Source organism: Actinomadura chibensis NBRC 106107, from assembly GCF_001552135.1.
GTDB classification, from domain to species: domain Bacteria; phylum Actinomycetota; class Actinomycetes; order Streptosporangiales; family Streptosporangiaceae; genus Spirillospora; species Spirillospora chibensis.
Window position 1 is genome coordinate 1 of record NZ_BCQP01000074.1, and the last position, 55,085, is coordinate 55,085.

The 55,085-nt window shown below is 73.1% G+C and carries 53 protein-coding genes; 32 read left to right on the plus strand and 21 right to left on the minus strand.

Going from position 1 to position 55,085, the window contains the following annotated elements; genetic code table 11:
* Positions 1 to 724, plus strand: a 724-nt coding sequence (locus tag ACH01S_RS44690; RefSeq protein ID WP_067903262.1) for a hypothetical protein, incomplete at its 5' end; no start/stop codon positions are given.
* 333 nt (positions 725 to 1,057) lie between these two features.
* On the opposite strand, the gene ACH01S_RS36605 is transcribed toward ACH01S_RS44690, so the two are convergent.
* Complete coding sequence (locus ACH01S_RS36605) at positions 1,058 to 1,918, minus strand: SDR family NAD(P)-dependent oxidoreductase (protein ID WP_067903265.1); 861 nt, start codon at positions 1,916 to 1,918, stop codon at positions 1,058 to 1,060.
* A 46-nt stretch (positions 1,919 to 1,964) separates the two neighbouring features.
* Positions 1,965 to 2,603: a TetR/AcrR family transcriptional regulator gene (locus tag ACH01S_RS36610; protein ID WP_246236684.1), complete on the minus strand. Its 639-nt coding sequence runs from the start codon at positions 2,601 to 2,603 to the stop codon at positions 1,965 to 1,967.
* Positions 2,604 to 2,687: 84 nt separating this feature from the next.
* On the opposite strand from ACH01S_RS36610, the gene ACH01S_RS36615 reads away from it, so the two are divergent.
* The gene (locus ACH01S_RS36615; protein WP_067903271.1) at positions 2,688 to 4,151 is read left to right on the plus strand and encodes a flavin-containing monooxygenase; all 1,464 of its coding nucleotides are present in this window, start codon (positions 2,688 to 2,690) and stop codon (positions 4,149 to 4,151) included.
* A gap of 1 nt (position 4,152) precedes the next feature.
* Here the strand turns inward: ACH01S_RS36615 and ACH01S_RS36620 are convergent, their stop codons facing one another.
* The gene (locus ACH01S_RS36620; RefSeq protein WP_067903274.1) at positions 4,153 to 4,800 is read right to left on the minus strand and encodes a TetR/AcrR family transcriptional regulator; all 648 of its coding nucleotides are present in this window, start codon (positions 4,798 to 4,800) and stop codon (positions 4,153 to 4,155) included.
* Between the two features lie 81 nt (positions 4,801 to 4,881).
* On the minus strand, positions 4,882 to 5,682 hold the full coding sequence (locus tag ACH01S_RS36625) for an NAD-dependent epimerase/dehydratase family protein (RefSeq protein ID WP_148344368.1): 801 nt from the start codon (positions 5,680 to 5,682) through the stop codon (positions 4,882 to 4,884).
* Between the two features lie 291 nt (positions 5,683 to 5,973).
* On the opposite strand from ACH01S_RS36625, the gene ACH01S_RS36630 reads away from it, so the two are divergent.
* Positions 5,974 to 7,122: a hypothetical protein gene (locus ACH01S_RS36630; RefSeq protein ID WP_067903277.1), complete on the plus strand. Its 1,149-nt coding sequence runs from the start codon at positions 5,974 to 5,976 to the stop codon at positions 7,120 to 7,122.
* 18 nt (positions 7,123 to 7,140) lie between these two features.
* Here the strand turns inward: ACH01S_RS36630 and ACH01S_RS36635 are convergent, their stop codons facing one another.
* The 3 genes from ACH01S_RS36635 to ACH01S_RS36645 all read right to left on the minus strand — a co-directional run bounded on the left by ACH01S_RS36635 (position 7,141) and on the right by ACH01S_RS36645 (position 9,455).
* Positions 7,141 to 7,806 (minus strand): TetR/AcrR family transcriptional regulator, encoded by a 666-nt coding sequence (locus ACH01S_RS36635; protein WP_083981555.1) that lies wholly within the window; start codon positions 7,804 to 7,806, stop codon positions 7,141 to 7,143.
* A gap of 61 nt (positions 7,807 to 7,867) precedes the next feature.
* On the minus strand, positions 7,868 to 8,707 hold the full coding sequence (locus tag ACH01S_RS36640) for an aggregation-promoting factor C-terminal-like domain-containing protein (protein ID WP_067903280.1): 840 nt from the start codon (positions 8,705 to 8,707) through the stop codon (positions 7,868 to 7,870).
* Positions 8,708 to 8,846: 139 nt separating this feature from the next.
* Positions 8,847 to 9,455 carry a MarR family winged helix-turn-helix transcriptional regulator gene (locus ACH01S_RS36645; protein ID WP_083981556.1) on the minus strand — a complete coding sequence of 203 codons (609 nt, stop codon included), beginning with the start codon at positions 9,453 to 9,455 and terminating at the stop codon, positions 8,847 to 8,849.
* A 348-nt stretch (positions 9,456 to 9,803) separates the two neighbouring features.
* On the opposite strand from ACH01S_RS36645, the gene ACH01S_RS36650 reads away from it, so the two are divergent.
* The 12 genes from ACH01S_RS36650 to ACH01S_RS36705 all read left to right on the plus strand — a co-directional run bounded on the left by ACH01S_RS36650 (position 9,804) and on the right by ACH01S_RS36705 (position 22,152).
* Positions 9,804 to 10,607, plus strand: a complete 804-nt coding sequence (locus ACH01S_RS36650; protein WP_067903283.1) for an MlaE family ABC transporter permease — start codon at positions 9,804 to 9,806, stop codon at positions 10,605 to 10,607.
* The gene (locus tag ACH01S_RS36655) at positions 10,607 to 11,461 is read left to right on the plus strand and encodes an ABC transporter permease (RefSeq protein ID WP_067903287.1); all 855 of its coding nucleotides are present in this window, start codon (positions 10,607 to 10,609) and stop codon (positions 11,459 to 11,461) included. Before ACH01S_RS36650 ends, ACH01S_RS36655 begins: the two co-directional genes overlap by 1 nt.
* The gene (locus tag ACH01S_RS36660; RefSeq protein ID WP_067903290.1) at positions 11,458 to 12,531 is read left to right on the plus strand and encodes an MlaD family protein; all 1,074 of its coding nucleotides are present in this window, start codon (positions 11,458 to 11,460) and stop codon (positions 12,529 to 12,531) included. Before ACH01S_RS36655 ends, ACH01S_RS36660 begins: the two co-directional genes overlap by 4 nt.
* Positions 12,528 to 13,607 carry an MCE family protein gene (locus tag ACH01S_RS36665; protein WP_246236686.1) on the plus strand — a complete coding sequence of 360 codons (1,080 nt, stop codon included), beginning with the start codon at positions 12,528 to 12,530 and terminating at the stop codon, positions 13,605 to 13,607. The genes ACH01S_RS36660 and ACH01S_RS36665 overlap by 4 nt, the downstream gene beginning before the upstream one ends.
* A complete protein-coding gene (locus ACH01S_RS36670) occupies positions 13,607 to 14,629 on the plus strand; it encodes an MlaD family protein (protein ID WP_067903293.1) in 1,023 nt (340 codons plus the stop codon). The genes ACH01S_RS36665 and ACH01S_RS36670 overlap by 1 nt, the downstream gene beginning before the upstream one ends.
* Positions 14,629 to 15,648 (plus strand): MCE family protein, encoded by a 1,020-nt coding sequence (locus ACH01S_RS36675; protein ID WP_067903298.1) that lies wholly within the window; start codon positions 14,629 to 14,631, stop codon positions 15,646 to 15,648. The genes ACH01S_RS36670 and ACH01S_RS36675 overlap by 1 nt, the downstream gene beginning before the upstream one ends.
* Positions 15,648 to 16,727, plus strand: coding sequence for an MCE family protein (locus ACH01S_RS36680; RefSeq protein WP_067903301.1), 1,080 nt, complete (start codon positions 15,648 to 15,650; stop codon positions 16,725 to 16,727). The genes ACH01S_RS36675 and ACH01S_RS36680 overlap by 1 nt, the downstream gene beginning before the upstream one ends.
* On the plus strand, positions 16,724 to 18,022 hold the full coding sequence (locus ACH01S_RS36685; RefSeq protein ID WP_067903304.1) for an MCE family protein: 1,299 nt from the start codon (positions 16,724 to 16,726) through the stop codon (positions 18,020 to 18,022). Before ACH01S_RS36680 ends, ACH01S_RS36685 begins: the two co-directional genes overlap by 4 nt.
* A 24-nt stretch (positions 18,023 to 18,046) precedes the next feature.
* Entirely contained in the window at positions 18,047 to 19,063 is a 1,017-nt protein-coding gene (locus tag ACH01S_RS36690) for a hypothetical protein (RefSeq protein ID WP_067903307.1), read from the plus strand.
* A gap of 93 nt (positions 19,064 to 19,156) precedes the next feature.
* Positions 19,157 to 19,654 carry a MarR family winged helix-turn-helix transcriptional regulator gene (locus tag ACH01S_RS36695; protein WP_067903310.1) on the plus strand — a complete coding sequence of 166 codons (498 nt, stop codon included), beginning with the start codon at positions 19,157 to 19,159 and terminating at the stop codon, positions 19,652 to 19,654.
* A gap of 98 nt (positions 19,655 to 19,752) precedes the next feature.
* Entirely contained in the window at positions 19,753 to 20,574 is an 822-nt protein-coding gene (locus ACH01S_RS36700; protein WP_222869208.1) for a DUF2470 domain-containing protein, read from the plus strand.
* A 381-nt stretch (positions 20,575 to 20,955) separates the two neighbouring features.
* Positions 20,956 to 22,152, plus strand: coding sequence for a trans-sulfuration enzyme family protein (locus ACH01S_RS36705; RefSeq protein WP_067903316.1), 1,197 nt, complete (start codon positions 20,956 to 20,958; stop codon positions 22,150 to 22,152).
* Here the strand turns inward: ACH01S_RS36705 and ACH01S_RS36710 are convergent.
* Both ACH01S_RS36710 and ACH01S_RS36715 read right to left on the minus strand, forming a co-directional pair.
* Positions 22,149 to 23,318 (minus strand): DUF5925 domain-containing protein, encoded by a 1,170-nt coding sequence (locus ACH01S_RS36710; RefSeq protein WP_083981557.1) that lies wholly within the window; start codon positions 23,316 to 23,318, stop codon positions 22,149 to 22,151. The two genes, ACH01S_RS36705 and ACH01S_RS36710, sit on opposite strands and share 4 nt — an antisense overlap.
* A gap of 52 nt (positions 23,319 to 23,370) precedes the next feature.
* On the minus strand, positions 23,371 to 24,132 hold the full coding sequence (locus ACH01S_RS36715; protein WP_067903319.1) for a lysophospholipid acyltransferase family protein: 762 nt from the start codon (positions 24,130 to 24,132) through the stop codon (positions 23,371 to 23,373).
* A gap of 144 nt (positions 24,133 to 24,276) precedes the next feature.
* Between ACH01S_RS36715 and ACH01S_RS36720 the strand changes: the two genes are divergently transcribed.
* Complete coding sequence (locus tag ACH01S_RS36720) at positions 24,277 to 25,137, plus strand: hypothetical protein (protein ID WP_067903322.1); 861 nt, start codon at positions 24,277 to 24,279, stop codon at positions 25,135 to 25,137.
* Here ACH01S_RS36720 and ACH01S_RS36725 read toward each other — a convergent pair.
* Positions 25,134 to 25,811: a uracil-DNA glycosylase gene (locus tag ACH01S_RS36725; protein WP_067903325.1), complete on the minus strand. Its 678-nt coding sequence runs from the start codon at positions 25,809 to 25,811 to the stop codon at positions 25,134 to 25,136. The genes ACH01S_RS36720 and ACH01S_RS36725 overlap by 4 nt on opposite strands.
* Positions 25,812 to 26,081: 270 nt before the next feature.
* On the opposite strand from ACH01S_RS36725, the gene ACH01S_RS36730 reads away from it, so the two are divergent.
* On the plus strand, positions 26,082 to 27,572 hold the full coding sequence (locus tag ACH01S_RS36730) for a WS/DGAT/MGAT family O-acyltransferase (protein WP_067903328.1): 1,491 nt from the start codon (positions 26,082 to 26,084) through the stop codon (positions 27,570 to 27,572).
* Here the strand turns inward: ACH01S_RS36730 and ACH01S_RS36735 are convergent.
* Positions 27,559 to 28,560 (minus strand): hypothetical protein, encoded by a 1,002-nt coding sequence (locus ACH01S_RS36735; RefSeq protein ID WP_067903331.1) that lies wholly within the window; start codon positions 28,558 to 28,560, stop codon positions 27,559 to 27,561. The two genes, ACH01S_RS36730 and ACH01S_RS36735, sit on opposite strands and share 14 nt — an antisense overlap.
* Positions 28,561 to 28,621: 61 nt before the next feature.
* On the opposite strand from ACH01S_RS36735, the gene ACH01S_RS36740 reads away from it, so the two are divergent.
* Positions 28,622 to 29,194 carry a helix-turn-helix domain-containing protein gene (locus ACH01S_RS36740; RefSeq protein ID WP_067903334.1) on the plus strand — a complete coding sequence of 191 codons (573 nt, stop codon included), beginning with the start codon at positions 28,622 to 28,624 and terminating at the stop codon, positions 29,192 to 29,194.
* Between the two features lie 15 nt (positions 29,195 to 29,209).
* Here the strand turns inward: ACH01S_RS36740 and ACH01S_RS36745 are convergent, their stop codons facing one another.
* The 4 genes from ACH01S_RS36745 to ACH01S_RS36760 all read right to left on the minus strand — a co-directional run bounded on the left by ACH01S_RS36745 (position 29,210) and on the right by ACH01S_RS36760 (position 33,717).
* Positions 29,210 to 29,830 carry a hypothetical protein gene (locus ACH01S_RS36745; RefSeq protein WP_067903337.1) on the minus strand — a complete coding sequence of 207 codons (621 nt, stop codon included), beginning with the start codon at positions 29,828 to 29,830 and terminating at the stop codon, positions 29,210 to 29,212.
* A complete protein-coding gene (locus ACH01S_RS36750) occupies positions 29,827 to 31,122 on the minus strand; it encodes a hypothetical protein (protein WP_067903340.1) in 1,296 nt (431 codons plus the stop codon). Before ACH01S_RS36750 ends, ACH01S_RS36745 begins: the two co-directional genes overlap by 4 nt.
* A gap of 55 nt (positions 31,123 to 31,177) precedes the next feature.
* Positions 31,178 to 32,017, minus strand: a complete 840-nt coding sequence (ddaH, locus tag ACH01S_RS36755; RefSeq protein WP_067903342.1) for a dimethylargininase — start codon at positions 32,015 to 32,017, stop codon at positions 31,178 to 31,180.
* Positions 32,018 to 32,145: 128 nt separating this feature from the next.
* Positions 32,146 to 33,717, minus strand: a complete 1,572-nt coding sequence (locus tag ACH01S_RS36760) for a PucR family transcriptional regulator (protein ID WP_067903344.1) — start codon at positions 33,715 to 33,717, stop codon at positions 32,146 to 32,148.
* Between the two features lie 111 nt (positions 33,718 to 33,828).
* Here ACH01S_RS36760 and ACH01S_RS36765 point away from each other — a divergent pair, with 111 nt between their 5' ends.
* The 3 genes from ACH01S_RS36765 to ACH01S_RS36775 all read left to right on the plus strand — a co-directional run bounded on the left by ACH01S_RS36765 (position 33,829) and on the right by ACH01S_RS36775 (position 36,993).
* Positions 33,829 to 35,085 carry an NAD(P)/FAD-dependent oxidoreductase gene (locus tag ACH01S_RS36765; protein ID WP_067903347.1) on the plus strand — a complete coding sequence of 419 codons (1,257 nt, stop codon included), beginning with the start codon at positions 33,829 to 33,831 and terminating at the stop codon, positions 35,083 to 35,085.
* 127 nt (positions 35,086 to 35,212) lie between these two features.
* Entirely contained in the window at positions 35,213 to 36,325 is a 1,113-nt protein-coding gene (locus ACH01S_RS36770; protein ID WP_067903350.1) for a DUF2637 domain-containing protein, read from the plus strand.
* 56 nt (positions 36,326 to 36,381) lie between these two features.
* Positions 36,382 to 36,993 (plus strand): hemerythrin domain-containing protein, encoded by a 612-nt coding sequence (locus ACH01S_RS36775; protein ID WP_067903353.1) that lies wholly within the window; start codon positions 36,382 to 36,384, stop codon positions 36,991 to 36,993.
* Positions 36,994 to 37,055: 62 nt separating this feature from the next.
* Here the strand turns inward: ACH01S_RS36775 and lpdA are convergent, their stop codons facing one another.
* Positions 37,056 to 38,459, minus strand: a complete 1,404-nt coding sequence (lpdA, locus tag ACH01S_RS36780) for a dihydrolipoyl dehydrogenase (protein WP_067903356.1) — start codon at positions 38,457 to 38,459, stop codon at positions 37,056 to 37,058.
* A 303-nt stretch (positions 38,460 to 38,762) separates the two neighbouring features.
* Here lpdA and ACH01S_RS36785 point away from each other — a divergent pair, with 303 nt between their 5' ends.
* Together ACH01S_RS36785 and ACH01S_RS36790 are read left to right on the plus strand one after the other, a co-directional pair.
* Complete coding sequence (locus ACH01S_RS36785) at positions 38,763 to 39,422, plus strand: hypothetical protein (RefSeq protein ID WP_067903359.1); 660 nt, start codon at positions 38,763 to 38,765, stop codon at positions 39,420 to 39,422.
* 76 nt (positions 39,423 to 39,498) lie between these two features.
* Entirely contained in the window at positions 39,499 to 40,902 is a 1,404-nt protein-coding gene (locus ACH01S_RS36790) for an MFS transporter (protein WP_246236688.1), read from the plus strand.
* Between the two features lie 13 nt (positions 40,903 to 40,915).
* Here ACH01S_RS36790 and ACH01S_RS46360 read toward each other — a convergent pair whose 3' ends face one another.
* On the minus strand, positions 40,916 to 41,041 hold the full coding sequence (locus ACH01S_RS46360) for a hypothetical protein (protein WP_255220376.1): 126 nt from the start codon (positions 41,039 to 41,041) through the stop codon (positions 40,916 to 40,918).
* A 178-nt stretch (positions 41,042 to 41,219) separates the two neighbouring features.
* Positions 41,220 to 41,525, minus strand: a complete 306-nt coding sequence (locus ACH01S_RS36795) for an ArsR/SmtB family transcription factor (RefSeq protein WP_067903362.1) — start codon at positions 41,523 to 41,525, stop codon at positions 41,220 to 41,222.
* Between the two features lie 214 nt (positions 41,526 to 41,739).
* Here ACH01S_RS36795 and ACH01S_RS36800 point away from each other — a divergent pair, with 214 nt between their 5' ends.
* Genes ACH01S_RS36800 through ACH01S_RS36815 form a run of 4 tightly spaced genes read left to right on the plus strand, consistent with a single transcriptional unit; the run spans position 41,740 to position 45,988 of the window.
* Positions 41,740 to 43,173: a family 2B encapsulin nanocompartment shell protein gene (locus ACH01S_RS36800; protein WP_246236690.1), complete on the plus strand. Its 1,434-nt coding sequence runs from the start codon at positions 41,740 to 41,742 to the stop codon at positions 43,171 to 43,173.
* On the plus strand, positions 43,170 to 44,570 hold the full coding sequence (locus ACH01S_RS36805) for a family 2B encapsulin nanocompartment shell protein (protein ID WP_067903368.1): 1,401 nt from the start codon (positions 43,170 to 43,172) through the stop codon (positions 44,568 to 44,570). The genes ACH01S_RS36800 and ACH01S_RS36805 overlap by 4 nt, the downstream gene beginning before the upstream one ends.
* Positions 44,571 to 44,597: 27 nt before the next feature.
* Complete coding sequence (locus ACH01S_RS36810) at positions 44,598 to 45,689, plus strand: family 2 encapsulin nanocompartment cargo protein polyprenyl transferase (protein ID WP_083981559.1); 1,092 nt, start codon at positions 44,598 to 44,600, stop codon at positions 45,687 to 45,689.
* 44 nt (positions 45,690 to 45,733) lie between these two features.
* Complete coding sequence (locus ACH01S_RS36815) at positions 45,734 to 45,988, plus strand: hypothetical protein (protein WP_148344369.1); 255 nt, start codon at positions 45,734 to 45,736, stop codon at positions 45,986 to 45,988.
* A 61-nt stretch (positions 45,989 to 46,049) separates the two neighbouring features.
* Here ACH01S_RS36815 and ACH01S_RS36820 read toward each other — a convergent pair whose 3' ends face one another.
* Complete coding sequence (locus ACH01S_RS36820) at positions 46,050 to 46,940, minus strand: LLM class flavin-dependent oxidoreductase (protein WP_067903373.1); 891 nt, start codon at positions 46,938 to 46,940, stop codon at positions 46,050 to 46,052.
* A gap of 63 nt (positions 46,941 to 47,003) precedes the next feature.
* Complete coding sequence (locus tag ACH01S_RS36825) at positions 47,004 to 48,230, minus strand: ABC transporter substrate-binding protein (RefSeq protein ID WP_083981560.1); 1,227 nt, start codon at positions 48,228 to 48,230, stop codon at positions 47,004 to 47,006.
* A 412-nt stretch (positions 48,231 to 48,642) separates the two neighbouring features.
* Here ACH01S_RS36825 and ACH01S_RS36830 point away from each other — a divergent pair, with 412 nt between their 5' ends.
* Genes ACH01S_RS36830 through ACH01S_RS36850 form a run of 5 tightly spaced genes read left to right on the plus strand, consistent with a single transcriptional unit; the run spans position 48,643 to position 54,250 of the window.
* A complete protein-coding gene (locus tag ACH01S_RS36830; RefSeq protein WP_067903426.1) occupies positions 48,643 to 51,216 on the plus strand; it encodes a sensor histidine kinase in 2,574 nt (857 codons plus the stop codon).
* A 6-nt stretch (positions 51,217 to 51,222) separates the two neighbouring features.
* A complete protein-coding gene (locus ACH01S_RS36835) occupies positions 51,223 to 51,600 on the plus strand; it encodes a DUF742 domain-containing protein (RefSeq protein WP_067903376.1) in 378 nt (125 codons plus the stop codon).
* Positions 51,581 to 52,225 carry a GTP-binding protein gene (locus tag ACH01S_RS36840; protein ID WP_067903379.1) on the plus strand — a complete coding sequence of 215 codons (645 nt, stop codon included), beginning with the start codon at positions 51,581 to 51,583 and terminating at the stop codon, positions 52,223 to 52,225. Before ACH01S_RS36835 ends, ACH01S_RS36840 begins: the two co-directional genes overlap by 20 nt.
* A gap of 10 nt (positions 52,226 to 52,235) precedes the next feature.
* Positions 52,236 to 53,282, plus strand: coding sequence for a galactose-1-phosphate uridylyltransferase (gene galT, locus ACH01S_RS36845; RefSeq protein ID WP_067903382.1), 1,047 nt, complete (start codon positions 52,236 to 52,238; stop codon positions 53,280 to 53,282).
* Positions 53,283 to 53,338: 56 nt separating this feature from the next.
* A complete protein-coding gene (locus ACH01S_RS36850) occupies positions 53,339 to 54,250 on the plus strand; it encodes a WD40 repeat domain-containing protein (protein WP_067903385.1) in 912 nt (303 codons plus the stop codon).
* 13 nt (positions 54,251 to 54,263) lie between these two features.
* Here ACH01S_RS36850 and ACH01S_RS36855 read toward each other — a convergent pair whose 3' ends face one another.
* Positions 54,264 to 55,019 (minus strand): aminoglycoside adenylyltransferase family protein, encoded by a 756-nt coding sequence (locus ACH01S_RS36855; RefSeq protein WP_067903388.1) that lies wholly within the window; start codon positions 55,017 to 55,019, stop codon positions 54,264 to 54,266.
* Positions 55,020 to 55,085 lie beyond the last annotated feature (66 nt).

Genomic DNA, 55,085 nt, shown 5'->3' on the forward strand with positions numbered 1-55,085 from the left:
CCGCCGGTCGCGGCGGGTCGCGGTGCTCGTGGCGGTCGTCGCGTTCGGCGCGGCGGCGGTGGCGGTGTTCCTGCTCGCGCCCGTCCGGGGCGGCGGGGACGGCGCGGCCGTGCGCCCCACCCCGTCCCGCGCGCCCACCGCCGACACCACACCCACCACCGGCACCACGCCCACCGCCGAGAGCACGCCCACGGCGGGCGAGACGCCCGCGGAGGGCGGCGGCCAGGTCGTCAAGGCGCTGCCCGCCCCCTGCGGGATGGTCTCCCAGCGCACCGTCGACAGGACCGTCCCGAAGGCGACGCGGCGGGAGAGCGCCAACTCGACGCTCACCACCTGCACCTACTCCTCCACGGGACGGGACTTCCGCTGGCTCCGCGTCGAGGCGCACCTCTACGCGCCGGGCGACACCCCGAACCCCGTCCGCGACGCCCAGAGCTACTACGACGCGCAGTGGACGCAGGCGCACCACGCGCCGCTCGTCCGGACGATCTCCCTGGAGCCGCACCAGGGCCTCGGCGACGAGGCGTACCGCTGGTTCAAGGCGGACGAGGGCCAGCCGACCGTCGTCGGGCAGGTGACCGCCCGGCTCCGCAACGCGGTCTTCACCGTCAGCTACAGCGAACGCGCCCCGGCGAAGGGCCGGCAGGACGAACGGAAACGCGCGTGCCTCGCCAAGGCGACCGACGTCGCCGTCGAAGTCATGACGGCGCTAAATCATTTCTGACCTGAATCGGCCGATCACGGCATATCGTCTGTCAGTACCTTCTAGGGTGATTCGGTAAAGGGGCGGGGGCGCGTCGGTCTTGCTCCCGGACCAGGCCAGGTGATCGGCGCGCTCGCACAGCCCGGGGAGGAGGAGGTCGACGTCGTGACCGTGCAATCGGTAGGAGTGTCCTGGGTCCGGTGAGCCCAGGTCAGTAACCTTTCACGTCGACGGGCCGCGGAGTGGACCACCGCTCCGCGGCCTCCGCGGTTCCGGGTGGTGTACCAATGCCTACCATTTGTGAACCATTTTCTACTCCCCGTTCGGAAACCGGGAAATGGCCGCCGAATGCCATTAGCCGCGGGGCGCGGGGATTCGCGCCAGCAGGCGCAGGGACGCGGGCGAGACCCTCGACAGCGTCCGCAGCAGATGCCCCTCGGCGGTGACGGGCACCACCGGCTTGTTCTTGACGATGGCGTGGACGATCCGCTCCGCGACCCGCTCCGGCGGGTAGTTGCGCACCTTCAGCGCCTTGAGGCTCCACTGCCGGGTCCGCTCGCCGGCCGCCGGGTCGCCGACGAAGGCGCCGTTCGCGACGATGTCGGTGCTGACGAAGCCGGGGCAGACGGCCGTGACGCCGATGCGGGCGCTCGCGAACTCGGCGCGCAGGCACTCGCTCAGCATGAGGACGGCGGCCTTCGTCGTGCAGTAGGCGGGCAGCGCCCGCGTCGGCGTGTACGCGGCGGCGGACGCGATGTTGACGATGTGCCCGCCGAGGTTCGGCTTGTCCGGCTTGTTGGGGAGGGCGTGCACGCGGTCGTGCATCTGCTTCCCGAACAGCCGCGAGCCGTGGACGACGCCCCACAGGTTGACGCCGACGATCCGCTCCCAGTCGTCCAGGGACGTGTCGAGGAACGAGCCCGCGACGGCGATCCCGGCGTTGTTGACGACGATGTCCGGCGCGCGGTGGGCCTCCTTCACCGCGGCGGCGAAGTCCTCCATGGCGGCGGCGTCCGACACGTCCACCCGGTAGGCGGTGCCGCCCGCGCCGACCGCCTTCGCGAGCGCGGCGGTGCGCTCGGCGGCGGCGAGGTCGATGTCCGCGGCGACGACGTTCGCGCCGCGCTCGGCCAGTGCGAGGGCGGTCGCCCGGCCGATGCCGGCGCCGGCTCCGGTGACCACGGCGAGCGCTCCGTCGAACTGCGCGAGTGGCATGCAGACCTCCGAGGAATCCGGGCGGAATGGAGTGATCCAACCGTACTCAGCGAGCGTCCGGAGCGCCGTCCCCGCCGCCCGGGAGGTAGGGGCTGAGGCCGCTCCAGCAGAAGTCGGTCATGTGGCGGGCGGCGTCCTCGGCCGACACCTCGGGGCGCTGCGCCTTCCACTGCGCGAGCCGCTCGGACCCGCCGAGGATGATCTGCGTGAACGCCTCGATCACGGTGGCGGGCGCGGCCGGCGCGAACGCGGTCAGCACCCCGGCGATCAGCGTGCTCTGCTGCTCGCGCGTCGCCTCGATCGCCTCCGCCGTGGACGGCGGCGCGGTCGGCGACCCGCGCAGCAGCATCGCGAACGACCTGCTGTGCGCGTCGACGAACCCGAAGTAGGCGAGCATGCCCTGCCAGAGGATCTCGCGCGGCGTGCTCGCCCCGGCCATCGCCTTGCGCGTGACGTCGAACAGCTCGGCCTTGGACCGGCCGATGCAGGCGAGCAGCAGGCCGTCCTTGGAGCCGAAGTACTCGTAGAGCATCGGCTTGGACACGCCGCAGCGCTCGGCGATCTCGTCCATGGACGTGGCCTGGTAGCCGCGGTCGCCGAACACCTCCTCCGCCACGTCCAGCATCTGCCGCTCGCGCTCGGCGCGGGACATGCGGCGCCGTCGTTGCGGTGTGGTGCTGCTCACAGGAGAATCCTAGCCATTGGACCTACCGTCAGTAACCTACTCCCGGTAACTTACCCGGAGTAGGTTACGCGAGAGGGATGGATCATGAGCGAGCGCGCCCCGGCGATCGTCGTCATCGGCTCCGGCTTCGCCGGCCTCGGCATGGCGATCAGGCTCAAGCAGTCCGGCTTCCACGACTTCGTCGTGCTGGAGAAGAGCCAGGCCCTCGGCGGGACGTGGCACGACAACACCTACCCCGGCTGCGCCTGCGACGTCCCCTCGCACATGTACTCCTTCTCCTTCGAGCTGAACCCGGGCTGGACGCGGATGTTCGCCCCGCAGCCCGAGATCCGCGCCTACCTGGAGCGCACCGCCGACAAGTACCGGGTGCGCGAGCACATCCGCTTCGGCGCGGCCGTCGAGTCGATGGAGTACGACGACGGCGCGCGGCGCTGGAAGGTGGCGCTCGCGGACGGGACGGTCCTCACCCCGAAGGCCGTCGTGTCGGGGATCGGGGCGCTGCACGTCCCGTCCTACCCGGACCTGCCGGGCATGGAGCGCTTCCGGGGCACCGCGTTCCACTCCGCGCAGTGGGACCACTCCTACGACATGGCCGGCAAGCGCGTCGCCGTGGTCGGGACGGGCGCGTCCGCGATCCAGTTCGTCCCGAAGGTGGCCGAGCGGGCGGGGAGCCTCACCGTGTTCCAGCGGACGCCGCCGTGGGTCCAGCCGAAGCCCGACCAGCCCATCCCGAAGCCCGTCCGGACGGTGTTCAAGCACGTCCCGGGCGCGGCGCGGGCGTTCCGCGCCGCCATCTACTGGGCGCTTGAGGCGCGCGCGGTCGGGTTCACGATCGACCCGCGGCTGTCCGGCGTCCAGGACGCGGTCGCCCGCCGCCACATCAAGGCCCAGATCGACGACCCGGAGCTGCGCGCCAAGGTCACGCCGGACTACACGATCGGCTGCAAGCGGATCCTGCTGTCGAACGACTACTATCCGGCGCTCACGCGTCCCAACGTGGAGCTCGTGACCGACGCGATCACCGAGGTCCGCGAGCACTCCGTCGTCACCGCCGACGGGCGCGAGCACGAGGTCGACTGCATCGTCTACGGCACCGGCTTCAAGGTCACCGACGCGCTCACCGACCTGCGCGTCACCGGCCGCGGCGGCGTGAAGCTCCAGGAGATCTGGGCGGACGGCATCGAGGCGCACCGCGGCACGACGATCCCCGGCATGCCGAACTTCTTCATGCTGCTCGGCCCCAACACCGGCCTCGGCCACAACTCCGTCGTGTTCATGATCGAGGTGCAGATCCGGTACGTGCTGAGCTGCCTGCGGCTGCTCCAGGAGACGGGTGCCGACACCATCGAGCCGAAGCCGGAGGCCGTCCGCCGCTTCAACGACCGGATCCAGCGGCGGCTGCGCCGCGCCGTCTGGAACGAGGGCGGCTGCAGCAGCTGGTACCTGGACGACAAGGGCGTCAACCGGACGCTCTGGCCGGGCCACACGTTCGAGTTCTGGGCCGGGTCCCGCCGGGCGAGGGCGGGGGAGTACGTCCTGACGCCCTGAGCTACTTGGCGGGCGCGAACATCGGCCGGAAGCCCGCGATGAGCTGGCGGATCACCGGGCGCTGCTCGGCCGGGGTCCGCCCGCGCAGGTCGTGGATCGGGTCGAGGCCGTCGTAGTAGGGGGCGAGCGCGAGGAACGGCAGGATCGTCATCAGCCACGTCGCGAGGACGGCGAGGTCGGCGTCCTCGCGGATCTCGCCCCGCTCCCGCCACAGCTTCAGCGTCGGGTGGATGACCTGGAGGTAGTGCTGGTTGGCCGTGTCGCGGACGACGGACCGGACGCTGTTGTCCAGCTCGAAGTTCGTCGCCGCGGTGACGCCGCGCTCCAGCGGGTGGTCGGCCATGTACTCGGTCCAGTCGCAGAGGACGTCGAACAGCCACTCGTCGAAGGACTGCTCGAAGTCGACCCGCGCGATGCGGCGCTCCATCTCCTCGCGGACGCGGCGGGACGCCTCGTCGCAGACGAACGCGAAGAACTCCAGCTTGTCGCTGAAGTACTGGAAGAGGGAGCCCTTGGCTATCCCTGCCTCGCGCGCGATGGTGTTGAGGCTGCCCGTCGAGTACCCGTTCTCGCCGAATTCCCGCATCGCCACTTCGAGCACCCGCTCGCGCTTGGCGACATTGAGGCGGAACCAGGTCGACGTTGGCATGGACCCCTTCGACTTTCCGTCAGGAACCGGTAACCCGAAGGTCAGGATAACGGTCCATCGGGTTCGATGTGACCCTGAACTTCACCCGTCCTCCGCCGAAACGTCCGACAGGTATCCGAGCGTGAAGGCGGGCGACGCGAAATCGCCGCCCTGCGGCACGCCGGGCCCGACGAACGTGTCCGGGACGCCGTAGGACGCGGCGTCGTCCACCGGCGTGTAGCCGAGGCGTTCGTCCAGCTCCCAGAAGCGGCGCGCGTTGTCCGAAACCGCGTAGGCGGCGAGGAATCCGGGCGCCGGGACGGTCAGCGCCGCCAGCACGAACCCCGCGCAGTCCCGGTGGCTGAGCCAGGTCGCGAGGTGGCGGGGCTCGCTCGGCCGCGCTTCGAGGCTGCCGATGCGCAGGCAGACGACGTCCAGGCCGAACTTGTCGGCGTAGAGGCGGCCGAGGGCCTCGACGGCCACCTTGCTGACCCCGTACAGGCCGTCAGGTCTCGGCGGCATCACGGCCGAGACGGTTTCGGTCGACCGGTAAAGACCCGTCAGCCGGTTGCTGCTCGCGAGGACGACGCGCGGCACGCCCGCCCTGCGCGCCGCCTCCAGGACGCGCTGCGTCCCGAGGACGTTGCCCTCGACCAGGTCGGGGAAGGGCGCCTCGTCGGACACGCCCGCCAGGTGGACCACCGCGTCCGCGCCGCCGACGACCCGCGCGGCCTCCGCCGGGTCGGACAGGTCGGCCCGGAGCACGGTCTCGTTCGGCGCCTCGGCGTCGAGCACGACCAGGTCGGCGAGCACCAGCCGCTCGGCCGCCGCGCGCAGCGGGGCGCGGAGCGCGGCGCCGACGCGGCCCGCCGCGCCGGTCAGCACGATCGTTCCAAGGGCCATGACCAGCAGTGTCGCATCCCGTCCGGCGTCAAGATCGGCGGGGGGTTCGATATTGATCATGAAAAAGGAGGGGGTGGCATCGTTTAATGATCAATACGGCGGCAATCCCGGAATTCGGTGCGACCATGGATAAGCGGCTGACCTGGGCCTCGACGCGCGGGGTTGATTCGCGTCCCGGACGCGTGCTTCGATCCCAATCGGCATAATTCGCGGAGACGGTCGCGACGCGGTGGAGGTGCGTTCAGGGTGCGCTCACGATCGGCTGGTTCGATCCTGGCTGGACTGGGCGCGGTGGCGCTCATCGGCACGGCGTCGCCGCCGGTGGCCGCGGACCCGACCCCGGACCCGTCCGGCGGCGCGAGCGGGTCGCCGAGCGAGTCGCCGAAGGACCCGCCGAGCGGGACCCCGAGCGAGACGCCGAAGGACCCGCCGAGCCAGACGCCCAGCGATCCGCCGAAGAGCGACCCTCCGAAGACCGATCCGCCCAAGACGGATCCCCCCAAGACCGACCCACCGAAGACCGACCCGCCCAAGACCGATCCGCCGAAGACGGATCCGCCGAAGACCGATCCGCCCGGCCCTCCGCCCACGAAACCGCCGCCGACCAAGGCGCCGACGAAGCCGCCGACCAAGCCGGGGACGGCGAAGACGCCCGTGCTGTCGCTCGGGCTGACGGTGTCGTCGGCGACGGTGCGTCCCGGCGGGTCGGTGACGGCGACCGTGCGGGTCGCGTCCGCGAACGCGGCGGCGACGGGCGCGGTGCTGCGGCTGTCGGCGTCGGGCGCCTCGGTCGGGCCGCGGACGCGGAGCCTCGGCGGCGTCGGGAGCGGCGGAGTCTCGGTGCGGGCGACGGTGCGGGCGCCGTCCGACGCCAAGCCCGGCGTGGTCACGCTGCGCGCCGAGGTGTCGGCGGCGAAGGCCAAGGGCGCGTCCGGCGCCTACAAGCTGATCGTCACCGACCCGGCGGGCGCGCCGCCGCCCGGGGTGAGCCTCGCGAACCTGCCGCCCGGCGTCCCGCCGCTGACCCCGTCCGGGTTCGACCCGCTGGCGGGCGTCGCGGTGCCGCGGGTGGCGCTGCCGCCGGTCGCCCCGCCGCGTGTCGCGCCGGAGACGGCGACAGGGCCGCTCGTCCCGGTGGCGAGCCTGCACACGCTGCCCGGCAAGCCGTTCACCGTGAACGAGCTGGGCGCGCTCCAGGCGGGGTTCCTCGCCGCGATGTCGTCGGCGGTGACGCTGCTGCTGCTCAGGCTGCGGCTCGCGCGCCGGGCCGCGCGGCGGCGGGACGCCGTCCCGCCGATACCGGTGCCGCTGCCGCCGCGGGCGGTCCGGCGGCGGCTCGTGCCCGCCGGGCGGCCGCTCACCGCGGCGCGGCTGCGCACCCTGCCGCCGCAGCCCGCGCACGTCCATTCGGTGCGGATCGTCTGGACGCCCGCCCGGTGACGGGTCCGGCCCGGCCGCTCAGCGGGCGAGGCGGATCAGGATGCGGCAGACCTCTTCGATGATCTCCGTCGCGTCGGCCTCGCTCTCGGCCGTCGCGATCTCCCGTCCGGCCTCGCCGATCACCGTCGTGAGGACGAGGCTCAGCACCTGCTCGGGACGTCCCGCGGGCTCCCCGCCGGACGGCCCGCCGAGCAGCTTCGTGTTCTGCGCGATCCACTTCTGCGCCCGGCTGCGCCGCATCAGCGACGACCCGGACGGCCCCTCCCCGGCGAGGAACAGCCGGGCCGCGTCCCGCCGCTCCCAGCACACCCGCAGGTAGGCGCGGGCGCCCGCGATGAACAGGGCGATCGGGTCGGACTCGCCGCCCTTGCGCGCCGCCGACACCGCCTGCGCCGCGCTCGCCTCCTGCTCGGCGGACAGCTCCTCCCACAGCGCGACGTACAGCCCGGCCTTGCCGCCGTAGTGGTGGTAGAGGCTGCCGACGCTGATCCCGGACCGCTCGACGATCTCGGCGATGCCCGCGTCGGCGTAGCCGCGGTCGGCGAACACCTCCAGCGCCGCGGACAGCAGCGCCTGCCGGGTCGCGTCGGCCCGCGCCCACTGGCGCCCGCCGCCTCCGCCCGTGTCCGTGCCCGGGTCGCCGTCGTCCGCCCCGTTCACGTGCCGCGCCCTGCCCGTCCGCATCCCACCATGGTGCCAGGCCGCGTCCGCCCGCACCCGTGTCACACGGCTCAGAACAGGAGGGTCAGTACCAGTGGTGGGACGACCACCACGCCCACGCGCCGCACGGGTCGGTGTAGCGGGCCTTGATGTATCCGAGCCCCCAGGCGATCTGCGTCGGGGTGCTGGTACGCCAGTCGGGTCCCGCGCTCATCATCTTGGAGCCGGGCAGCGCCTGCGGGATCCCGTACGCCCCGCTGCCGGGGTTCTCCGCGCGCTCGTTCCAGCCGCTCTCGTGGTTCCACAGCGTCAGCAGCGACGACCAGCAGCGCCCCCATCCCTTGAGGGCGTTCATCTTCTTGCCGTACTCCTTGTTCTGCGCGGCGCTCGGGTTCATCTTGGCGAGCCGCTCGCGCTCCTGCTGCTCCTTCAGCTTCGCGCGGGCCGCCGCGTCCCGCTTCGCCTTCTCCTTGAGCCGCTTCATCTCGCGCTGGTGCAGCTCGTACGCGCGCTTCTTCGCGGCGGCGATCGCGTCGGCGGTGACCGCGTCCATGTCGGACGCCGACGTCAGCTTGGCGAGCATGTCGTTGGTCGACAGGTCGGGGGCCGCCGCCTTCGGCGGCTTCGCGCCGCCGTCGACGAAGCGGCCGATGTCGACCAGCACGACCGCCGCCGCGAGCGCGCCGATCGCGACGATCATGATCGTCACATTGCTCGTGAGCAGCCGCCGCAGCCGCCGTCCCCCGGACGGACGGTCGTCCAGCGGGTCGGCCGGGGCGCGCGGGGCGGGCACCCGCGGTCGGCGCTCGTCCCGGACGCCGCGTGCCTGGTCGGGCCCCGGTCGGCGGGCCGCGCGCCGCCCGCCGGAACGGGCGCGCCCGGCGGGGGCGGTGGGACGTCTGCGCGTGCCGTGACTCTGTGGCATAGGAGAAGACTGCCTTATCGCCCGGGGTCCTGTCGCCGGAGGACGGCCGCCGTCGGCGACCGGCCGCCGTCCGCGCGGCGAGTACCGTCTGCTGAGCAAGTACGGGGACAGAGTGGCACACGGTTCACCCGCCGCGCCCTTATCCGCGTCGTTCGTCCGGGTTCAGCAGTTCGACGTCGCCCGCCGCGAGCCGCGCGGGCTGCAGCGCCTCGAACACGTCGCGGTGCATGTCGTCGAAGACGGCGAGCGCGCTTTCCGGCGCTTCGAGCGCGAGGGCGACCTCGTTGGCCCGGTCGCGCCCGGCGGCGGTGATCCGGACGAGCGTCGCCCGCCGGTCGCGCGGATGGGGCGTCCTGGCGACGAACCCCGCCGCCTCCAGTTGGTCGACCGTGAGCTTCACCGTCGTCGGGTGCACCATCAGGATCCGGCCGAGCGTGCTGAGCCGCGCCTGCCCGCGGGTGGTCAGCGCGAGCGTGGTCAGCAGGAAGTAGCCGGTCCGGGAGAGGTCGAGCCCCTTCAACTCGGCGTCCAGGGCCTTCTTGAGCAGCTGGTTGAGCCGTCCCACCGCGCAGATCGCCATGAACGGCCAGGGGCCGCCGCTGAGGCCCTGCGCCTCCCAGCGGTCCCGGACGCCCATGACCAAGGGGTCCACCCCGTCCGCCGGATCGCCCGCGAGATCCTCCGCGAGGTCCTCCGCGAGGTCCCCCGCGAGATCCTCGGTGACGTCGGCGGTCGCGTCTGCAGTCATGTCGTCGTCGTCCTGTCGCGCCTCGGTTCCACCGGCCGATCGTAGCTTCGGACAAATCCCCTATGTAAGTACTCGCTTCTTAGACCTTCTTCCAATAGAGTGCCTCAGATCACAGGCGGTGCCCGAGTGCTTGCCAGGGCCCGTGGCGTCGCGTGTGGTCCCGGGTCTCGGCCGAGGCCACGGTGGCGCGCGAACGAGCAGGACGCGGCGCCGCCGTGCCCCGGTGAGGGCCGGAGCATCGGATGAGCGCCGACGTCCGAGAACGAAGGAGGCTGGCATGTCCCTTCACGACCCTCCCGCCGGGCACCCCCGCGGCGGCCCGCCCCGTCCGGCGGCGGACACCGGCTGATGGCCGCGAGCCTGGCCAAGGCCCCCGACCTCGCGCGCAGGCGGTTCGGACGCGCCCTCGACGAGACCGGGCTGCTGTGCGTGACCCTCCTCGAAGGGCTGCGCCGCACCTGGGACCTGCGCCAGTGGTGGGGCGAGTTCGTCGAGCAGTGCTGGTTCCTCGCGCGGGTGACGAGCGTCCCGGTGATGCTCATCGCGGTGCCGCTCGGCGCGACCATCTCGCTGCAGGTCGGCGACATCGCGCGGCAGCTCGGCGCGCAGTCGGGCACCGGCGCGCTGCTGACCGCCGCGATGATCCAGCAGGTGGCGCCGCTCGCCGCCGCGCTGCTGGTGTCCGGCGTCGGCGGGTCGGCGATCACGTCCGACATGGGCGCGCGCAACATCCGCGACGAGCTCGCGGCGATGGAGGTCATGGGCATCAACCCGATCCACCGCCTGGTCACCCCGAGGCTGTGGGCGGCGAGCACGGTGTCCGGCCTGCTCTGCTCGGTGGTGATCCTCGCGGGCGTCGTGGGCGGCTACTACTTCAACGTCATCCAGCAGGGCGTCAGCCCCGGCGCGTTCTTCGACGGCGCGACGACGCTGCTCCAGTTCTCCGACCTGGTGATCACGCTGTTCAAGGCGTGGGTGTTCGGGTTCATCGCCGCCGCGGTCGCCTGCTACATGGGCATGAACTGCGACTACGGCCCGGTCGGGGTGGGCCGCGCGGTGAACCGCGCGGTGGTGGTCACCTCGATCGTGGTGTTCGCGACGAACTACATCCTCACCATGCTCTACCAGGTCCTCTTCCCACCGAGGTTCTGATGGTCGCCATTACCCCCGTCCGCAGGCTGGGCCGGGCCGTGCGGGGCCGCGCCGCCGGGCTCGTGCCGTCGGCCGACCTGCCGGTCTTCCTCGGCCGCGTCCTGTACCACCTGTTCGTCGACATCATCCTGCGCCGCAAGTACGGCAAGACGCTCGCGAAGCAGGTCAGCGACATCACGGTCGGCGTCGGCGCGCTCGTCATCGGCGGCGGCATGATCTTCGTGATCGCGACGATGTCGCTCGCCACCGGCGCGATGGTCGGCCTCCAGGGCTACCCCGGGCTGGAGCGCATCGGCGCGGAGGCGTTCACCGGGCTCGTGTCGTCCTACTCCAACGTCCGCGAGGTCACCCCGATCATCGCGGGCGTCGCGCTGGTCGCGCAGGTCGGCACCGGGTTCACCGCCGAGATCGGCGCGATGCGGATCTCCGAGGAGATCGACGCGCTGGAGGTCATGGGCATCAACTCGCTGGCCTACCTCGTGTGCACGCGGGTGGCCGCCGGGGTCATCGCGCTGGTGCCGCTCTACCTCGTCTCGCTGTTCATGGCGTTCTGGGCCACCAGGTTCATCACGATCCAGTACTTCGGTCTGTCGCCCGGCATCTACGACTACTACTTTCACCTCTACCTCCCGCCGATCGACGTCTTCTACAGCGTCATCAAGGTGGCGGTGTTCGCGTTCATCATCATGTTCATCCACTGCTACCGCGGCTACTACGCGGCGGGCGGCCCGGTGGGCGTCGGCGTCGCCGCCGGGCGCGCCATCCGGGAGTCCACCATCCTGATGATCCTGATGAACCTGGTCCTGTCGTACATCTTCTGGGGCCACGGCAGCACGGTGAGGTTGACCGGATGAGCGACGAGACACTGTCCGCCCGCTCCCGGACGATCTTCGGCCTGGTCGGCGCCGGGGTCATCGCGGCGGCCGCGGCGTTCGTCGCGCTCGGGTCGACGCAGTCGCACGAGGGCTCGACCTACTACGACGCGAGCTTCGGACGCGCCGGGCAGGGCCTCGACCCCGGCAAGTCGGACGTGAAGGTCCGCGGCATCGCGGTCGGCACCGTCGACAAGATCACGCTGTCCGGCGACGGGCGCGTCAACGTCCGGTTCCGGGTCGACAAGGGGATCAGGGTCGCCGACACGGCGGTCGCGTCCGTCGAGCCGATCTCGGTGTTCGGCCCGAAGGACCTCACGCTCGAACTCGGCGAGCACGAGCTGACCGGCCCCTACCTGAAGGACGGCGGACGGGTCGTGAAGACCCACGACCCGGAGGAGCTGTCCGACACGGCCTGGCCGACCTACCGGCTCACCAAGGCCATCGACCCGGACGAGGTCGGCACCATCCTGCGCGTGTTCGGCTCCGGCCTGTCCGGCCAGGGCCCCGCGCTGCGCCGGACGATCGGCAACGGCGCCACCGTCATCGACGCGACCCACAAGGACAGGGCCGCGATCCAGGCGCTGCTGGACGACATCAACGGCCTGTCGGGCACGTTCGCCTCGCGCGGCGACACGATCACCGGGCTCGCGGGCGACTTCAACCGGCTGTCGAGGGCGGTCAGCGACCGCCCGGACAAGGTGTCGCAACTCCTCGACCAGTCGAGCCGCCTCGGCGACACGCTCGGCACGAGCCTGCAGCGGCACGGGCGGAACCTCGGCGCGATCATCGACTCGGGCGGGCAGGTCGCGGCCGTGGTGAACGGCCAGATCCGCAACCTTCCCGTCATGGAGGACAGCCTCACCGGGTTCTTCGGCCTGCTGGCGCAGATCATCCGCGTCCCCGGGCCGGAGGGCACGCTGATCGCGCAGGCGCGCGACGACCTCCCGTTGGACATCTGCCAGATCCTCATCGACATCTGCCCCGTCAAGCCCGCGCGGACGGCCTTCGACACGCCGCTCCCCGGGGCGGGCGCGGGAGGGCGGCCGTGAGCCCGCGCCTGCGCGGCAAGGCCGCGCGCGGCCCCGAGTACGCCACGATCGTGAAGTTCCTCGCGTTCGTGGCGGTGACCGGGCTGCTCACCTTCTACATCGGGCAGCAGATCCTCGGCACGAGCTTCGCCCCCCGCTACCGGCTGACGGCGACGTTCGACGACGTCACCGGCCTGCTGGAGGGCGACGCGGTGAAGGTCGCCGGGACGCCCGTCGGCCAGGTCAAGGGCATCAAGGTGGTGCGCGGCAAGGCCGTGGTCGAGCTGGCGGTCGACAAGGACGTGCGCGTCCCGTCCGACTCGACGGCCGCGATCCGGTGGCGCAACGTGATGGGGCAGCGGGTCGTCTACCTGGAGCCCGGGACGAGCCAGACCAAGCTGGGCGACGGCGACCGCGTCCCGCGCACCCGCTCGGTCGTCGACCTCGGCGACATCGTGAACAGCCTCGGCCCGCTGACCCGCAACCTCGACCCGAACCAGCTCAACAAGATCCTGTTCTCGTTCTCCCAGGCGCTCGACGGCAACGAGCGGAACATCTCGCTGCTGACCGACAACCTGGACGCGCTGCTCCAGACCTTCGCCGCCCGCAAGAACACGATCAAGGGGATGATCGCGGACTACGAGACGGTCAGCGCGGCGGTCGCCACCCGCGACCGGCAGATCGCCGCGAGCGTCGACAACCTGGCGTCGCTGACGAAGGTCTTCGCGAACAACCGGCGGCTGCTGGAGAGCGCGGTCGTGGAGATCTCCGGCGTGACCACCAACCTCAACCAGGTGCTCGGCGGCAACGACGCGCAGCTCGCCCGCATCATCGACAACCTCGGAAAGTTCGCCGAGACGTTCCGCCTGAACGTCGACGATCTGGAGACGATGGTGCGGCAGTTGCCGCTGACGCTGCGGCAGCTCTTCGCGTCCGCGAACGGCGGCCACTACCTTCGCACCAACGCGCTCTGCCTCAACATCATGCAGGGCCCGTGCCCGTTCCCGATGCAGCTGCCGAGGTCGCCCGGCGCCGGGTCGCCGTCCACCGACGACCTCTCGAAGCTGAAGAAGATGCTGCTGGGGGTGGGCGGCTGATGGCGCTGAAGTCGCTGCGCGACGTCGACCAGAAGCTCGTCGCGATCGTCACCCTGGCCGCGCTCGCGGCGGGCTGCGTGTTCGCGTTCGCGGTCGGCCAGCTCCACCTGTTCGAGCGCGGCTACACGATGAGCGGCGAGTTCACCGACGCGGCCGGGCTGAAGAAGGGCCAGGACGTCCGCGTCGCGGGCGTGAAGTCGGGACGGGTCACCTCGGTCCGGCCCGACTTCCGGCACGGCAAGATCATCGTCACCTGGCACGTCGACGCCGGGATCGACCTCGGCCCGAAGACCCGCGCGGAGATCCAGACGACGACCCTGATGGGCGGCCGGTACCTGCGGTTGTCCGGGCCGGTCGCGAAGCCCTACATGGCGGACGTCCCCGAGGCGCGGCGGCGGATCCCGCTGGCGCGCACCAGCGTCCCGTTCACCGTCCCGGACGCGCTGGAGGGGGCGCAGAACATCGTCGGCACGCTCGACCAGCGCAGCATCGACAAGCTGCTCACCGAGGTCACCCGGATCAAGTCGCCGGGCGCGGTGAAGCTGCGCCGCGTCCTCGTCAACGTCCAGGACCTGTCGCGCATGCTGAACGACTCCTACCCCGAGGTCCAGAAGCTGATCGAGAACAGCAGGACGATCACCGGCACGCTCGCCGCGAAGGACGCGAAGCTACGCGAGATCCTCGACGCCAGCCAGGTGCTGCTGCGGACGCTCGTCCAGCGGCGGAACGAGCTGGCGGCGACGATCGGGCAGGGCAGCAGCACGGTCCGGACGCTGTCGAACGTGATCTCCCGGAACCAGAAGGAGATCGACTCGCTGCTCGACAACCTGCACCTGCTGACCACCCGTCTCGCGCCCAACATGGACGCGCTCAACACCGACTTCTCGCTGCTCGGCCCGACGTTCCAGCAGGTCGCCAACCTCAAGGGCAACGGCCCGTGGATCGAGGGCGTGCTCACCGGGCTCGGCCCGCTGCAGCCGCCCGGACCGATCTCGACGCGACGCCAGCAGGGAGGCGGCTGATGAGGAAGATCGCCGCCACGCTCGGGCTCGCCATGGTCGCGTCGCTCGGCGGGTGCTCGGCCGTCCCGTCCGGCGGGGACGGGCGCACGATGGTCGTCTACGTCCCGAAGGCCCGGTCGTTCTACCCGGAGTCGAAGGTCAAGGTGATGGGCGCGGACGTCGGCCTCGTCGACAAGGTCGAGAACCAGGGCGACAAGGTGAAGGTGACGTTCCACCTGCGGCGGGACGTCCCGCTGCCGCGCGGGGTGCAGGCGTCGATCGTCCCGCTGAACCTGATCGGGGAGCGGAACCTCGTCCTGCATCCGGCGTGGCACCCGGGCGAGCCGAAGGAGACGGCGGACGTCATCCCGATCGAGCGCACCCACGTCCCCGTCGAGGTGGACGACGCGCTCAGCTCGTTCACGAACCTCGCGAACGCGCTCGACCCGACGAAGATGCGGACCGCGCTCGGCACCGCCGCCGACACGGTGAACGGCAACGGCAAGGAGTTCAACGCGACGCTTGAGCAGAGCGCCCGCCTGGTCGAGAACGTCGCCGGGCAGGACGAGGAGCTGATCGAGGTCGCGCGGAACCTCAGCCGCCTCGCCGGGGTGGTGCGCGGACGCGAGCAGGTGCTCGGCACGGTGATCCGCGACTTCGGCGAGGCCAGCCGGGTGCTCGCGAGCGAGCGCGGCGACCTGCAGCGGCTCATCGACGGCGTCCTCGAACTGGCGAAGAACGGCGACAAGCTGCTCAGGAAGTACAAGGGCGACCTGCCGTACGACCTCGCCGTCCTGACCCGGACGGCGCTCGTCCTGAAGGGCAACACCAAGGAGGTCGCGCAACTGCTGCACGTCCTCCCCGGCATCAGCGAGGCCCTGATCGGCGGCTACAACCCGAAGAACAAGTCGCTGCAGATCAGGTTCGCCACCGACGCGTTCCTGCGGACGTGGCTCAAGGGCCTGATGAACAGCGACAACGTGGGCTGCCCGCTGCCCGAGCCCAACTCCAACTGTCCCTGGCAGAACGGAGCGAACTGATGGGCCGCCGACTTCTGATCGTCCTGGCGCTGGTCCTCGCGGCCGCGGGCTGCTCGTACAAGACGGCGGGCTCGCCGGGCGGCGGCCTGAGGCTGACCGCCACGTTCGACGACGTCCAGGGGCTCGTCGCCGGGCACAGCGTGAAGATGTCCGACATCACGATCGGCAGCGTCACGAAGGTCGAGCTGGTCGGCTACAAGGCGCGGGTGACGCTGTCGATCGAGGACGACGTCCGGGTCCCGAAGGGCACCAGCGCCGAGATCAAGGTGACGTCCCTGCTCGGGGAGAACTACGTCGACCTGCGGATGCCGCCCGGCGCGCGGATGGACCGGGGACCGTTCCTCGCCTCCGGCGACCGGATCGCCGAGACCAGCGTCCAGCCCGCGTTCGAGCAGGTCGTCGGGCAGGCCGGGCCGCTGATCCAGAAGCTCGCGGGCAACGACGTCGCCGCCGTCGTGAACGCCGGGGCCACCGCGCTGGACGGCAACGGCCACACGCTGAACAAGACGATCGCGCAGACGAGCGACCTGCTCCGGATGTTCGCCGAGCAGCGCCGCGAGCTGGGCGAGTCCGTCGACCGGTTCGCGCGGCTCGGCCGGTCGCTCGCCAAGGGCTCGGACGCGCTCGACGAGGCCCCCGGCCGGCTGGAGCGCACGACCCGGATGCTGAACGACGACAAGTACAAGATCATCAAAACGGTCGACCGGCTGACGAAGATGGCGCGCGAGCTGAACGACAAGGTGCTGGAGGGGCGCATCCGCCGGTTCCGCGCCCTGCTGAACGACGTCGATCCCGTCCTGCGGCAGCTCGGCAGCGACCGCAAGCGGCTCACCGCCCTGGTCGACGGCCTGGTCGAGTTCAGCGACAAGCTGCCGAAGGCCAGCTACGACGGCCAGCTCCTGCTGTACCCGATCGTCCGGATCGTCTGGCCGGACGGCACGCCGATCTTCCCCGGCCTCAGCGCCCCGCCGAAGGCGAAGAAGGCGCCGGGCGCGCGGGGGGACGGGACGCCGAAGCTGCCGAAGGAGCTCGAAGGCGCCCTGCCCGACCTCGACGAGATCCTGGGAGGACGGGGATGAGCCGGCGGCTGACGATGAACCTGGCGGTCTTCGCCGGGCTCGCCGTGCTGATGGCGGTGTGGGCGTTCAGCAACGTCATCCGGTTCGACTTCATCGACCGGCCGTACCACATCACGGTGGAGTTCGAGTCGTCGCCGGGCCTGCACCCGAACTTCGAGGTCGACTACCTCGGCCTGCGGGTCGGCAAGATCGACTCGGTGCGGCTGGCGAAGGACCGGGTCGTCGTCCGGCTGGACATCGACCGGGGCGTCAAGATCCCGCAGGGCGTGCGGGCGGCGGCGGCCCGCAAGTCGGCGGTCGGCGAGCCGGTGGTCGAGCTGACCCCGGGCCCCGGCAGGGCCGGGGCGCCGCCGATGCGGCCCGGCACGGTGATCCCGATGTCGCAGACCAAGGTCCCGCCCAAGTACGGCGACCTGTTCGGCGCGGTCATCGACACGCTCAAGGCCGTCAACCCCGACGACGCGAAGGTGCTCACGCACGAGCTGGCCGAGGGCTGGTCCGGACGCGAGGACTCGCTCCGCCAGATCATCAACGGCGGCGACGACCTCACCAAGACGTTCGCGGAGAACACCGAGCTGCTCGACGGCCTCACCAAGGACCTCGGCCGCGTCACCCGGGTCCTGAACCAGAACCGCGGGTCGCTCGGCGCGGGCGTCGACAACCTCGCCGCGCTGATCCAGGCGCTCAGCCAGGTGCGCGGCCAGATCGCCGAGCTGCGCGACCGCGGGCCCGGGCTGCTCGACACCGTCAACGACCTGCTGGACAGGACCGGGCCCGACTTCGGCTGCGCCGTGGACGCGCTCGGCACGTGGGGCGTCTCCCGCTACAACCCCGGCTACCTGAACGACCTGAGCGACACCCTCAGGTACGCGCCTCAGCTGAAGGTCGTCCTGGACAACGTGATCGGGGTCGACCAGGGCAAGCCCGTCCTGAACGTCGTCTTTCAGGTCACGCTGAAGAAGCTCGCGACCGTCGAGTACAAGTACCCGCTGGCGCAGCCGCGGGTGAACCAGGTGCCGACCTGCCCCGGCGGGCGGACGCCCGCCGTGACCAAGCAGAAGCCCTACAGGGCGAAGGATCCGGGTAAGACGATCCCCACTCACGATCCGTCGCTCGACCAGAAGAACCTGCAGGCCAGGAAGGCCGCGAACAACGGCGGCGACTCTTCCGGCGGACCGCCGGCGTGGCTGGTGTACGTCCCCCCGGTCATCGCCCTGCTGGTGCTGATCAGGGTCATGATGGGCTCGGTGCCCGTGGTGTCCCGCCTTGCCCGCCTGCGTCGGCGCAAGGACTGACCCCAACCGCGAGGAGTACCCGAAGTGACAGCCAAGACCACCAAGGACGAGGCCGTCCAGGACGAGGCGGTCCCGGTCGAGGCGGACGCGGCCGAGGCGGACGCGGTCGAGGCGGACGCGGCGACCGAGGCGGCGGAGGCGTCGGCCGAGGAGGCGGCGGCCGTCGTGCGGAAGGCGCGTCCGGCGGCCAAGCGGAAGCGCCGGGTCCGGGTCATCGAGGTCATCGACGACGAGGACCTGGACGACGTCCTGGAGGCGCTCGACGCCGAGGACGAGGCCGAGGAGGCGGAGGAGGAGGTCGCGCCCCGTCCCGCCAAGCCGAAGCCGAAACCGAAGCCGAAGCCGGTCGCGAAGGCGAAGCCGCCGAAGCCCCGCCCGCCCGTCGAGGCCGTGGAGGCGGAGGACGAGGAGCCACCGGCCGGGCCGCGCGCCGCGGGGCAGACGGTGTTCGGGATGGGCGCGCCCCAGGCGGTCGTGGTGGTCGTCCTGGTCGCGCTGCTGGCGAGCCTCGCGCTCTGGCAGTGGCGCAGCGCGAGTTCCCAGTCGTCCAAGCAGGACGAGCGCGAGGCGGTGAGCAAGGTCGTGTCCGCCTACGGGGACATCGTCTACAACTACAACGCCGGTAACTACCAGGCGCAGTCGGCGAAGGTGCAGAAGTTCCTCGCGGGCGACCTGCTGGAGGAGTACAAGAAGAACGTGGTGCCCTCCGTGGCCAGCGCGTTCCAGGCCAATCCGCAGATGCTCCTCACCACGAAGACCGACCAGGTGTTCGTGGGCGGCGTCGACGGCCGGTTCGCCACGGCGGTGCTCATGCTGGACCTCACGTTGAAGAACAAGAGCAGCACGGTCGACGAGCCCGCGACGCTGCTGCGGCTCTCGCTGGGCAAGATCGACGGCCAGTGGAAGATCACCCAGCAGTACCCGTCCGGCGTCAACGACCAGAACAGGAACCGGCAGCAGGGCGGGCTGCCCTCGGTTCCGGGCGGGGCCGGGACGTCGCCGTCGCCGAAGGCGGAGAAGAGCGGCAAGCCTAAGGACTGACGGCGAACCGGACGCGACCACCCCGGGCGGAAGCCGCACGGGGTGGTCGCGCGTTATGCGGACGACCGGAACGCACGACGAAGGCGGGGCATCATGTCGACCGTGACGGAGCGGCAGGAAGGGCGGGGCGCGGTCGTCCCCGACCCGCTGGTGCACGAGTTCGGCGCGCTGCTCAGCGCGGCGTCGGCGCTGGAGCGGATCGCGGGCCGCGAGCTGGAGCGCCGCTGCGGCATCCGGCACGCCGTGTTCGAGGTGCTGCTGAAGCTGTCCCGGCCGGGGGAGGGGCCGCTGACGATGGGCGACCTCGCCGCCGACCTGATCCTGACCAGCGGCGGCATGACCCGGATCGTCGACCGGATGGAGGACGCCGGGTTCGTCCGCCGGACGCAGGCGGCGGGCGACCGCCGCCGCCAGCTCGTGGAGCTGACCGCCGCCGGGCGCGCGAAGCTGGACGAGGCGCTGCGCGTCCACGCCGAGACGCTGCGGGAGCACTTCGCCGGGCCGCTTCCGGACGAGCAGCGCCGCGTCCTGGTGGACGCCCTGCGCACCCTCCGCGCGACGGCCCGCGCGGAGCTCGGCGCGCTGCACTGACCGCTCCCGCCCCGCCCCGGGGCTTGTTCGACCTGCCTGTTTGATGGTTAGGTATGCCTAAGTTAGGTAACCCTAACTCCATGACCGGAGGAGGCACGGTGGCGGGAGCGGAGACCACGCGGACCGGAGCGGGGACCGGGCGGGCGACCGGGCGGGGGCCGACGGCGGCGGAGCGCGCCCGCACCCTCGCCTACGGGATGGCGGACGGCGCCCTCACCGTGCCCGGCGTCCCCCAGGCGCCCGTCCCCGCGCACACCACCGACCGGGGCGGGCGGCCGCTGCTGCTGTTCCGGTCGGCGTCGCCGGTCCGCGCCGCGCTCGCCGCCGCGCCCGCCGGGACGCCCGGCCCGCCCGCCGTGCTGCGGGTCTGCGACGTCGCGCCGGTCGCGCTCGCCGACCGGATCCGCGGCCGGGCGTGGCTGCGCGGCCGCCTGACCGAGGTCCCGGACGCCGAGCTGCGTCCCGCCGTGCTCCGCCTCGCGCACGCGCACCCGCGTCCCGAACTGCTCGACCTCGCCGCCGTCCGGGACGCCCCGCGCGGGGGCGAGCGGGAGTGGACGATCCTCGCCCTCGACGTCGAGCGGGTCGAGATCGAGGACGCCTGGGGCGCCGCCGCCCTCGGACCGGAGGAGTACGCGGACGCCGCCCCCGACCCGTTCGTCGCCGTCGAAGCCGGCATCCTCACCCATCTCGACAAGTGCCACCGCGACGAGCTGACGCGGCTCCTGCCGGACGCGGCGCCGTCCGGGCCCGTCCGGCCGCTCGGCCTCGACCGGCACGGGCTGTGGCTGCGCCGCTCCGCACCGCCGCCGAGCGGGCCGCCGCCGTTCGACCTCCGGGTGCCGTTCCCCGAGCCGGTCAGTGATCTCCACGGCCTGCGGCGCGTCTACCGACGCCTGTTCGCGCGGGCCACCCCGTAGCGAACCCGTACCACGTACGTACCCGGCCCGCACCGGCGCGCCCGACATGGCGGTGATCTCCCGGATGGTGCGCGGGGGGTCCGGAGCGGGATGCTCTTCTCACCGGCCGAGGGACATCGACCGTCCCCCGACCGGAACGACCCGATCGCCGGCTCGCCCTCGCGGGGTGGGTGAGCCGGCGACGGGAACCGTACCGGGCGGCGGGGGCGCCGGTGCGCCCCCGGCCGGGCCTTCGGCCCCGGTGGGGGCTCCGATGGGGGTCGGGGGACCCCAGCGGGACGAGCGGGTGGTCCGGCGCCGCGAGAACGACGGGGGCGCGGCCCGGGCCACTGCTCGTGATTGGCCGTTTCCGGCGTCGGAGCCGGGACGCAGGCTGGGGACATGACCGGACACCATCCGCAGACCCGAGCCGTCCACCCGCCGGTGCTCCAGCCCGCGGGGAGCCGTCCGCTCGGCGTGCCGATCTACCAGGGCCACCTTTTCGCGTTCGACGCCGCCGACGACCTCGCCGCCGCCTTCCACGGCCCGGACGAGGCGTACATGTACGCGCGGATGAGCAACCCGACCGTCCGCTCCCTCGAACACGCCCTCGCCGAACTGGAGGGCGGGCGGGGCGCGCTCGCCACCGGGTCGGGCATGGGGGCCGTCAACGCCGTCCTGATGGGGCTGCTGCGCGGCGGCGACCACGTCATCGCGCAGACGGCCCTCTACGGAGGGACGTTCGCGCTGCTCCAGGACCTCGCCGAGCGGTGGGGCGTCGATGTCACGTTCGTGCCGGGCGACGACCCGGACGAGGTGCGCGACGCGCTCCGTCCCGAGACCCGCCTCCTCTACCTGGAGACGGTCGCGAACCCCACCACGCACGTGACGGACCTGCCCGCGTTCACCGCCGCCGTCCAGGGGACGGACGTGCTGACCGTCGTCGACAACACCTTCGCCCCCCTCCTGTGCAGGCCGATAGAGCACGGCGTCGACATCGTCATCCACTCAACGACGAAGTACCTGAGCGGGCACGGCGACGTCATCGGCGGCGCCGCCGTTTTCGCCGACTCCGACGTCCACCACCGCGTGTGGCACCACGCCGTCGAACTCGGGTCCGTCGCCGACCCGTTCGCGGCGTGGCTGACCGTCCGGGGGCTCGCGACGCTGCCGCTGCGCGTGGCGAGGCAGAGCGAGTCCGCGCTCGACCTGGCGCGCCGCCTCGCGACGCACCCGGCCGTCGCGCGCGTCCACTACCCGGGGCTCGCCGACCACCCGCAGCACGACGCGGCGCGGCGGCTGCTGCCGGACGGCCGCGGCGGCGTCCTCGCCTTCGAGCTGACCGGCGGGCGGGCGGCCGGACGCGCGTTCTCCGACGCCGTCCGGCTCATCTCGCTCGGCCCGTCGCTCGGCGACGTGGCGTCGCTCGTGATGCACCCGGCGAGCACGTCCCACCGGCAGATGGACGCCGCGTCCCTCGCCGCCGCCGGGATCGGCGAGGGAACCGTGCGGCTGTCGGTCGGCCTCGAGCACCCCGACGACCTCTGGGCCGACGTCGAGCAGGCCCTCGCCAAGGTCGGCCGGGGCGGGACCGGCTAGAGGTAGAAGCCGGTCGCGGTGGCGGGCGCGTCCCGGTTCTCCGGGCGCCGCTCGCCCTTGCGGAGCGCCGCCAGCTCGGCGAGCGTCGCGCCGTCCGCGGACACCTCGGCGGGGTCGGCGTCCGTGCCGTCCAGCCAGGCCACGGACTCGGCCCGGGTGAGCCGTCCCACCTCGATCTGCGCGAGGCAGCGGCCCGGCCGGACGACCGCCGGGTGCAGCATCGCGAGATCCTCGTTGGTGGTGATCGCGACGAGGACGTCCCGGCCCTGCCCGAGCATCCCGTCGGTGAGGTTCAGCAGCCGCGACAGGCCCTGGCCCGTCGACTGCTTCGCCTCGCCGCGGATCAGCTCGTCGCAGTCCTCCAGGACGAGCAGCCGCCAGCGCCGGTTCTCGTCCTCGTCGTCGCCGTCGCCGACCGCGACCTCCATCAGGTAGCTGGGCGTGCCGAACAGCGCCTCCGGGTCGAGGACGCAGTCGGACTGGCACCAGTCCTTCCAGGCGCGGGCGAGGGCGCGCAGCGCCGTCGTCTTGCCGGTGCCGGGCGGGCCGTGCAGGAGCAGCAGCCGTCCGGACACGTCCTCGCGGGTGAGCGCCATGACCTCGTCGAGCGCCTCGGCCACCCGCGCGGTGTAGTTGGGCCGGATGTCCGCCCACGAGTCGGCGGTGATCGCGCGCTCGTTGCGGACGGGCCCGTGCGTCCCCATGTGCCAGAAGCCCATCTCGACGCTGGACTCGTCCACCTTCGGCGGCTCGGTCGCGTCCTTGACGGACGCGTCGAAGACCTCCTGCGCCAGCTCGTCGCTCACCGCGGACACGGCGACGTACGCGACGCCGCTCTTCCACCGGTTCGTCAGCAGCGTCCAGCCGTCGCCCTCGGCGAGCACCGACTCCTTGCCCTTCTCGTGCGCGACCCGCACGAGCCGCGCGTCGCCGGGACGCAGCGGCGCGTCCGCCCGGACGTTCTCCAGCCGCGTCGACCGCGACCACGGCTGCTCCCCGGACGCGAACGGGCGCAGCGACAGGACGTCCATGACGTCGGCGGGCGAGTTGTTGTCGCTCAGGTTGAAGACCACGGGCAGCGTCGACTCGGCACCCGGGTCCGTGACGTTCTCCCTGGGCTCGACGAGATGAAGGACTTCGCGCGACCTCTCCTGCGACGTGGTCATGCCAAGAATGATCGAGGTCGGCGGTGGACAGCGTCCACCGATTTAGCGGCGGTCAGCCCTCGTCGCGGGCGGCGCGGCGGGCCTCGGCCTCCTCCAGGTCGAGCTTCTCCGCCTCCTCCGGCGTCGGGGCCGTGCCGCCGAGGTAGGCGGGCTGCCACCAGGTCTCGCCCGGTTTCGGGACGTCCGGGTACTCCCGCTGCGCCTTCTCCAGCAGCTCCGACATCGCGGCGTGCAGGTCGAGGGTGACCTGGTCGTAGTCGTCGCCGCGCTTCGGGTGCATGGGCTCGCCGACGAGGATCGTCACCGGCACGCCGCGCTGCAGCAGGCGGCGCTTGTGGCCCTTCGTCCAGAGCCGCTGCGGGCCCCAGACCGCGACCGGGATCAGCGGCACCTTGCCCGCCACCGCCATCCGCACCGCGCCGCTCTTGATCTCCTTCACCGTGAACGAGCGGCTGATCGTCGCCTCCGCGAACACCCCGACGATCTCGCCCGACTTCAGCGCCCGCAGCGACGCCGCGTAGGACGAGGCGCCCGCGTCGCGGTCGACGGGGATGTGCTTCATCCCCCGCATCAGCGGCCCGCCGATCCGGTTGTCGAAGATCTCCTTCTTGGCCATGAACCGCACCAGCCGCTTGGCCGGGTGCGCGGTGAGGCCCGCGAAGATGAAGTCGAGATAGCTGACGTGGTTGCTGACGAGCACCGCGCCGCCGGTGCGGGGGATACGGTCGGCCCCCTCCAACCGGATCTTGATGTTCAGGACTTTGAACACGGCCTGAGCGGTCTTGATCACCGGCGGGTACACGATTTCGGGCATGTGAGCACCGTACTTGCTCCGTTCATGATCAGCGAGCGTCGGGCGGGCTTCGCGATGGATCGCACAACGGGCCGGAAACCTGAGAAGGTAAGGGGGTGACGTGATCCGCTGACGGCCGAAAGGGCCCCCGAAGGGTGAAAGGGGATGAGCATGGAACCGTTGGACGCGGCGGCGGACGTGCACGCGCTCATCCGCGACGTGCTTCCCGCCCTGGCGCCCAGCGCCTGGTTCGATTCCGGCACCTCCGAGGTCGTGCTCCCCGTCGGACGCTCGGAGGCCCGCGCCTCCAGCTGGACGGTGCTGGAACGCTGCGCCCGGGCCCCCCGCTCGGCGTGGCCGCGGGTGGTGGACGAGTGGGTCCGCGAGGTCGGCGACCGCGCGTTCCTCGCCGTGGGGGAGATGGAGCTCTTCGGGGACGTCCGGGAGCTGCTGCGGCTGCGCATCGTGCCGAAGCTCGCGCCCCGCGACCGGGAGGGGCTCGTCGTCGTCCCGGCGGGCGACCACTTCGACGCCATGGTCATGATCGAGCACCCGCGCTACGGCGGCCCCCTCACCAAGGCCCGCGCCGGGCTGCTCGGCCTGCACAAGCTCGGCTATGTGATGACGAACACGCACGACCGGGAGCTGGCCGACGTCGCCGTCCGCGACCAGCCGCTGCTGCCGGGACGCAACGTCCGCGTCGTCTCGAAGCCGGGCAGCCGCTACGTCTCGGCGCTGCTCAGCGAGGTCGACCAGTTCCTCCCGTGGCCGAACGAGCACGGCGCGCTGGTCGGCGTCCCCTGCCACAGCACGTTGCTCCTGTACCCCATCACCTCGACGGCCGTCCGCGAGGTGCTCCCCGTGTTCGCCGACGTCGTCCGCGAGATGCACGCCGACGCCGACGACCCCTGCGCCCCCGGCGTCTACTGGAGCCACGGCGAACGCCGCCTGACCCCCCTCTCCGCGACCCCGGAGGCGTCCGGCGAGTTCGCCACCCTCCTCCACCGCCTCCCCGAAGAGCTCTAGGGGAGTTTCCAGTCGACGGGCTGGGCGCCCTGTTGTTCCAGGAGTTGGTTGGCTCGGGAGAAGGGGCGGGAGCCGAAGAAGCCGCGGTCGGCCGAGTAGGGGCTCGGGTGCGGCGACTCGATGCAGGGGACGCCGCCGAGCAGCGGCTTGAGGTTGCGGGCGTCGCGGCCCCACAGGATCGCGACGAGCGGGCGGCCGCGGGCGGCGAGGGCGCGGATGGCCTGTTCGGTGACCTGCTCCCAGCCCTTGTCGCGGTGCGAGCCGGGCTTGCCCGGCATGACGGTCAGCGCGCGGTTGAGCAGGCAGACGCCCTGCTCAGTCCAGGGGGTGAGGTCGCCGGTCGACGGCTCCGGGTGCCCGAGGTCGCTGCAGTACTCGCGGAAGATGTTGATCAGGCTCGCGGGCAGCGGGCGGACGTCCGGCGCGACCGAGAAGCTCAGCCCGACGGGGTGGCCCGGCGTCGGGTACGGGTCCTGCCCCATGATGAGGACGCGGACGTCGTCGAACGGCTGGGTGAAGGCCCGCAGGACGTGGTTCCCGGCGGGGAGGTAGCGGCGCCCGGCGGCGATCTCGGCGCGCAGCCAGTCGCCCGCCGCGGCGATCGTCCCGGCGACCGGCTCCAGCGCGGTCGCCCACCCCGCTTCGACGATCTCCGAGAGTGGTCGTGCCGTCATGGGGCACAACCCTAGTGTGGTGATCACGTGGCCGTCCGGGGAACGGATCCGCCGGTCGGACATGTGAAGTTTTCTGACAGCATCAGGATTGATGGAGGCAAAATCTTGCCCTGGTGCTGAGAAACGGTCAGATGAAGTGCGTGAAACGCCCTGTTAAGTCCTAGTTACTTCCATGCGGGCAGCGTTGACCTGCCGTCCCCCGAGCGCATAACTCCTAGAAGAACAGGTATGGCGCACGACGAGCGGACGAGCGGACGGACGAGAGAGCCCATGAGCCAGTTGACCACCGTGGACGCCACCTTCCTCAACGCCGAGACCGGCACCACCCACGCCCACATCGCGGGGCTGGGCATCGTCGACGCGGCCTCGTGCCCCGACGGCCGGCTCACGGTCGGGCGGGTGGCCGAACTCGTGCGGAACCGGGCGCACCTCGCGGCCCGCCCGCTGCGGCAGCGGCTCGTCCAGGTGCCGTTCGGGCTGGACCGCCCCTACTGGGAGGACGACCCCGACTTCGACCCCGAGCGGCACATCTTCGAGATCGGGCTCCCGGCGCCCGGCGACGACCGGCAGCTCGCCGACGTCGTCGCGATGCTGCACGAGCAGCCGCTCGACCGGTCGCGCCCGCTGTGGGAGATGTTCCTGATCCAGGGCCTGCTCGGCGGCCGGACCGCCGTCTACGTGAAGGTGCACCACGCCGCGATCGACGGCGTGACGGCCGCCGAGACGCTCGCCGCGCTGCTGGACCTGTCGCCCGAGCCGCGCGACGTCCCCGCCGACGAGACCGAGCCCGCCCGCGCCCCTCGGCCCGCCGAGATGGTCCGCGCGGGGCTGCTGAACACGGCGATGCACCCGGTCCGGTCGGTGCTGTCGGTCGCGCGCGCCGCCCCCTACCTGGACGAGATCCCGGGCCTGTCGGCCATCCCGGGCGTCGGGCTGGTGTCGTCGGTCGTACAGGGCGCGCTGCGCCGCCGGGAGGTGCCGCGCGCGCCGCGGATGAGCGCGCCGCCGACGCCGTTCAACCAGCCGATCGGACGCCGCCGCTCCGTCGCCTGCGGGGAGCTCCCGCTCGACGACATCAAGCAGATCCGGCGCGGGCTCGGCGGCAGCGTCAACGACGTGGTGATGGCGCTGTGCGCGACGGCGCTGCGGCAGTGGCTGGACAAGCGCGGCGAGCTGCCGGAGCGTCCGCTGGTCGCGGCCGTGCCGGTGTCGCTGCGGCGGCGCGGCAACCGGGGCGACGGGGGGAACCAGGTGTCGGTGATGGCGACGCGGCTCGCCACCGACGTCCCCGACCCGGCCGACCGGTACGTCGCCGTCCGCCGTGACATGGATCGTGCCAAGCGGCGGTTCACCGGGTCGTCCGGGAGCTGGGTGCAGGACATGAGCGGGCTGCTGCCCGCCCCGGTCGCGGGCGCGCTGACCCGGCTCGCGCTGCAGGCCGCGCCCGCGATGTCGCTGCGTCCGATCAACCTGATCGTGTCGAACGTGCCGGGCCCGCAGTTCCCGCTGTACCTGTGCGGGGCGCGGGTGCTCGGCTACTACCCGATCTCCGTCATCACCGACGTCACCGGCGGGCTGAACATCACCGTGTTCTCCTACGACGGCAAGGTGGACGTCGGGATCGTCGCCTGCCGGGAGCTGATCCCCGACCCGTCCGAGATCGTCGACCACCTGGTGGACGCGCTGGACGAGCTGCGCGAGCTCGCCCGCGAAGCCCTGGAGGAGCGGGCTCTCAAGGAGCGGGCCGTCAGCGGGGAGTGATGCCGAGCGCCGCGCGGTGCCGCCGGGCGAGTGCCAAGGCGGCGGCGCCCGCGGGCTGCATCGGCGCCGGGACGGGCCCGCCGAACGGCGCCGTCGACACCTCGCCCTCGTCGTTGACCGCGACGAGCCCGCCGAAGAACTCGGCGAACGCGTCGTCGTCCACCACGACCACCGTGAGCAGGTCGAGCGCGAACGTCAGCGGATCGACGCCGAGGCCGAGGAAGTGGGCGCGCAGCCGCCCTCGCGCGCGGGCCGACGTCAGCGCGCGGTGGAACGGCCATTCCTCCTGGACGAACCCGTCGCCGTAGTCCTCGTCCCCGCCGAGCAGTTCCTCGGCGTACTCGCGGACCATGCAGGACCACATGTCCGGCGGCTCGTCCCCGAGCGGCTGGAACAGCCCGACCGGCATCACCTGGTAGAGCCCCCCGGCGTGCGCGACCTTCGCCGGGTCGCGCCGGTGCAGCACGTACGATCCGGACGCGGTGACGGTCAGCGTCGTGATCGCGGTCAGCGCGGGACGGCGGGCCAGGTCGCACGGGTCCCCGATCCGGCGGCGCAGCGGGAGGCCGGCCACCCCGGCGGACAGTTCGTGCGCCACCGCCTCGGCGACGTTCACGCCGTCGAAGTAGCGGGCCGGGCCGAGGCGGAGCACCGGCGGACGCGCGGCGAGGAGGCGGTAGCTCGGCCGGTCCTCGAACACCTTCGGCGGGGCGAGCGCGGCCATGGCCTCGGCGTAGGTGCGGTGGCCGGGCGGGAGGCCGTCGGACGGGTCGGCGACGGCCGGGGGCGCGGGGCGGGCGTCCCATTCCAGGCGGATGGCGTCCAGCGGGACCGGGGCGTCGGGGATCCATTCCGGACGGCACAGCAGCGGCGTGCCCGCGACGCGCGGGACGTCCGGGTAGAGGGCTCCCGCCACCTCGCCGAGCCGTCCGCGGGAGGAGTTCAGCGCCGCCCGCTCGTCCCGCCACCGCCGCTCGCCCGGTTCCATGGCCGACCAGCCTAGCCCGTGCTCGTTTGACAAAACGGGTTGCCGTTCCTGCAATGAAGGGATGGAGACGACCGAAGAGGTTCTGGCCGGGGTCGGGCCGAGGCTCAGGCGGCTGCGGCAGGAGCGGGGCATCACGCTCACCGCGCTGTCGGAGACGACCGGGATCTCGGTGAGCACGCTGTCGCGGCTGGAGTCGGGCAAGCGACGGCCGAGCCTCGAACTGCTGCTTCCGCTGGCGCGGGCCCACCACGTCCCGCTGGACGAGCTGGTCGGTGCCCCCGAGACCGGCGACCCGCGGATCAGGCCGCGGCCGCGCCGGATGAACGACATGATCGTGCTGCCGCTGACCCGGCGCGCGGGCGGCCTCCAGGCGTTCAAGATGATCGTCCCGGAGCGGATCCCGGAGCCGGAGCCGCGGGTCCACGAGGGCTACGACTGGCTGTACGTCCTGAACGGCCGGCTGCGGCTGCACCTCGCGGGCCGCGACCTCATCCTGGAGCCGGGCGAGGCCGCCGAGTTCGACACCCGGCTGCCGCACCGGTTCGGCGGCCACGGCGGGCCGGTCGAGGTGCTCAGCCTGTTCGGCCCGCAGGGCGAGCGGCTGCACCTGCGCGCCCGCCCGCGCAAGGAGTGACGCGCCGGGAGCGGGCTAGCGGCGGTCGCAGAAGGCGGCGAAGTCGTCGATGACGTCCCGCGCCGGGCCGTCCGCGCCGCGCAGCGCGAGGATCGGCTCCGCCAGCCCGGGGCGGACGGTCATCAGGTCGCCGACCGCGAACACCAGCGCCCGCACCACCTGCCGCTCCGGGTGCAGGACGGCGCGCTCGACGGCCGTCCGGTAGCGGGGGTCGGCGGGCGGCTCCGTCCCGTCCGCGCAGTTCCACATGTCGGCGGCGCGCAGGCCGTTCAGCGCGCGGATGCTCTCCCGCGCGTCCGCGTGCGGGACGGCCAGCAGGACGTCGAGCAGCGCGTCCGGCGCGACGGTCGGCAGCGTCGCGCGGACGACGCCGAGCGTCTCCTCCACCACGGCCGCGTCGTCGCCGGACACCCGCACCACCCGGTGGCCCAGCACGTGCACCTCGCTGTACAGGACGAACGCCACGCCCGCCTGCCAGGCGACCTGCTCCATCTCGCCGAACCCGGCGGTGCTGATCGCCGCCCGCCGCCAGCCGCGGCCCGCCGCGAGGGATTCGAGGACGCTCCGCTCCGCCTGCTCGGCCAGCAGCACCGTGCCGTCGTGGAGCACCGCCTCGGCGGCGGCCGTGCCGGTCACGCGTCCACCTCGTCCACTTCCACGTCTACGTCTTCTTCCGCGTCCACGTCCCAGGTGTCGACGGGGACGCCGGACTCGTCCACCATCACGGGCGCGCCGCCGAAGTCGTCGCCGAACGCGTTGAAGGCGTCCGGGCCGGGCGCGCGGTCGAGGAGGTCCTCCAGCCGCGCCAGCTCGCCCGGGTCGGTCTCGGCGAGCGCCAGCTCCTGGAGGAGGAACCGGTGGTCGTAGGAGTGCGCGACGAGGACGAGGTCGGCGCGCACCGCCGGGTCGGGATGGGCCGCCCACTCCCGCAGCTCCAGCGTCCGGCGCAGGTCGCCGTGCCGGAGCGCGGCGAGGCAGCGCAGCGCGAACCCGGCGGTGTCGGCGTCCGGGTCGTCGAGGTGGTGGTAGAGGTCGTCCTCCACGTCGAACTCCCAGCCCGCGAGGACGCCGACCGCGTCGAGCGGCAGGTCCTCGGGGAAGCGGTCGCCGTGCACCTCGTTGACCCGCCGCACCACGGCCCGGTGGCTCTCCGGCGACGGCCGGTACCGCACCGCCGCGCAGACGACCTCCCGCGTGTGGATCTCGACCGAGAGGTGCGACCTGGAGTGCAGCGTCCGCCACGTCATGGACGGGACGCGCCCGAGCCGCTGCATCCGGTGCCCGTCCCTGATGGGCAGGAAGTCCGTCAGGTGGCCCGCGTCCCATGGCAGTTCCTCGGGGTAGGGGTCCTCCTCGCGGGCGCCGCCCCACGGCTGCGGGTCGGCGAACTTCACGGTCTTCATGTAGCGGTCCAGGGCCGCGCCGTCCAGCGGGACGCGCTCATCGGTCGCGGCGGCCGCCCACGGCGGGTCCTCGACGGGCACGTGCGGCACCGTGACCTGGTGCGCCGCGCCGAGGAACCCGCGCACGAACCCGGTCAGCTCCGCGCGCGGCGCGGGCCGCCGCGGGAACGGCGCGCCGAGCGCCTCCCGGACGCCCGCCGCCGTCGGCCGCAGCGGGATCCACAGCCAGGCGGGGTAGAAGCCGCCGAGCGCGCACCACAGCAGGCCGGGCTCGCTCGGGTCGACGTACCAGGCGGCGGCGAGCCGCTGCCCCGTCCACCGCCGGACGGCGTCCGGGCCGGTGCCGACGAGCAGCTTGCCCTTGCGCAGCAGCTCGTCGTCCACGTCGCGGTGCTCGCGGGACATCGCCCCGGACTCCTCGACGTGCTGCCAGGCCGGCTCCCAGTCGGCCGGGTCGAGCCAGTCGACGCCGAGCCGTTCGGCGGTCAGCCCGGCCCACCAGTCCGGAACGGTGCAATCGCTCACCCGGCAAACCTAGTGGGCGTCCGTGCGGCGGCGGCACCCCTGTTCCCGGCCGGGGTCAGACGCGCAGCTCAAGCGTGCAGCATTTCGGTCCGCCACCGGCCTTGCGGAGTTCCGACATATTCACGGGAACGGGTTCATATCCGTGGATGCGAAGGGTCGCGATGAGCCCGGCCGCCTCCGCGTCGATGACGATGTGGCGTCCGTCGCATACCGCGTTGAGGCCGAGGACGGCCGCGTCCCGCTCGTCCGCGACGACCGCGTCGGGGAACAGCCGCTCCAGCACCGTCCGGCTGCCGGGCGAGAACGCGCCGGGGTAGTACGCCACGTTCCCGTCGCCGAGCGGGAACAGCGCGGTGTCCAGGTGGTAGAAGCGCGGGTCGACGAGCCGGAGCGTCACGACGGGACGGCCGAGGAACTCCTGCGCCTCCTGGTGGGCGGCGAGGTGGGTGCGGAACCCCGTCCCGGCGAGGATCACGTGGTCGAGGGTGAGGAAGTCGCCCTCGCCCTCGTTGGTGTGCTCGGGCTCCAGTACTTCGCCGAATCCGTTGTCCCGGAGCCACGCGCTGTAGGCCGGGCCTTCCGCGCGCCGCTCGGGGTGGGTGAAGCGGGCGCCGTAGACGCGTCCGCCGACGACCAGCGCGCCGTTCGCCGCGAACACCATGTCGGGCAGCCCCTCGATCGGGTCGATGAGGCTGACCTCGTGCCCGAGCGAGACGTAGGTCGCCCGCAGCGCCTCCCACTGCTCGACCGCCCGCGCCGTGTCCGTGCCGGCCGCCGGGTCCATCCACGGGTTGATGGCGTAGGCGACGGTGAAATGCTCCGGGCGGCACATCAGGAAGTGCCGCCGCGTCGCCGTCCGCCGGGGAAGGGGATCGGTCGCCGGAAGAACGCTCATTCGCATCTCCAGAGGGCGTTCGCTGGGGGAGGTCGGACAGCGAAAGCCTAGAAACGAACGACGTGCGATCCAATCCGCGAACCTTGCACTGAGCTGGTCTTTCGTTGCGTCTTTCGGCGTTCCCCGCGCTATTCGTTGCGCGGCGCCGGGCCTTCTTCGAGCGCGTTGAGCTGGAGGCGCAGCGCGAGCCGCCGCCGCGGCGAGGAGAGGTCGAGCGCCGCCACCTCGGCCATGCGCCGCAGCCGGTGCCGCAACGTGTTCGGATGGACGCCGAGCGCCTCCGCCGTGCCCTTGGTGTCGCCGAAATGGTCGAGCCAGGCGGCGAGCGTGGGGACGAAGGCCGTCCCGTTCGCGGCGTCGTGCGCGCGGAGGTCCGGGACGGGCCCGCCGAGCACCGGGCCGCCGGCGGCCCTGCGCGCGCGCTCGACGACGACGGCGTCCCAGGCGTCCTCCAGCAGGACCGTCCCGGCGGGCAGCCGGCCGGACGCGACGAGGCCCGCGAGCTCCGCCGCCTCGGAGCGCGCGCGGGGCAGGCCCGCGGGGGAGCGGGCCGGGCCGCCCGCCGCCGCGTACAGGGTCCGGTCGTGCGCCCGCACCTGGACGAGGACGTTCCGCAGCCACGCCATCGACCCCGCGTCCCGGCGCGGGCCCGGCGGGTCGGTGAGGACGGCGAACAGCGTGTCGTCGACGTCGGTCAGCAGCGGGCGGTGCCAGCCGAAGCGGCGGGCGATCGCGTCCCACAGGTCGAGCCGCTGCCGCAGGTCGCCGTCGGCGCCGCCGCCGAGCGCCGCGACGCGCCACGGCGGCGGGGCGGGGACGCCGTCCGCGCCGTCCCGCAGCGCGCCGCGCAACTGGTCGGCGAGCACCCGCCGCGCCACCCCGGCCTCGGCGCGCAGCCGCAGCAGGTGCAGCGCGAGGACGGAGGCGAGGTCGGCCAGCCGCCGCACCCGGTCCGGCGGGACGGGCGTCCGCGCCACCACCCAGATCGAGCCGAGCCACTCGCCCCCGGCGCGCACCGGGATCACGAGCCGCGGCAGCATCCCGTCCGGCCCGGCCGGGACGTGCACCGGATCGCTCGACCGGGCCAGGCTGCGGAACACCCCGCACGCCCGCAGGTGCGCGATGACCTGCGCCGGGACGCGCCGTCCGACGATGGTGGAGACGCGCGCCGGGTCGGCCCTGTCCTGCCGTCCCGAGTAGGCGAGGACGCGGGAGCGGGCGTCCTCCAGCGTGACCGGGGCGTCGGCGATCTCGGCCGCCGTGTCGGCGAGCGCGAACAGGTCGTTGTGGACGCCGCCGTCCGCCGCGCCGGGCAGCGGCGCGTAGGCTCGGTCGATGGCGCCGCGCGCGAGCCAGACGACGTGCGTCCACGACGTGTCCGGCTGAAGCTCGACGAGCGCGGGGCGCAGCCGTGCGGCCGCGGCCGCGACGGCGGGGTCGTCGGCGAGGGGCGCCTTGAGCACGACCCCGGCGGCGCCCGCGGCGGCGGCGCGTTCGAGCAGCGCGACCGCGTCCGGCGGACCGGCCACGCCCGCGCCGAGGACGAGCTCGCCCGGCTGCCCGGCCGCCTCGCCGGGCTCGGCCAGGACGACGTCGTGCACCTGCGCCCCGCCGTCCGCCCTGCCGTCCGCCCCGCCTGGTGTGACCAGGCGGAGGAGGCCGGGACCGAGGGCGTCGACGAGGTCGGTCAGGGTGAGCATTGTGCCTTTCACACTATGCGCCCCACCGATATTGGCCGAAATGGACAGAGGCTCCGGCGGTGTCCCGCGTCACCATCGAGGTGTCACCGTCGACTTTGGAGGGGAAGGGCCATGGCTTCCAACGCCGGTCCGCGCCGTGTCGCCGTCGTGGGCGCGGGCATGGTCGGGCTGTCCACCGCGTGGTTCCTGCAGGAACACGGCGCCGACGTCACCGTGTACGACAAGCGGGACGTCGCGGCGGGCGCGTCCTGGGGCAACGCGGGCTGGCTGACGCCCGGCCTCGCGACCCCGCTGCCCGAGCCGGCCGTCCTCTCCTACGGGCTGCGCGCGGTGCTCAGCCCGTCGTCGCCGGTCTACGTCCCGCCGACCGCGAGCCTCCGCCTCCTCCGCTTCCTCGCCGGGTTCGCGCGCAACAGCACGGCCGCGCGGTGGCGGCGCGCGATGGAGTCGCTGGTGCCGATCAACGGGCGCGCGCTGCCGAGCTTCGACGCGCTGGTCGCGGGCGGCGTCAAGGCCGAGACCCGCGAGGCCGAGTCGTTCGTCGCCGCCTACCGGACGGCCGGGGAGCGCCGCTTCCTGCTGGACGAGGTCGAGCACATCCGCGCGGCGGGCCAGGCCCTGGAGTACGAGGTCCTCGACGGGGACGAGGCCCGCCGGATCGAGCCCGCGCTGTCCGCCGAGATCGGCGCGGCGGTGCTGCTGCGCGGCCAGCGGTTCGTGGAGCCGGGACGGTTCGTGCACGCGCTCGCCGACTCCGTCCTCGACCGCGGCGGCAAGATCCAGTCGGGCGCGGCCGTCACCGAGATCCGCGACCTCGCGGGCGGCGGCGTCGCCGTGCGCACCGCCGGGAGCGAGGCCGAGCGCCACGACACGGCGGTGATCGCGAGCGGCGTGTGGCTCGGCGGGCTCGCGCGCCGGTTCGGCGTCCGCGCGCTCGTCCAGGCGGGCCGCGGCTACAGCTTCAGCGTGCCGATGGACCGCGTCCCGGACGGCCCCGTCTACTTCCCCGCCCAGCGCGTCGCCTGCACGCCGATGGGCGGCCGGCTCCGCGTCGCCGGGATGATGGAGTTCCGCGACCCGGAGGCCCCGCTCGACCCGCGCCGGATCGAGGCGATCGTCGCCGCCGCGCGCCCGCTGCTGCGCGGCGCCGACCTCGACGACCGGCGGGACGAGTGGGTCGGGTCCCGGCCCTGCACCCGCGACGGGCTGCCGCTGATCGGCGCGACCCGCTCGCCGAACGTCTTCGCGGCGGGCGGGCACGGCATGTGGGGCATCACGCTCGGCCCCGCCACCGGGAGCCTCCTCGCCGAGATGATCGCGACCGGGCGCCGTCCGGCGGAGCTGGCCCCGTTCAACCCGCTCCGCTAGCCGGGCGCCGCGCTTCCGGCCCGTCTGCCTGGGGGTTCTGGGCGGTTCTGACACATTCGTCCGTACAGCCCCCCTGGCGCGCTACCGTCACTGGGTGATCTAGCCACCCCGTGCGGGAGGAACGCCGATGGACGAGGCGCGGACGGCACCGACGCTCGCCACGCCGCTCGCCCCGGCGCCGTATGCCGAGGCGCCGGTCTCGCAGGCGCCGCTGACCAGGGCGCAGCGGGTCCTGGCCGGGGCGGGCGGGCTGTTCTTCGCCGGGCTCGCGGGCCTCGGCGGGTACGGGTCGTTCGCGTCCGTCCAGGACGTGGCCGAGCCCTGGTTCGGCGACCAGGCGTGGATCGTCCCGGCCGGGGTGGACCTCGGCATCCTCGCGCTGGTCTCGGTCGCGCTCCTGCTGGAGTGGCTCGCGATGCCGATGCCCGCGCTGCGCTGGATGGCGTTCGCGTTCACCGCCGCGACCGTCTGGCTGAACGTGTCCGCCGCGCATGGCGACGCCACCGGCATGGTCATGCACGCCGCCATGCCGGTGCTGTTCGTGACGTTCATCGAGGCCGTCCGGCACGCGATCCGCCGCCGCGCGGGGATCGCGGCGGGGATCGTCCGGGAGGGCGTCCCGGTCGCGCGCTGGCTGCTCGCGCCGTTCTCCACGTTCCGGTTGTGGCGGCGCATGGTGCTGTGGCAGATCACGTCCTACCCGCGGGCGCTGGACGCCGAGCAGCGCCGTCGCCACGCCCTCGCCCTGCTGGGCGACCACTACGGCCGCAAGTGGAAGTCCAGGGCCCCGGCGGACGTGGTGTGGATGCTGCGCGACGGCGTCATGCTCGACCAGGCGCTCGTCCGCGTCACCGCCCTCACGGCCCCGGAACCGCCGCGTCCCCCGGAACCGGAGCCCGCGCCCGCTCCCGCTCCCCCTCCCGCGCCCGCGCCGGAGAAGCCCGCGCGGCGGAAGGGCCCCGCGAAGAAGGCTCCGCAACGGAGCCAGAGCGCGCGTGGGCAGATGCCGCGGAGCGTCGCCACCGACAACGAGGCCCGCGCGCTCGGCATCATCGCCGCCGAACCCGGCATCACCGGCGCCGAGCTCGGACGGCGCCTGGACATCAGCGCCCGCCAGGGCCAGCGCCTCCTGAGCCGGTTGGCGCGTCCCGCCCCGGCCGCCGCCGAACCCGCCCCGGATCCCGCCCCGGAAGCCGCCAGGGAGCCCGCCGGGGAGACGGCCGCCACATCGGCGCCCTGATCGGTCACCTTTCCCTCCTCCGCTCCGTCATCGCGGTGTACCGGAAGGAGAGGACCATGGCCAAGTACGACTGGACCGCCATGTACGTCATGCACAACGCGCTCCGCAGGGAACTGGAGCACCTCGCCAAGGTCGCCGCCCGCCCGGAGGACGAGGCGCGCCGCGTCCTCGCGGAGGCGCCCGGCTGGGAGCTGTTCAAGAAGGCGCTGCACGTCCACCACAGCGCCGAGGACGAGGTGCTGTGGCCCGCCATGCGCGAGGCCCTCGCCGGACGCCCGGACGGACTCGCCCTCATGGACGCGATGGAGGCCGAGCACGCCGCCATCGACCCCGTCATCGAGGCGATCGACGCGGGCACCGAGCCGCTCGCGCCGCTCGTCGAGAGGCTCGCCGAAGGGGTCGCCGCCCACCTCGGGCACGAGGAGGAGGCGGCGCTGCCGCTGATCGACGAGGTGCTGGCGCCCGAGCACGTGGCGCGCTTCGGGCAGGTCCACGGCACGAAGATCGGGCCCGACGGCCCGCGCGTCTTCCCGTGGCTGCTGGACGGCGTCGACGCCGAGACCGCCGCGGCGATGCTGGGCGTCCTCCCGGAGCCCGCCCGCGCCGCGTTCGAGACCGCGTGGCGTCCCGCCTACACGGCCCTCGACCGGTGGGGCGCCGGCGCCTGACCACGCGGGGCGCCTGACCACGTATGGCCCGGCCGGCGCCCGGGGGGCGCCGGCCCTGGCCGTCAGAGGTTGATCATGTGGCCGGCGAGGCCGTGCACGGCCTCCTTCATCGCCTCGCCCAGCGTCGGGTGCGCGTGCACGTTGCGCGCGACCTCGTGGACGGTCAGGTCCCACTGCTGGGCGAGCGTCAGCTCGGGCAGCAGCTCGGTGACCTCCGGGCCGATCATGTGCGCGCCGAGGATCTCGCCGTACTTGGCGTCGCTGATCACCTTGACGAACCCGTCGCCCTCGCCCATGCCGAGCGCCTTGCCGTTGGCGCTGTAGGGGAACTTGGCGGTCTTGACGTCGTAGCCCTGGTCGCGGGCCTGCGCCTCCGTCCAGCCGAAGGAGGCGACCTGCGGCTGGCAGTACGTGGCGCGGGGGATCATCACGTAGTCGAGCTCCATCGTCTCGGCGTCGGCGATGGTCTCGGCGGCGACGATGCCCATCGCCTCGGCGGCGTGCGCGAGCATCAGCTTGGCCGTCACGTCGCCGATCGCGAAGATGTGCGGGACGGACGTGCGGCACCGGCCGTCCACGTCGATCGCGCCGCGCTCGGTCAGCGCCACGCCGGTCTTCTCCAGCCCGTAGCCCTCGACGTTCGGCTGGAACCCGATGGCCTGGAGGACCTTGTCGGTCTCCAGCACCTTCTGCGCGCCGTCCTTGCCGGTGACCGTGACCTTGACCTTGTCGCCGGAGTCGTCGATGGCGTCCACGCGGGTGGAGGTCAGGACGTCCACGCCGAGCTTGCGGTAGCGCTTCGCCAGCTCCTTGGAGACCTCGGCGTCCTCGTTCGGGACCATCCGGTCGAGGAACTCGACGATCGTCACCTTCACGCCGTAGTTGTGCAGGACGTAGGCGAACTCGACGCCGATCGCGCCCGCGCCCGCGATCACGATGCTCTCCGGCAGCTCGGAGCTGAGGATCTGCTCCTCGTAGGTCACGACCCGCTCGGACAGGGACGTCCCCGGCAGCAGCTTGGTGTGCGCGCCCGCCGCGATGATGCAGTGCGAGAACGTGACCGTCTCGGTGGACCCGTCCGCCTTCGCGACCTGGAGGGTGTTCGGGTCGGTGAACGTCCCCCGCCCGTCATAGGACGTGATCTTGTTCTTCTTCATCAGGAACTGGACGCCCTTGACGAGCTTCTCCGACACCCGCCGGCTGCGCTCGTAGGCGACGCCGTAGTCGAAGGACACCTGGCCCTCGACGTTGATCCCGAACGTCTTCTGCTCGGCGGTGAAGATGTGCGCCAGCTCGGCGTTGCGCAGCAGCGCCTTGGAGGGGATGCAGCCGACGTTGAGACAGACCCCGCCCCAGTACTTCTCTTCGATGATCGCCGTCTTCAGCCCGAGCTGCGCCGCCCGGATCGCGGCGACATATCCGCCCGGGCCCGAGCCCAGGACCACGACGTCAAAGTTTTCGCTCATATCCATGGACGATATTCGGCGCGGAGCGGTGCTCGCATCCCGGACGGAGCGCCGCGGCCGAGGCGGTCGTCACGTCCTGTTAGTGTTTCGAGCGGCCTCCCGCCGGTCAGGGATCGCTGGGGGCCTCGGCGGCGCCCGGACGGCGCGCGCCCGCACCGTCCCCGGCCGCGGAGCCCGGCGGTGCACCGGCTCCGGGTCGCGCGAGGGCGGCGCGACCGCCCGCCGGGCCACGAAGCCGGTGTTGGAACATCGTGCCCCGGCCCGGTCGTTGTCCCCGTTCCAGCCGAGTGGAGGAGAAGAGGAGTGAGGATCCCCAAGCGCGTCAACACCGTCCTCGACTGGATGGAGCAGCGCTATCCCGCGCTTGGGGCGGTCGTCGCGCTGGTCGCGGTCGCGCTGGTGGCGCCGCTCGCGCCGCGCGCGGTCGGGTTCCCGGTCAGCGGCTTCATCCTGGGCGTCGCGGCGGGCGGGTTCGCGGTCCACCTCCGGATGAGCCGCCGGGTGGCGCGCGTCCGCGCCGACGTCGACAACCTGCTCCGCGAGAACGGCGCGCTGCGGCACCGCAACACCGTCCTCGCCAGCGGGGTGATCACCCGGGAGGCGCAGGAGACGCAGGCGCTGATGTCCATCCCCGAGGACGACCTCCTGCCCGAGGACGTGCGGCCCCGCGAGGGCGACACCCAGAGCACCGCGACCCTGGACGAGCTCCTCGACGGCGGCGCCGACGGTGCCGATGACGGCGGCGACCCGCAGCGGACCGACGAGCTTCCCGACCCCGTGCCGGAGCCCGACCCCGACCCCGAGCCGAAGGCGGCCGCGAAGGACGTCGAGGACGATCCGCAGCGCACCACCGTCCTCCCGACGATCCCGGACGACCTCCTGAACGACGACGCCTCCGGCTCCGCCCGTCCGGGCCGGTCCGGCCGTTCCCGCGGCCCGGCGAAGCGGACGCGCAGGACCTGACGGGGCCCTTCCCCTCCGTCCCACGGGCATCACGGAACGGCGTTAGCTTTGCCGATCATCGGGCAGAAGAACGCCCGTGGAGACGCCGTTTGACGCCGGTTCGGGGCCCGGCCGGGAGCGCGCCGTGGTGGGCGGGGCGCGTCCGGCGAAGGAAGAGGGCAACCTGCCCGCCGTCCACCGGGCGGTGATCGCGTCCGCGATCGGGAACTGTGTCGAGTGGTTCGACTTCGGGGTGTTCAGCGCCGGGGTGATGACCGCGATCATCGGCACGAAGTTCTTCCCGGCGGAGGCGTCCGGCAGCGCGTCCCTGCGCTCGTTCGCGCTGATCGCGGCGGCGTTCCTGGCGCGCCCGTTCGGCGGCATGTTCTTCGGCCCGCTCGGCGACAAGCTCGGCCGCAAGCGGGTGCTCGCGACCACGATCATCCTGATGTCGAGCTCCACCTTCGTGATCGGCATCCTGCCCGGCTACGGCACGATCGGGATCGCCGCGCCCTTGCTGCTGCTGGCCGTCCGGCTGGTCCAGGGGTTCTCGACGGGCGGCGAGTACGGCGGCGCCGCGACGATGATCGCCGAGTACGCGCCGACGCACCGCCGCGGGTTCTTCGGCAGCTTCCTCGAACTCGGGACGCTCACCGGCTACATCCTCGGGGCCGGGCTCGTCCTGCTGATGGACGTCGTGCTCAGCCATGACGCGATGCACGGCTGGGGCTGGCGGATCCCGTTCCTGCTCGCGCTGCCGCTCGGGCTCGTCGGGCTGTACGTCCGGACGCGCATCGAGGACACCCCGACCTTCCAGCACATGGAGGCGGAGGGCAAGAAGTCCCAGTCCCCGCTGAAGGAGACGCTGGAGGGCTACTGGCGCGTCATCGTGATGCTCATCGGGATCGTGTTCCTGCTGAACGTCGCCGACTACACGCTGCTGACGTTCATGCCGTCCTACCTCGTCGACTTCCTCGACATGGACGAGACGACCGCGCAGCTCATCACGATCGGCGTGGAGGCGGCGATGATCACGGTGATCGTCCCGCTGGGCGCGCTGTCGGACCGGGTCGGCCGCCGCCCGCTGCTGATCACGGCCGCGATCGGCTACGTCGTGCTGGCGTGGCCCGCGTTCGCGCTGATGCAGACCAACAACCCGGTCGGGGTCACGGCCGGGTACGCGATCGTCGGCGGGCTGCTCGTGCTGATCCTCGCCGTGATCGCCGCGACGTTCCCGGCGATGTTCCCGACGAAGGTCAGGTACGGGGCGTTCGCCATCGGCTACAACGTCTCGACGTCCCTGTTCGGCGGGACGGCCGCCGTCCTCGTCGGCTCGCTGATCGACGTGACGGGCTCCAACTACGTCCCCGCCTACTACCTGATGCTCGCCGGGCTGGTGGCGCTGCTGCCGATCTTCAAGCTGCGGGAGACCGCGGGCGTGCCGATCGACCGGGCGGGGGAGAAGAGCGCCCCGGAACCGGCGGGCTCCGGGGCGCGGTAGCGGGTTCGCCGCGTCAGTCGGCCGGCGGTTCGGCGGGGCGCGCGGCGGCGAAGCGCCGGTGGGACCAGCCCGCCAGCGAAGCCGCGATCACCAGTGCGGCGCCGGTCTCGATCACTAGAGCCGTCCAGACTGCGGTCATCGGGAGCCTCCCCTCCGGTCGCGGCCGGGCCCGTCCCGAACCGGGCCCGATGCTCACCACGGGTAACGTCAAGACCGGGTCAGAATTCCTGGCCAAAGCCATACGAAACGGTGATTTCACTCACGAATTCGGTCGCTGACCTGGGATGAAAGCCTTGCCGGACGTGACGGGCGGCAAGTCATTCACCAGCGTCGAGGTGGCGTTCGAGGGCGTCGAGCCTGGACGTCCACGCGCGCCGGTACGGGGCGAGCCACGCGTCCAGTTCGGCGAGCGGTTCCAGGCGCAGTTCGTAGACGCGGCGCTGGGCGTCACGGCGTACCCTGACCAGCCCGGCGTCCCGGAGAACGCGCAGGTGCTTGGACGTCCCCGGCTGCGTCAGCCCGAGGGTCTCGACGAGTTCGCCCACCGGCCGGGGGCGCTCCAGCAGCAGGTCGAGGATGCGGCGGCGGGTGGGTTCGGCGAGCACGGCGAACGCGGAGGACATGGGCCGATGATAACCGTCCGCTCATATGCGCCGATTTGCATATAGGCCCGCCGGCGGGCCGCGCTGTCACGTACGGGTGCGACTTGTGTGGCGCTGTGGCAAAGCAGAGATGGGGCCAATGGCTCATTGCGATCTGGTGATTACCGTCTGTAGCGTCACCGTTGGCCGAACGCGGCCCTTTCCAACAGACCGGCGACGAATCGGTGGTGTGGACGTGACCGAACAGCAGGAACAGCAGGAGCAGCAGGACCAACAGCAGTTGAGCCTGGGTACCGCAGCGGCACGAAACCTGGCGACCACGACCAAGTCCGTCCCCCAGATGCAGGGCATCACCTCCCGGTGGCTGCTGAAACTGCTGCCCTGGGTGCAGGCGGCGGGCGGCGCCTACCGGGTCAACCGTCGCCTCACCTATACGCTCGGCGACGGCCGGGTCAGCTTCGTGACCACCGGCGCCGACGTCCGCGTCATCCCGCGCGAGCTCGGCGAGCTACCCCCGCTGCGCGGCTACGACGACGACCTCACCCTGGACGCCATCGCGGGCCGCTTCACGCAGCAGGAGTACGAGCCGGGCGACGTCGTCGTCGAGCGCGGCACCCCGGTCGACCGGGTCGTCCTCGTCGCGCACGGCAAGCTCAGCCAGATCGGCGCGGGCGAGTACGGGGCCGACGCCGTCCACGCGACGCTCGCCAACGGCGACTTCTTCGGCGAGCAGGCCCTCGTCGGGACGGCCGAGGGCGCCGAGCCCGAGCGCTGGGAGTACACGGTCAAGGCGCTCACCGCCTGCACCATCCTCACCATGAGCGCCGCCGACTTCCAGGAGACGCTCGGCCAGTCGTCGTCCCTGCAGGCGCACATCGACGAGTTCCGCGCCAGCCCGGCGCGCGCGCACAACGAGCACGGCGAGGCGGCGATCGACCTCGCGTCCGGGCACGAGGGCGAGCCGACGCTGCCCGGCACCTACGTCGACTACGAGCTCTCCCCGCGCGAGTACGAGCTGAGCGTCGCGCAGACCGTGCTGCGCGTCCACACCCGCGTCGCCGACCTCTACAACGAGCCGATGGACCAGGTCGAGCAGCAGCTCCGGCTGACCGTCGAGGCGCTGCGCGAGCGCCAGGAGCACGAGATCGTCAACAACCGCGGCTTCGGGCTCCTGCACAACACCGACCTGTCGCAGCGCATCCACACCAGGTCCGGCCCGCCCACCCCGGACGACATGGACGACCTGCTCGCCCTCGTCTGGAAGGACCCGGCCTTCTTCCTCGCCCATCCGAAGTCCATCGCCGCGTTCGGACGCGAGTGCAGCGCCCGCGGCGTCTATCCCGACAGCGTCGACGTCGGCGGGCACAAGGTGCCCGCGTGGCGGGGCGTCCCGATCTTCCCGTGCAACAAGATCCCCATCAGCCGGACCCGGACCAGCTCCATCCTGCTGATGCGCACCGGTGAGGAGGCGCAGGGCGTCATCGGCCTGCACCAGATCGGGCTGCCCGACGAGTACCAGCCGGGGCTCTCCGTCCGGTACATGGGCATCGACGAGAAGGCGCTCATCTCCTACCTGGTCAGCGCCTACTACTCCGCCGCCGTGCTCGTCCCCGACGCGCTCGGGATGCTGGAGTCCGTCGAGGTCGCCCACGGTGGTGCCGCGTCGTGACCGAAAACCCCCCGACGGCGCGGAACGGCGCCGAGACCGCGCGGGCGCTCAGCACCAGGGCCGCCCGCAACCTCGCGACGACCACCAAGTCCGTCCCGCAGATGCAGGGCATCACCCCGCGGTGGCTGCTCAAGCAGCTCCCGTGGGTGCGGGCTGACGCCGGCACCTACCGGGTCAACCGGCGGCTCACCTACCGACTAGGCGACGGGCTCGTGACGTTCGTCAACGACGGTGCGGCGGTCAGGGTCGTCCCGCCCGAGCTCGCGGAGCTGCCCCCGCTCCGCGAGCTCGGCGACGCCGCGACGCTTGAGGTGCTCGCCGGGCGGTTCGTCCAGCACGAGTACGCGGCCGGCGACACGATCGCGGAGGCCGGGCGCCCGGCCGACGGCGTCCACCTCGTCGCGCACGGCAAGGTCGAGGTGACCACGCCGGGCGAGTACGGCGCCGCCGCGCACGTCGACATCCTCGACGGCGGGCGGTTCTTCGGCGACCGCGTCCTGTTCGCCCAGGACGAGGAGTGGCCGCACACCTATCGCGCGCTCACGCCGACGACCGTCCTCACCCTGTCCCGGGAGTCGGTCGAGGAGCTGATCGGCCGCCACGACACGCTGCGCGCCCATCTGGAACGGGCCAGGGACGCGCCCGTCCCCGCGCAGACCAGGCACGGCGAGGCGGCGATCGAGCTGGCGTCCGGGCACGAGGGCGAGCTCGAACTGCCCGGCACGTTCGTCGACTACGAGACCTCGCCGCGCGAGTACGAGCTGGCCGTGACGCAGACGCTGCTGCGCGTCCACACCCGCGTCGCCGACCTCTACAACGGTCCGATGAACCAGCTCGAACAGCAGATCCGGCTCACCGTGGAGGAGGTGCGGGAACGGCAGGAGTACGAGCTCGTCAACAACCGCGACTTCGGCCTGCTGCACAACGCCGACCTCCGGCAGCGGATCCAGACCCGGGGCGGGCCCCCGACCCCCGCCGACATGGACGAGCTGCTCGCCCGCCGCCGCAAGACGCGGTTCTTCCTCGCCCATCCGAGGACGATCGCCGCGTTCGGCCGGGAGTGCACCCGCCGGGGCGTGTATCCGGCGAGCGTCGAGGTCGACGGGCGGCGCGCGCAGGCGTGGCGGAACGTCCCGATCCTGCCCTGCGACAAGATCCCGATCACGCCGTCCGGGACCAGCTCGATCATCGCGATGCGCACCGGGGAGGACGACCAGGGCGTCATCGGCCTGAGCCGCACCGGCATACCGAACGAGGTCCGCCCCGGCCTGTCCGTCCGCTTCACCGGCATCGACGACAAGGCGATCATGACCTATCTGGTGAGCACCTACTATTCGGCGGCCGTGCTGGTCCCCGACGCGCTCGGTGTGCTGGAGAACGTGGAGATCGCCCGCTAGCCGGGACGCGCGACGAGAGGGGACGACATGCCCGTCTGGGGAGACGACCCGGCGACGCTCCGCTGCGACCACCGTCCGGAGCCGGATGATCCCCGGCCGGGCGCCGCCCGCCCGGCGGCCGAGATCCTCGCGTGGAGCCGCCGCCTGCTCGACCCCGCCCTGCGGGACGCGGTCGAGACGATGCCGGACGCGATGCGCGGCATCGCCGCGTTCCACTTCGGCTGGCGCGACGAGCGGGGACGTCCGGCCGTCGGCGGGGGCGGCAAGGCCGTCCGCCCGGCCCTGACGCTGCTCGCCGCGCGGGCCGTCGGCGGCACGGCGGACGCCGCGCTGCCCGCCGCCGTCGCCGTCGAGCTGGCGCACAACTTCTCACTGCTGCACGACGACGTGATGGACGGCGACCTCACCCGCCGGCACCGGCCGACCGCCTGGAGCGTGTTCGGGACGAGCGCCGCGATCCTCGCCGGGGACGCGCTGCTCGCCGCCGCGTTCGAGGCGCTCGCCATCGAGGGCTCGCCGGTGATCGCCCGCGCGGTCCGCGTCCTCGGCCGGGCGGTGATCGAGCTGGTCGAGGGGCAGAGCGCCGACCTCGCGTTCGAGGAGCGCGGCGACGTCACGGTCGAGGAGTGCCTCACGATGGCGGGCCGCAAGACCGGGGCGCTGCTCGGCGCGTCCTGCGCGCTCGGCGCGCTGCACGGCGGCGCCGACCCGGTGCGGGTCGAGCGGCTCCGCGCGTTCGGGGAGCGGCTCGGGCTGGCCTTCCAGCTCGCCGACGACCTGCTCGGCATCTGGGGCGACCCGGCGGTCACGGGCAAGCCCGTCCACTCCGACCTGCACACCCGCAAGAAGTCGCTGCCGGTGGTCGCGGCGCTGACCTCCGGCGGCCCGGCCGCCGCCGAGCTGGCCGCGCTCTACCTGCGCGACGCCCCGCTCACACCGGACGAGGCGTCCGACGTCGCCATGCTGATCGACGCCGCGGGCGGGCGGGCCTGGGCGGTCGCCCGCGCCGACGCCCTGCTCGCCGAGGCGCTGCGCGACCTCGACGGCGCCGCCCTGCTGCCGGCGCCCGCCGCCGAACTGCGGGCCGTCGCCCGGCTGATGACCCACCGCGACTTCTGAGACCGGCCCGCGAGGTCGATAGTGTGTTCGAGTAGGGTGGCGCGGTGCCCTCTCCAGACCGTGCCGCGCCCGCCCGCGAACATGTGCCGTTCCTGTGCCCGGCGGGGCACCGGCTCGATCCGGGGCGCGTCATCGTCGGCTGGTCGCCGTGCGTGTGCCCGCCCTGCGACGCGCGCGGCCGCGGCCTGCGCGGCCACCGCACCTACCTGTGCCTCGCCTGCAAGGACGAGCACGTCACGACCAAGTGCTACCTCCCCCACCACGTCCCCCTCGCAGACGCCGCCTACCGCTGGCCCTAGCGCCAGGCCGCCGGGGGTGACGCCGGGCCCGCACGGCCCCGCTACGCGCGGCGCGCTCCCGTCAGGCGCCGCGCTCCTGGGCGACCTGGGCGCGGACGGCCGGCACGACGTCCTCCGCGAACCGTCTGAGCTGCGTCTCCTGATCGCCCTCCGCCCAGAGGATGAAGGAGTCCATGCCGGAGCCGACGGCGAGGTCGGTCAGTTCGTCCGCCCACTGCGAGGCGGGGCCGCGCAGGAACCCGCCGGACGTGCCGTCGGTGATCGTCCCGTTGACGTTGTAGAGCCTGCGGACGTCCGCCGGGTCGCGTCCGGCGGCGACGGCGGCCTCGTCGATGCGGGCGTGCAGCGCGGGCAGCTTGTCCGGCGTCGCCCAGGAGGACGACGGCAGCCAGCCGTCGGCGGCGCGTCCGGTCAGGGCGAGGCCGCGCGGCCCGCCGGTGCCGAGCCACAGCTCGATCCGGTGCGCCGGGACGGGCCCCGCCTTCGCGCCCCTGAGCCGGTAGTGCTCGCCCTCGAAGCGCAGGTTGCGGCCGCCGCTCCACACCTCGCGGATCACGGTGACGGCCTCGGTCAGCGCGTCCACCGCCTCCTTCGGGGTGCGGCGCGGCCCGCCGAACGCCTCGACCGCCTCCGGGAAGCCGCCGCCGCCGAGGCCGAGCTCGGCGCGTCCGCCGCTCAGCGCGTCCAGGCTCGCGGCGGCCTTGGCGAGCACGGCGGGCGGGCGCAGCGGCAGGTTCGCGACGTCCGGGAACACCCGCACCCGCTCGGTGACCGCCGCGATCATGCTGAGCAGCGTCCACGTGTCGACGTAGCGGCGCTGGTAGGGGTGGTCCTGCACGCCGACGAGGTCGAGGCCCGCGCGGTCGGCGGCCCGCGCCAGGTCGAGCAGCGGGTCGTCCGCGTCGGGGACGAGGAAGTATCCGAACTCAAGTGGCCTGCCGTAGTCGCCCATGTCCGCCGGAACCCCGGGCCGGGGCCCCTTGTTCCCGGCCCGCGCGGGGTCCCCTGCGCGGGGTCAGCCCTTGATCTGGGTCCACGCCTGGGCCCAGCGGGCGTAGTCGACGCACTTGTCGCCGCGGTCGTCGCCGCAGTCCTTCACGGGGGTCTTCCAGAACGCGAGGCGCTTGTAGAAGCCGGGATCGCCGACGTGGTAGGTCGAGCAGAAGCCCTTCGCGGTGAAGCCGCACGCCTTCGGGTTGGCGGGCGCCTCGCCGAACCACTGCGCGACCTCGGCCTGCACCTTCGGCGTCGTGATCCAGTTCATCCACTTGTACATGCAGGTCGGATGCTGCGCCTTGGACGACACCATCCACGTGTCGGACCAGCCGGTCGCGCCCTCGTCCGGGATCGTGGTCGCCACCGGCGACCGCTCCGCCAGCGCCAGGTTCGCGGTGACCTGCCACGCGGTGCCCGCGTAGTTGTAGCCGCTCTTGAACGACTGGAGCTCGTCCAGGTAGTTGGCCCAGTACTGGTTGACGTTCGGACGCTGCCGCTTGAGCAGCCCGACCGCCGCGTCGAACTGCTCCTCGTCCAGCGCGTACACGTCGGTGATCTTCAGGTCGGGGCGGTGCGCCTTCAGGTAGAGCGCGGCGTCGGCGATGTAGATGGGGGAGTCGTAGGCGACGACGTGCCCGGCGGCGGGGGACTTCTCGTCCCAGACCACGCTCCACGACGTCGGCCGCTGCGAGATCTTGTCCGTCCGGTACATCAGCATGTTGGCGCCGTAGCCGTGCGGCACCCCGTACATCTGGCCGTTGACGGAGTTGTACGGCTGGTTCTTCAGGTAGCCCGCGATGTCGCCGTAGTTGCTGATCAGCCCGGTGTTGACCGGCGCGACCAGGCCGCCGTAGATGAGCCGCAGGCTCGCGTCGCCGGACGCGGACACGCCGTCGTACCGCCCGGTCTCCATCAGCGCGACCATCGAGTCGGACGTGTCGGCCACCTTCGTGGTCACCTTGCAGCCGGTGGCCCGCGTGAACGGGGTGACCCAGTCGACCTTCTTGTCGTTCGAGCCGTTCTCGGCGTACCCCGTCCAGGCGACGAGGTCGAGCCGCCCTTCGGGCGCGCCGAGCTGCTGCGGCGCGTCGATGCGCGGCGGCGCGGCGGTCGAGCCGGAGCCGCCGCTGCACGCGGCGAGCGCCAGCGCGGTGGACAGCGCGCCCACCGCGAGCGCGGCCCCGGAGAGCAGGACCCGCCGCCGCTTCGGACGCCGTGATTTCGTCGCTGGAGGAGTACGAGCCATCACGCTGAGGCATCGTAGGGGCATTTCGCCGTGTTCGTGCATACAAAACGTGATGATTTGGAAACTGTCGACACACGGCGGCGCGCGGTTCTAGGCTCTCCTGGGTCCCGCGCCGACTCCCCGCCCTCCATTGCCCCCCGTCCGTTCCGCGTTCCCGCCCGCCCGCGTCCCCCGCCCGCTCCGACCGTCCCCCCGCCCGCTCCGACCCGCCCGTCCCCCGCCCGCTCCGACCCGCCTGGTCCCCGCCCGTCCGCTCCGTTCGTCTCGCGCCAGCACCCCCGTCATCGTCGTCCGTCCGAGCGAAAGTTCAGCCGCAGTGTCGAAACGAGGCCCCGCCGTCGAGTCAGCCGCCGGCCACCGGCGGGCTCCCAAGGCCGCGCGATTCCGCTCCATCCGGTTCAAGGTCATCCTGATGGTCACCGTGTCGGTGGTCTCGCTCAGCGTGCTGTGGGGGTTCGCCGCGAGCATCGCGCTCGGGGAGGGGCTGAACCTCCGGCATGTGAAGACCGTCCAGGAGCACTACGGGTACCCGTCCGGCGCGCTCGGCAGCGCGCTGCAGGCGGAGCGGCGGCTGTCGGTCGTCTACCTCGGCGGACGGCTGGAGGGCGACCGGGCCTCGATGGAGTCCGGACGGCTCGTCACCGACCGGCAGGCCGACCTGTTCCGCCGCCTCGCGGGCGACGAGTCGGCCCGCGCCGCCGCGCCCGCCGACACCCGGCGGCTGGCCGACCGGATCCTCGCCGAGCTGAACGGCCTGGACGCCCGCCGCCGCGCCATCGACGCGGGCCGCACCGACCGGGCCCGCGCGTTCGCCGACTACACGGCGCTGCTCGCCGACGTCGGCTCGCTGCAGGGCTCGCTCGCCACGCTGAACAACTCCGAGGTCGCGAAGGACGCCCGCAACGAGGCGTCGCTGACCCGCGCCCGCGAGGTCCTCGCCCAGGAGGACGCGCTGCTCGCGGGCGCGCTCGCCGCCGGACGGATCACGCCGGAGGAGCACGCCCAGTTCATCAAGCTCGTCGGCACGCAGCGCTCCCTCTACGGGTCGGCGTCCGCCGAGCTGCGGGCCGCCGACCAGGCGTACTACCGGCGGGTCGTGACGATGCCCGAGCACGGGCGGCTGCGGGCGCTGGAGGACCGGTTCGTCGCCTCGCCCCGCCCGGTGGCCGCCGCGGGCGGGCCCGGCGGCGTGCTGTGGAAGACCACCGCCGACTCGAACCTCACCCGGCTGCGCGGCCTGGAGCTCGCGGTGTCGGCGGGCGCGGAGAAGCGCGCCGAGCCGATCTCGTCGGCCATCATCACGCGGGTCGTCCTCGCCGGGACGCTCGGGCTCGTCGCGGTCGTCGCCTCGCTCGTCCTCGCGATCTGGGTGGCGCGGTCGGTCATCCGCGAGCTGGCCGGGCTGCGCAAGGAGGCGCTCGACCTCGCCGACGTGCGGCTGCCCGGCGTCGTCCGGCGGCTGCGGCGCGGCGAGGAGGTCGACGTCGCCGCCGAGGCGCCGCCGCTCGCGTTCGGCACCCGCGAGATCGACCAGGTCGGGGACGCCTTCAACGCCGCCAGGCGGACGGCGATCCAGAGCGCGGTCGAGGAGGCCACGCTCCGCCGCAACGTCAGCGACGTGTTCGTGAACCTCGCCCGGCGCAGCCAGACGCTGCTGCACCGCCAGCTCAAGCTGCTGGACGCGATGGAGCGCCGCATCGAGACCCCCGACGACCTGGAGGACCTGTTCCGCGTCGACCACCTCGCCACCCGCATGCGGCGGCACGCGGAGGGCCTGATCATCCTGTCCGGGCAGGCGCCGGGCCGCGGCTGGCGCAGCCCGGTCGCGATCGTGGACGTCGCCCGCGCCGCCGCGTCCGAGGTCGAGGACTACACCCGGGTCAACGTCGCGCCGATGACCCGGGCCGCGATCGTCGGGCCCGCCGTCGCCGACGTGATCCACCTGCTCGCCGAGCTGATCGAGAACGCCACCGCGTTCTCGCCGCCGCACACCACCGTCCAGGTGCAGGGGCAGGCGGTGTCGCACGGCTTCACGCTGGAGGTCGAGGACCGCGGGCTCAGCATGGACGAGCCGAGCCTCGCCGCCGCGAACCAGCGGCTTGCGACCGCCGCCGAGTTCGACCTGTCCGACAGCGCGCAGCTCGGCCTGTTCGTGGTCGGGCGGCTCGCGCGCCGGCACAACATCCGGGTCACGCTGCGGACGTCCCCGTACGGGGGGATGACGGCGATCGTGCTGCTGCCGGAGGAGCTCGTCGTCCCGGACGACGCGGACGCCGAGCGCGGCGCCCCGTCCCTCACCACGCGCCGGGCCGAGGACGCGCTCGTCCCCGTCGGCACGGTCGTCGGCGGGCAGCGCCGCGGCGCGCCTCCCGGGCTCGGCGGGCCGTTCGACGACGCCTTCGACCAGGGCGCGGGTCCCGGCGCGGAACCGGGGCTCGACCAGGGCGGGTCCGTCCTCCAACTGCCGGGACGGCACGCCGCGCCCGCGCCGCCGCCCGCCGCCGCTGCCGCCGCCCCGCCGCCTCCGCCGCGGGAGGGCCCGCTGTCCGGCCCGGACGCGCAGACCGGCCCCATCCCCGTGTTCGAGGAGCCCGTGCAGGGCCCGCTGCCCCGGAAGCGCCAGTCGCCGTCGGCGTGGGGCGAGCCGCCGTCCGCGGCCGTCCCGCCCTCGTCCGCCGCCGAGCCGCCGCCACCGCCGCCGAAGCCGGGCGTGCCGCGGTCGCCGCGCGACGTCCGGCGGCGTCCCGCGAGCGGGGACACGGCCGGCCGCCCGGCGCTGCCGAAGCGCGTCCGGCAGGAGAACATGGCGTCCCAGCTCCGCGAGCAGCAGCCGCTCGGCGCGCCGCCCCCGCCGGGCGCCGCCGACCGCCCCCGCCGGACGCCCGAGGAACTGCGCTCGATGATGTCGTCCATCCAGCGGGGGACGCGGCGCGGCCGCGCCGAGATCGTCGACGACGCCCGCGCCGCCGGCGACGAGGACACGTGACGGGCCATGACCGGTCCTGGCAGCGAATGGCTCGATGACGAGGCGGGGCCCATCGTCCGGTCGTACGCGCTCACCCGCGGGCGCGCCCGCCCCGCCACCGGCGAGCCGTTCGACATGATCACGATCATCTCGACGGCGGCGCGGCCCCGCAGCGGCGCGCCCGGCATCGGGCCCGAGCACGTCGACATCCTGGAGATGTGCGTGCAGCCGCAGCCGGTGGCGGAGATCGCCGCGCGGCTGAAGCTGCCGCTGGTCGTCGTGCGGGTGCTGCTCGGCGACCTGCTGCACCACCGGCTGATCACCGCGACCCGTCCCCAACCGGAGAGCACGCTCTCCAAGGAACGTCTGCTGAGGGAAGTGCTCCATGGTCTCCAAGCGCTCTGAGGTCGCGCGCTCCGACGAGGCTTCCGGGGGTCCGCCCGCCCACGAGGGACCCGTCCCGGTGGCGGTGAAGATCCTCGTCGCGGGCGGGTTCGGGGTCGGCAAGACGACGCTGGTCGGGTCGGTCAGCGAGATCCGCCCGCTGCAGACCGAGGAGCTGCTCACCGACCGGGGCGTCGGCGTCGACGACACCGAGGGCGTCGAGCAGAAGACCACCACCACGGTCGCGATGGACTTCGGCCGCATCACGATCCGCGACGGGCTCATCCTCTACCTGTTCGGCACGCCCGGCCAGGACCGGTTCTGGTTCATGTGGGACGAGCTGTCCTACGGCGCGCTCGGCGCGGTCGTGCTGGCCGACACGCGCCGCCTCGCCGACTGCTTCCCCGCCGTCGACTACTTCGAGAACCGCGGCCTGCCGTTCGTCATCGCCGTGAACTGCTTCGACGACGGCTACGACTACACCCCGGACGAGATCAGGGAGGCGCTCGACCTCGTCCCGGAGACGCCGGTCGTGCTCTGCGACGTGCGGGACCGCGCGTCCGGCAAGGACGTGCTGACCACGCTCGTCAAGCACCTGCTGGCCGTGCACGAGGCCGAGACGGGGCACATCACCCCGGCGCTGTAGTGTCCCGGTCGTGTACCGGACCCGGGCGCGGCTGTCGGACGGCCGCGAGATCGTCTACTACGACGAGGCGCCCGGCCGGACGCCCGTCCCCGACCCGCGCGGGCTGCCGCCCGTCGAGCCGGTCTGCGAGGTCCGGCGCGACCCGCTGACCGGCGACCACGTCACGATCACCGCGCACCGCAACACCCGGACGTTCCTGCCGCCCGCCGACCGGTGCCCGCTGTGCCCGGGCGGGCCCGCGTCCGAGGTCCCCGACCCGGCCTACGACGTCGCGGTGTTCGAGAACCGGTTCCCGTCGTTCGACGCGCGCACCCCGCCCGTCCCAGCGGCGGCGGACGGCGTCGAGCGCTTCCGCGGCGCCGGACGCTGCGAGGTCGTGTGCTACACCGACGACCACTCCGCGTCGCTCGCGACGCTGCCGGTGTCCCGCGTCCGGACGGTCGTGGACGCGTGGGCCGACCGCACCGCCGCGCTGTCCGCGCTCCCGGACGTCCGGCAGGTCTACGTCTTCGAGAACCGGGGCGTGGAGATCGGCGTGACGCTGCACCATCCGCACGGGCAGATCTACGCCTACCCGTTCGTCCCGCCGCGCACCGGGCGGACGCTCGCGATGGCGGCGGCGCGGCCCGGCCTGTTCGGCGAGGTGCTGGCGGCCGAGCGGGCGGGCCCGCGCGTGGTGCTCGCGGGCGAGCACTGGACGGCCTACGTCCCCGCCGCCGCGCGCTGGCCGGTGGAGGTGCACCTGACGCCGCACCGGCACGTCCCGGACCTCGCCGCGCTCGGCGGCGCGGAACGCGACGAGCTGGCCGTCCTGTACCGCGACCTGCTCCGCCGCTGCGACGCCCTCTACCCGGCGCCGCTCCCGTACGTGGCGGGCTGGCACCAGGCGCCGGTGGGGGAGGGGCGGGACCTCGTCCGGCTGCACCTGGAGCTGTTCTCCGTCCGGCGCGCCCCCGGAAAGATCAAGTACCTGGCCGGGTCGGAGTCGGGCATGGCGGCGTGGATCAACGACGTCCCGCCGGAGGAGGCGGCGGCGCGGCTCCGCGCGGCCGGATAGGCACGGTTTCGCCACTTCGTGGAACGATCTCAGTCCGGTGCCCTACCCTCCCTCGCATGCCCGAAAGCGTGCTGGCGTCCCCGCTGGCGGACGGCTCGTTCGACGGCGTCGCCGCGGCGTCCGGGGGGACTCCGCTGGCGTTCGCCTCCCAGGCCGGTCAAGGCGCCAACGCCGGTCTCGTGTGGGACCTGGCGGCGCGCGCCGTCCTCGGCCCGCCGATCCCCGACTTCCCCGCGGGCCGCGCCGACTGGACGTTCGGCGTGCCGGTCGCGGGCGTCCCGATCGTGGCCTGGACGCACCGCGACCGCGTCCACGTCCAGCGTCCCGGCACCGGGCACGAGCTGGTCCTCGACGGCCAGCCCGACCTGCTCGGCCTCGCCGCGCACGGCGGCCGCGGCGCGGTCGTCGCGGTGTTCGGCCCGGCGAACGACGCGCGCGTCACCGTCTTCGACGCGCTGTCGGGCGACCGGCTCGCGGAGTTCGCGCTGTGGCTCGGCCACGGCACGGCCATCGACCGCGCGATCCTGCACGCGGCGCCCGCGTCCGGCCCGCTCGTCGCCCTCGCCGGGGAGGCGGACGTCCTCGTCCTGGACGTGGAGCGCGGCGAGGACGTCGCGGCCCTCCCGTTCGGCGACGTGGTGCTGGCCGCGTCCGCGCGGGGGCCGGTGCTCGTCCAACCGGCGCGGAACGCGCTGCACGTGCGGTGCCTGAACGGCGACTGGGTCGCCGTCCTCACCGTCCCCGGGCCGTGCCGCCCGGTGGCGGCCACCGGCGCCGGGCGCTCGATCCTCGTCGCGGCGGTGCTGGAGGACGACCCCTGCACGGTCCTCGCCTGGGACGCCGACGACTCCACGCCGTCCCACGACGTGAAGATCCCGGCGCCGGTCGCCGAGCTGGCCCTGAGCCCGGACGGGACGCTCCTCGCCGCCACCGACGACGGCCTCTACACCGCCCGCCTGCGCCCCTAGAACGTCTTGCCGCCTAGCCGCCCGCGTCGCCGATCAGGCCGACGAGATGGTCGGCGAACGGCCGGAGCCGGGGACGGAGGTCGTCCCAGCGGTCGTCGTCCCGCCCGAGGTAGACCGACCTCGCCCGGGCGAGGACGGGGCGGTGCTCGCCCGGCAGCCGGTCGAGCGCCCACGCGGCGGCGGCGTCCTTGGCGCGGATCTCGCCCGTCGCCGCCGTCGCCCAGACGCGCGCCAGGGTCAGCACGACGTTGCGCGTGTCCGTCTCCAGCTCCGCGAGGAGGTCCGGGATCCCGGAGGTCATCCCGCGGACGAGGTCGCCGTGCGGGACGGGGTCGAGCACCTCGCCGGGCGGCGGCCCGAACAGCGCCCGGCCGCCGAACAGGACCATGGCGAGCAGCGGGGCCAGGTCGGGGCTCGGGCTGGGCGGCGACGTCCAGCCGCGCTCGAACTCGGCGCGCAGCCATTCGCCGTACTGGAATTCGCATTCCGGCGGGAAGCGCCACGGCCGGACCGCGTCCTGGACGACCACGGTCAGCTCCACCGGACGCTTCTCGCCGCGCGCCGGATGGCACGATTCGTCGAGCAGCCGTGCGCTGAGGATGCGGCGCTGGGCGTCACCCAGCGGGCGTTTCACGACGGCGAGGACGTCCAGGTCGCTGTGCGGGCGCAGGCCGCCGAGCACGGCCGAGCCGTGCAGGTACGCGCCCACGGCGTCGTCTCCGAACACGTCGCGGACCAGCCCGACGACGGTCTCCCTCTGCGTCACCACCGCACCCCGAACGGCCCGGCCGGGAACGCGAAACCCGCCCGGGCGTCCCGGGCGGGCTCCGATCTA

What these genes read in the sequence shown, in the direction of transcription:
- ACH01S_RS36820 (WP_067903373.1), bottom strand. Translation starts at nt 46,940, where the DNA reads ATGGGCGACTACGGCAGGCCACTTGAGTTCGGATACTTCCTCGTCCCC.
- ACH01S_RS36625 (WP_148344368.1), bottom strand. Translation starts at nt 5,682, where the DNA reads ATGGCCCTTGGAACGATCGTGCTGACCGGCGCGGCGGGCCGCGTCGGC.
- ddaH (WP_067903342.1), bottom strand. Translation starts at nt 32,017, where the DNA reads ATGAGCGTTCTTCCGGCGACCGATCCCCTTCCCCGGCGGACGGCGACG.
- ACH01S_RS36635 (WP_083981555.1), bottom strand. Translation starts at nt 7,806, where the DNA reads ATGCGGACGGGCAGGGCGCGGCACGTGAACGGGGCGGACGACGGCGAC.
- ACH01S_RS36620 (WP_067903274.1), bottom strand. Translation starts at nt 4,800, where the DNA reads ATGCCAACGTCGACCTGGTTCCGCCTCAATGTCGCCAAGCGCGAGCGG.
- ACH01S_RS36720 (WP_067903322.1), top strand. Translation starts at nt 24,277, where the DNA reads ATGAGCATGGAACCGTTGGACGCGGCGGCGGACGTGCACGCGCTCATC.
- ACH01S_RS36710 (WP_083981557.1), bottom strand. Translation starts at nt 23,318, where the DNA reads ATGACCACGTCGCAGGAGAGGTCGCGCGAAGTCCTTCATCTCGTCGAG.
- lpdA (WP_067903356.1), bottom strand. Translation starts at nt 38,459, where the DNA reads ATGAGCGAAAACTTTGACGTCGTGGTCCTGGGCTCGGGCCCGGGCGGA.
- ACH01S_RS36615 (WP_067903271.1), top strand. Translation starts at nt 2,688, where the DNA reads ATGAGCGAGCGCGCCCCGGCGATCGTCGTCATCGGCTCCGGCTTCGCC.
- ACH01S_RS36760 (WP_067903344.1), bottom strand. Translation starts at nt 33,717, where the DNA reads ATGCTCACCCTGACCGACCTCGTCGACGCCCTCGGTCCCGGCCTCCTC.
- ACH01S_RS36675 (WP_067903298.1), top strand. Translation starts at nt 14,629, where the DNA reads ATGAGGAAGATCGCCGCCACGCTCGGGCTCGCCATGGTCGCGTCGCTC.
- ACH01S_RS36640 (WP_067903280.1), bottom strand. Translation starts at nt 8,707, where the DNA reads ATGCCACAGAGTCACGGCACGCGCAGACGTCCCACCGCCCCCGCCGGG.
- ACH01S_RS36680 (WP_067903301.1), top strand. Translation starts at nt 15,648, where the DNA reads ATGGGCCGCCGACTTCTGATCGTCCTGGCGCTGGTCCTCGCGGCCGCG.
- ACH01S_RS46360 (WP_255220376.1), bottom strand. Translation starts at nt 41,041, where the DNA reads ATGACCGCAGTCTGGACGGCTCTAGTGATCGAGACCGGCGCCGCACTG.
- ACH01S_RS36730 (WP_067903328.1), top strand. Translation starts at nt 26,082, where the DNA reads ATGAGCCAGTTGACCACCGTGGACGCCACCTTCCTCAACGCCGAGACC.
- ACH01S_RS36840 (WP_067903379.1), top strand. Translation starts at nt 51,581, where the DNA reads ATGGTCTCCAAGCGCTCTGAGGTCGCGCGCTCCGACGAGGCTTCCGGG.
- ACH01S_RS36770 (WP_067903350.1), top strand. Translation starts at nt 35,213, where the DNA reads ATGGACGAGGCGCGGACGGCACCGACGCTCGCCACGCCGCTCGCCCCG.
- ACH01S_RS36825 (WP_083981560.1), bottom strand. Translation starts at nt 48,230, where the DNA reads ATGGCTCGTACTCCTCCAGCGACGAAATCACGGCGTCCGAAGCGGCGG.
- ACH01S_RS36660 (WP_067903290.1), top strand. Translation starts at nt 11,458, where the DNA reads ATGAGCGACGAGACACTGTCCGCCCGCTCCCGGACGATCTTCGGCCTG.
- ACH01S_RS36740 (WP_067903334.1), top strand. Translation starts at nt 28,622, where the DNA reads ATGGAGACGACCGAAGAGGTTCTGGCCGGGGTCGGGCCGAGGCTCAGG.
- ACH01S_RS36705 (WP_067903316.1), top strand. Translation starts at nt 20,956, where the DNA reads ATGACCGGACACCATCCGCAGACCCGAGCCGTCCACCCGCCGGTGCTC.
- ACH01S_RS36830 (WP_067903426.1), top strand. Translation starts at nt 48,643, where the DNA reads ATGGTCACCGTGTCGGTGGTCTCGCTCAGCGTGCTGTGGGGGTTCGCC.
- ACH01S_RS36655 (WP_067903287.1), top strand. Translation starts at nt 10,607, where the DNA reads ATGGTCGCCATTACCCCCGTCCGCAGGCTGGGCCGGGCCGTGCGGGGC.
- ACH01S_RS36765 (WP_067903347.1), top strand. Translation starts at nt 33,829, where the DNA reads ATGGCTTCCAACGCCGGTCCGCGCCGTGTCGCCGTCGTGGGCGCGGGC.
- ACH01S_RS36725 (WP_067903325.1), bottom strand. Translation starts at nt 25,811, where the DNA reads ATGACGGCACGACCACTCTCGGAGATCGTCGAAGCGGGGTGGGCGACC.
- ACH01S_RS36850 (WP_067903385.1), top strand. Translation starts at nt 53,339, where the DNA reads ATGCCCGAAAGCGTGCTGGCGTCCCCGCTGGCGGACGGCTCGTTCGAC.
- ACH01S_RS36735 (WP_067903331.1), bottom strand. Translation starts at nt 28,560, where the DNA reads ATGGAACCGGGCGAGCGGCGGTGGCGGGACGAGCGGGCGGCGCTGAAC.
- ACH01S_RS36715 (WP_067903319.1), bottom strand. Translation starts at nt 24,132, where the DNA reads ATGCCCGAAATCGTGTACCCGCCGGTGATCAAGACCGCTCAGGCCGTG.
- ACH01S_RS36605 (WP_067903265.1), bottom strand. Translation starts at nt 1,918, where the DNA reads ATGCCACTCGCGCAGTTCGACGGAGCGCTCGCCGTGGTCACCGGAGCC.
- ACH01S_RS36650 (WP_067903283.1), top strand. Translation starts at nt 9,804, where the DNA reads ATGGCCGCGAGCCTGGCCAAGGCCCCCGACCTCGCGCGCAGGCGGTTC.
- ACH01S_RS36645 (WP_083981556.1), bottom strand. Translation starts at nt 9,455, where the DNA reads ATGACTGCAGACGCGACCGCCGACGTCACCGAGGATCTCGCGGGGGAC.
- ACH01S_RS36835 (WP_067903376.1), top strand. Translation starts at nt 51,223, where the DNA reads ATGACCGGTCCTGGCAGCGAATGGCTCGATGACGAGGCGGGGCCCATC.
- ACH01S_RS36695 (WP_067903310.1), top strand. Translation starts at nt 19,157, where the DNA reads ATGTCGACCGTGACGGAGCGGCAGGAAGGGCGGGGCGCGGTCGTCCCC.
- ACH01S_RS36775 (WP_067903353.1), top strand. Translation starts at nt 36,382, where the DNA reads ATGGCCAAGTACGACTGGACCGCCATGTACGTCATGCACAACGCGCTC.
- ACH01S_RS36795 (WP_067903362.1), bottom strand. Translation starts at nt 41,525, where the DNA reads ATGTCCTCCGCGTTCGCCGTGCTCGCCGAACCCACCCGCCGCCGCATC.
- ACH01S_RS36685 (WP_067903304.1), top strand. Translation starts at nt 16,724, where the DNA reads ATGAGCCGGCGGCTGACGATGAACCTGGCGGTCTTCGCCGGGCTCGCC.
- ACH01S_RS36810 (WP_083981559.1), top strand. Translation starts at nt 44,598, where the DNA reads ATGCCCGTCTGGGGAGACGACCCGGCGACGCTCCGCTGCGACCACCGT.
- ACH01S_RS36670 (WP_067903293.1), top strand. Translation starts at nt 13,607, where the DNA reads ATGGCGCTGAAGTCGCTGCGCGACGTCGACCAGAAGCTCGTCGCGATC.